Source organism: Eisenbergiella massiliensis (assembly GCF_003435485.1).
Genome location: NZ_QVLV01000012.1, coordinates 58127 through 115797, shown reverse-complemented (window position 1 = coordinate 115797; position 57671 = coordinate 58127). Strand labels below are relative to the sequence as shown.

At 48.6% G+C, this 57671-nt stretch carries 50 protein-coding genes (2 of these 50 running past the window's edge); 42 read left to right on the top strand and 8 right to left on the bottom strand.

What is annotated here, in order from left to right:
- Positions 1-697, top strand: partial view of an AraC family transcriptional regulator gene (locus DXC51_RS17455; RefSeq protein WP_117545040.1) — the 3' portion only. The gene continues 230 nt to the left of window position 1, outside the view; 697 of the gene's 927 nt are visible here — the last part of the coding sequence; the start codon falls outside the window, past its left edge; it ends in the stop codon at positions 695-697.
- Positions 698-763: 66 nt separating this feature from the next.
- Here the strand turns inward: DXC51_RS17455 and feoB are convergent, their stop codons facing one another.
- The gene (gene feoB / locus DXC51_RS17450; RefSeq protein WP_117545039.1) at positions 764-2947 is read right to left on the bottom strand and encodes a ferrous iron transport protein B; all 2184 of its coding nucleotides are present in this window, start codon (positions 2945-2947) and stop codon (positions 764-766) included.
- Positions 2937-3188, bottom strand: coding sequence for a FeoA family protein (locus tag DXC51_RS17445; RefSeq protein WP_021636440.1), 252 nt, complete (start codon positions 3186-3188; stop codon positions 2937-2939). The genes feoB and DXC51_RS17445 overlap by 11 nt, the downstream gene beginning before the upstream one ends.
- Positions 3189-3515: 327 nt before the next feature.
- Between DXC51_RS17445 and DXC51_RS17440 the strand changes: the two genes are divergently transcribed.
- From DXC51_RS17440 to DXC51_RS17405, 7 genes are all read left to right on the top strand, one after another.
- Positions 3516-3977, top strand: coding sequence for a thioesterase family protein (locus tag DXC51_RS17440; protein WP_330406292.1), 462 nt, complete (start codon positions 3516-3518; stop codon positions 3975-3977).
- An 8-nt stretch (positions 3978-3985) separates the two neighbouring features.
- The gene (locus tag DXC51_RS17435; protein WP_117545038.1) at positions 3986-5452 is read left to right on the top strand and encodes an arylsulfatase; all 1467 of its coding nucleotides are present in this window, start codon (positions 3986-3988) and stop codon (positions 5450-5452) included.
- Between the two features lie 282 nt (positions 5453-5734).
- On the top strand, positions 5735-7798 hold the full coding sequence (gene lysS / locus DXC51_RS17430; RefSeq protein ID WP_117545037.1) for a lysine--tRNA ligase: 2064 nt from the start codon (positions 5735-5737) through the stop codon (positions 7796-7798).
- A 375-nt stretch (positions 7799-8173) separates the two neighbouring features.
- The gene (locus DXC51_RS17425) at positions 8174-8947 is read left to right on the top strand and encodes a helix-turn-helix domain-containing protein (protein WP_117545036.1); all 774 of its coding nucleotides are present in this window, start codon (positions 8174-8176) and stop codon (positions 8945-8947) included.
- 6 nt (positions 8948-8953) lie between these two features.
- Positions 8954-9727 carry an ABC transporter ATP-binding protein gene (locus tag DXC51_RS17420; protein ID WP_102288354.1) on the top strand — a complete coding sequence of 258 codons (774 nt, stop codon included), beginning with the start codon at positions 8954-8956 and terminating at the stop codon, positions 9725-9727.
- Entirely contained in the window at positions 9717-11777 is a 2061-nt protein-coding gene (locus tag DXC51_RS17415; protein WP_117545035.1) for an FtsX-like permease family protein, read from the top strand. Before DXC51_RS17420 ends, DXC51_RS17415 begins: the two co-directional genes overlap by 11 nt.
- A gap of 308 nt (positions 11778-12085) precedes the next feature.
- A complete protein-coding gene (locus tag DXC51_RS17405; RefSeq protein ID WP_117545034.1) occupies positions 12086-13108 on the top strand; it encodes a S66 family peptidase in 1023 nt (340 codons plus the stop codon).
- Between the two features lie 76 nt (positions 13109-13184).
- On the opposite strand, the gene DXC51_RS17400 is transcribed toward DXC51_RS17405, so the two are convergent.
- Entirely contained in the window at positions 13185-13715 is a 531-nt protein-coding gene (locus DXC51_RS17400) for a histidine phosphatase family protein (RefSeq protein WP_117545033.1), read from the bottom strand.
- Between the two features lie 258 nt (positions 13716-13973).
- Between DXC51_RS17400 and DXC51_RS17395 the strand changes: the two genes are divergently transcribed.
- From DXC51_RS17395 to DXC51_RS17365, 7 genes are all read left to right on the top strand, one after another.
- Positions 13974-14960: a LacI family DNA-binding transcriptional regulator gene (locus tag DXC51_RS17395; RefSeq protein ID WP_117545032.1), complete on the top strand. Its 987-nt coding sequence runs from the start codon at positions 13974-13976 to the stop codon at positions 14958-14960.
- Positions 14961-15406: 446 nt separating this feature from the next.
- Positions 15407-16786, top strand: a complete 1380-nt coding sequence (locus tag DXC51_RS17390; RefSeq protein WP_180998194.1) for an extracellular solute-binding protein — start codon at positions 15407-15409, stop codon at positions 16784-16786.
- A 113-nt stretch (positions 16787-16899) separates the two neighbouring features.
- Positions 16900-17799 carry a carbohydrate ABC transporter permease gene (locus DXC51_RS17385; RefSeq protein ID WP_117545031.1) on the top strand — a complete coding sequence of 300 codons (900 nt, stop codon included), beginning with the start codon at positions 16900-16902 and terminating at the stop codon, positions 17797-17799.
- Positions 17800-17856: 57 nt separating this feature from the next.
- Complete coding sequence (locus DXC51_RS17380) at positions 17857-18693, top strand: carbohydrate ABC transporter permease (protein WP_102288362.1); 837 nt, start codon at positions 17857-17859, stop codon at positions 18691-18693.
- 42 nt (positions 18694-18735) lie between these two features.
- Complete coding sequence (locus DXC51_RS17375) at positions 18736-20325, top strand: alpha-L-arabinofuranosidase family protein (RefSeq protein WP_117545030.1); 1590 nt, start codon at positions 18736-18738, stop codon at positions 20323-20325.
- A gap of 27 nt (positions 20326-20352) precedes the next feature.
- Entirely contained in the window at positions 20353-21534 is a 1182-nt protein-coding gene (locus DXC51_RS17370; RefSeq protein WP_117545029.1) for a sialidase family protein, read from the top strand.
- 16 nt (positions 21535-21550) lie between these two features.
- Entirely contained in the window at positions 21551-23074 is a 1524-nt protein-coding gene (locus tag DXC51_RS17365) for an alpha-N-arabinofuranosidase (protein ID WP_117545028.1), read from the top strand.
- Positions 23075-23272: 198 nt separating this feature from the next.
- On the opposite strand, the gene DXC51_RS29580 is transcribed toward DXC51_RS17365, so the two are convergent.
- Positions 23273-23416, bottom strand: coding sequence for a hypothetical protein (locus DXC51_RS29580; RefSeq protein WP_021636431.1), 144 nt, complete (start codon positions 23414-23416; stop codon positions 23273-23275).
- Between the two features lie 291 nt (positions 23417-23707).
- On the opposite strand from DXC51_RS29580, the gene DXC51_RS17360 reads away from it, so the two are divergent.
- The 8 genes from DXC51_RS17360 (at position 23708) to DXC51_RS17325 (ending at position 33079) form a co-directional block, all read left to right on the top strand.
- A complete protein-coding gene (locus tag DXC51_RS17360; RefSeq protein ID WP_021636430.1) occupies positions 23708-24703 on the top strand; it encodes an NYN domain-containing protein in 996 nt (331 codons plus the stop codon).
- Between the two features lie 243 nt (positions 24704-24946).
- Entirely contained in the window at positions 24947-25903 is a 957-nt protein-coding gene (locus DXC51_RS17355) for a MurR/RpiR family transcriptional regulator (RefSeq protein ID WP_117545027.1), read from the top strand.
- Positions 25900-27219: a BaiN/RdsA family NAD(P)/FAD-dependent oxidoreductase gene (locus DXC51_RS17350; RefSeq protein ID WP_117545026.1), complete on the top strand. Its 1320-nt coding sequence runs from the start codon at positions 25900-25902 to the stop codon at positions 27217-27219. Before DXC51_RS17355 ends, DXC51_RS17350 begins: the two co-directional genes overlap by 4 nt.
- 100 nt (positions 27220-27319) lie before the next feature.
- On the top strand, positions 27320-27991 hold the full coding sequence (gene cmk, locus DXC51_RS17345; RefSeq protein ID WP_117545069.1) for a (d)CMP kinase: 672 nt from the start codon (positions 27320-27322) through the stop codon (positions 27989-27991).
- Between the two features lies 1 nt (position 27992).
- The gene (gene ispH, locus DXC51_RS17340) at positions 27993-28841 is read left to right on the top strand and encodes a 4-hydroxy-3-methylbut-2-enyl diphosphate reductase (RefSeq protein ID WP_117545025.1); all 849 of its coding nucleotides are present in this window, start codon (positions 27993-27995) and stop codon (positions 28839-28841) included.
- Entirely contained in the window at positions 28822-29994 is a 1173-nt protein-coding gene (rpsA, locus tag DXC51_RS17335) for a 30S ribosomal protein S1 (RefSeq protein WP_021636416.1), read from the top strand. Before ispH ends, rpsA begins: the two co-directional genes overlap by 20 nt.
- A 168-nt stretch (positions 29995-30162) precedes the next feature.
- On the top strand, positions 30163-30675 hold the full coding sequence (locus tag DXC51_RS17330) for an L-2-amino-thiazoline-4-carboxylic acid hydrolase (RefSeq protein WP_117545024.1): 513 nt from the start codon (positions 30163-30165) through the stop codon (positions 30673-30675).
- A 118-nt stretch (positions 30676-30793) separates the two neighbouring features.
- Positions 30794-33079 carry a putative glycosyltransferase family protein gene (locus tag DXC51_RS17325; protein WP_117545023.1) on the top strand — a complete coding sequence of 762 codons (2286 nt, stop codon included), beginning with the start codon at positions 30794-30796 and terminating at the stop codon, positions 33077-33079.
- On the opposite strand, the gene DXC51_RS17320 is transcribed toward DXC51_RS17325, so the two are convergent.
- Complete coding sequence (locus tag DXC51_RS17320; RefSeq protein ID WP_025491033.1) at positions 33076-34185, bottom strand: ribonuclease H-like domain-containing protein; 1110 nt, start codon at positions 34183-34185, stop codon at positions 33076-33078. The genes DXC51_RS17325 and DXC51_RS17320 overlap by 4 nt on opposite strands.
- 255 nt (positions 34186-34440) lie before the next feature.
- Between DXC51_RS17320 and rsxC the strand changes: the two genes are divergently transcribed.
- The 7 genes from rsxC to DXC51_RS17285 are packed head-to-tail and all read left to right on the top strand — an operon-like array spanning position 34441 to position 40583.
- Entirely contained in the window at positions 34441-35778 is a 1338-nt protein-coding gene (gene rsxC / locus DXC51_RS17315; RefSeq protein ID WP_025491034.1) for an electron transport complex subunit RsxC, read from the top strand.
- 12 nt (positions 35779-35790) lie between these two features.
- Positions 35791-36723, top strand: a complete 933-nt coding sequence (locus tag DXC51_RS17310) for an RnfABCDGE type electron transport complex subunit D (protein ID WP_021636411.1) — start codon at positions 35791-35793, stop codon at positions 36721-36723.
- Positions 36720-37334 carry an RnfABCDGE type electron transport complex subunit G gene (locus DXC51_RS17305; RefSeq protein ID WP_021636410.1) on the top strand — a complete coding sequence of 205 codons (615 nt, stop codon included), beginning with the start codon at positions 36720-36722 and terminating at the stop codon, positions 37332-37334. The genes DXC51_RS17310 and DXC51_RS17305 overlap by 4 nt, the downstream gene beginning before the upstream one ends.
- Complete coding sequence (rsxE, locus tag DXC51_RS17300; protein WP_025491035.1) at positions 37327-38082, top strand: electron transport complex subunit RsxE; 756 nt, start codon at positions 37327-37329, stop codon at positions 38080-38082. Before DXC51_RS17305 ends, rsxE begins: the two co-directional genes overlap by 8 nt.
- A 12-nt stretch (positions 38083-38094) precedes the next feature.
- Complete coding sequence (gene rsxA / locus DXC51_RS17295) at positions 38095-38676, top strand: electron transport complex subunit RsxA (RefSeq protein WP_025491036.1); 582 nt, start codon at positions 38095-38097, stop codon at positions 38674-38676.
- A gap of 12 nt (positions 38677-38688) precedes the next feature.
- Positions 38689-39507, top strand: coding sequence for an RnfABCDGE type electron transport complex subunit B (locus DXC51_RS17290; protein WP_025491037.1), 819 nt, complete (start codon positions 38689-38691; stop codon positions 39505-39507).
- 53 nt (positions 39508-39560) lie between these two features.
- A complete protein-coding gene (locus tag DXC51_RS17285; RefSeq protein WP_025491038.1) occupies positions 39561-40583 on the top strand; it encodes an aldo/keto reductase in 1023 nt (340 codons plus the stop codon).
- On the opposite strand, the gene DXC51_RS29575 is transcribed toward DXC51_RS17285, so the two are convergent.
- Entirely contained in the window at positions 40580-40756 is a 177-nt protein-coding gene (locus tag DXC51_RS29575) for a hypothetical protein (RefSeq protein WP_155858276.1), read from the bottom strand. The genes DXC51_RS17285 and DXC51_RS29575 overlap by 4 nt on opposite strands.
- 133 nt (positions 40757-40889) lie before the next feature.
- Between DXC51_RS29575 and DXC51_RS29570 the strand changes: the two genes are divergently transcribed.
- From DXC51_RS29570 to DXC51_RS17270, 4 genes are all read left to right on the top strand, one after another.
- Positions 40890-41063, top strand: a complete 174-nt coding sequence (locus tag DXC51_RS29570) for a hypothetical protein (RefSeq protein ID WP_154463381.1) — start codon at positions 40890-40892, stop codon at positions 41061-41063.
- Positions 41064-41451: 388 nt separating this feature from the next.
- Positions 41452-42765, top strand: a complete 1314-nt coding sequence (locus DXC51_RS17280) for a TrkH family potassium uptake protein (RefSeq protein WP_044916182.1) — start codon at positions 41452-41454, stop codon at positions 42763-42765.
- A 64-nt stretch (positions 42766-42829) separates the two neighbouring features.
- Positions 42830-43504, top strand: coding sequence for a potassium channel family protein (locus DXC51_RS17275; protein ID WP_117545068.1), 675 nt, complete (start codon positions 42830-42832; stop codon positions 43502-43504).
- A 14-nt stretch (positions 43505-43518) separates the two neighbouring features.
- Complete coding sequence (locus tag DXC51_RS17270) at positions 43519-44364, top strand: DUF368 domain-containing protein (protein ID WP_025491042.1); 846 nt, start codon at positions 43519-43521, stop codon at positions 44362-44364.
- On the opposite strand, the gene DXC51_RS17265 is transcribed toward DXC51_RS17270, so the two are convergent.
- Positions 44333-45373, bottom strand: a complete 1041-nt coding sequence (locus DXC51_RS17265; protein ID WP_025491043.1) for an FAD:protein FMN transferase — start codon at positions 45371-45373, stop codon at positions 44333-44335. The two genes, DXC51_RS17270 and DXC51_RS17265, sit on opposite strands and share 32 nt — an antisense overlap.
- 251 nt (positions 45374-45624) lie before the next feature.
- Here DXC51_RS17265 and DXC51_RS17260 point away from each other — a divergent pair, with 251 nt between their 5' ends.
- The 6 genes from DXC51_RS17260 to thrC all read left to right on the top strand — a co-directional run bounded on the left by DXC51_RS17260 (position 45625) and on the right by thrC (position 53353).
- The gene (locus tag DXC51_RS17260) at positions 45625-46251 is read left to right on the top strand and encodes a cell wall hydrolase (protein ID WP_021636398.1); all 627 of its coding nucleotides are present in this window, start codon (positions 45625-45627) and stop codon (positions 46249-46251) included.
- A 180-nt stretch (positions 46252-46431) separates the two neighbouring features.
- Positions 46432-47181, top strand: a complete 750-nt coding sequence (locus DXC51_RS17255; RefSeq protein ID WP_021636397.1) for a LytR/AlgR family response regulator transcription factor — start codon at positions 46432-46434, stop codon at positions 47179-47181.
- Complete coding sequence (locus DXC51_RS17250) at positions 47178-48488, top strand: sensor histidine kinase (protein WP_117545022.1); 1311 nt, start codon at positions 47178-47180, stop codon at positions 48486-48488. The genes DXC51_RS17255 and DXC51_RS17250 overlap by 4 nt, the downstream gene beginning before the upstream one ends.
- A gap of 13 nt (positions 48489-48501) precedes the next feature.
- Positions 48502-48645 (top strand): hypothetical protein, encoded by a 144-nt coding sequence (locus DXC51_RS29565; protein WP_180998197.1) that lies wholly within the window; start codon positions 48502-48504, stop codon positions 48643-48645.
- Between the two features lie 99 nt (positions 48646-48744).
- Positions 48745-51648, top strand: coding sequence for a type 2 lanthipeptide synthetase LanM (gene lanM / locus DXC51_RS17245; protein ID WP_117545021.1), 2904 nt, complete (start codon positions 48745-48747; stop codon positions 51646-51648).
- A 211-nt stretch (positions 51649-51859) separates the two neighbouring features.
- Positions 51860-53353, top strand: coding sequence for a threonine synthase (gene thrC, locus DXC51_RS17240; protein WP_117545020.1), 1494 nt, complete (start codon positions 51860-51862; stop codon positions 53351-53353).
- Positions 53354-53427: 74 nt separating this feature from the next.
- Here thrC and DXC51_RS17235 read toward each other — a convergent pair whose 3' ends face one another.
- Positions 53428-54798 carry a citrate/2-methylcitrate synthase gene (locus DXC51_RS17235; RefSeq protein ID WP_021636391.1) on the bottom strand — a complete coding sequence of 457 codons (1371 nt, stop codon included), beginning with the start codon at positions 54796-54798 and terminating at the stop codon, positions 53428-53430.
- A gap of 352 nt (positions 54799-55150) precedes the next feature.
- Between DXC51_RS17235 and deoC the strand changes: the two genes are divergently transcribed.
- Both deoC and DXC51_RS17225 read left to right on the top strand, forming a co-directional pair.
- A complete protein-coding gene (gene deoC / locus DXC51_RS17230; protein ID WP_025491048.1) occupies positions 55151-55813 on the top strand; it encodes a deoxyribose-phosphate aldolase in 663 nt (220 codons plus the stop codon).
- A gap of 75 nt (positions 55814-55888) precedes the next feature.
- A protein-coding gene (locus DXC51_RS17225; RefSeq protein WP_117545019.1) for an aminopeptidase P family protein crosses the window boundary here: on the top strand, positions 55889-57671 show its 5' portion. The gene runs 14 nt beyond the window's last position; only the first 1783 of its 1797 coding nucleotides appear in the window; its start codon is at positions 55889-55891; its stop codon lies off the right edge, out of view.

Sequence of the window (57671 nt, the reverse complement as noted above, 5' to 3'; positions counted from 1 at the left end):
CCTGGAGCTTGGCTTTACCTCACATGAACATTTCACCAGGACGTTTAAGGAAACCTTCGGCATGACGCCGGAGGAATACCGCCGTAATCCGACAACCTTAAACCGCATGACCAAACCGGAGCTTTCCCTGAATTATGTATTGGTGGGGGAAGGGGTTCCCCTGGTAACGGAGGGGATTGTCATTGAGGTAAAAAGAGAACAGACGGAAGAAGCCGTCAGATATGCGGGCTTTGAAAAGAAAATGCCGGTTGCCTTCCTGGACGGCATCGGATGCGACTCCGGAGTGGATCCCCTTGGACAGCTGTGGGACGACCTGCATGAGGCAAAGGATAAAATACCGGGCCTTATGGAGAGCGGAGAGGAAGCCGGGGTTACGCTGCCCTGCAGTGAGGAAGGGTTTTTCCGTTATTTTGCGGGCGCAAGAATCCGGCCGGACGCTGCGGCTTCAGGATATTCGCAGTGGGAGCTTCCCGCAGGGGAGTATGTCGTGTGTTCCTTTGAGGCGGAAAATTTCATGATGCTTGTGACGGATGCTCTTTACAAGGCGCTGAATTACGTTTACGGGGTGTGGCTTCCCGGCCACGGACTGCAGACGGAAGGCTTCTGCGCCGAGCTTTATGTCAGCCATACCATGGAAACAACGAGCATGGAAATCTGGATGAAGCTTATTACAGACAGGGAAGAAAAAACGGAATAGTCTTAAAAACGCCTGCCGGCAATTTCTCCGGCAGGCGTTTTTGACTTCTTTAGCAGCACCGTCCCCTCAGGCGGGAAAAAGAAAAAGGGCGGCGGTGGTGAACAGGAAGCAGAGTATAATTCCGCAAACAGTTGGTACAAGAAAGGAAAGCAGCGTCCATTTCAAGCTCCCCGATTCCTTTCGGATCGTAAGGAGGGTGGTGGCGCAGGGCCAGTGCATCAGGGAAAAAAGAAGGGTGCTTACCGCCGTAATCCAGGTCCAGCCGTTGGCGGTAAATAGCTGCATCAGCTGTACTCCCTCCACTTCCAGCAGACTCCCCCTGGCCATATAGGTCATAATAATGATGGGAACTACGATTTCATTGGCCGGAAGCCCCAGAAGAAAACCGGTGAGGATACAGCCGTCCATGCCAAGCCGCCGGGCGAAGGGATCAAGAAAGCCGGTGAGCGCCGTAAGCAGCGTGGTCTGTCCGGAAAGCGGCACATTGGCCAGCACCCAGATGAGCAGCCCGGCAGGCGCGGCGGAAATTACGGCCCTTCCCAGCACCTTCAGCGTCCGGTCAACAATGCTGCGCACAATCACCTTCAGGATCTGGGGCCTGCGGTAGGGCGGCATTTCCAGAGTGAAGGAAGAGGGGACGCCCTTCAGTATGGTGGCGGAAAGCAGCCTGGAGACGAGGAAGGTCATCAGGACGCCCAGCACAATGAGCGCCACCAGGATGCACGCGCCAAGCAGAGAGCCGGTCAGCCCGCCCGCCCCGCCGATGAGGAAAAGCGTGATGATGGACAGCATGGTGGGAAAACGGCCGTTGCAGGGGACAAAATTATTGGTGATGATGGCGATAAGCCGTTCCCTGGGCGAATCGATAATCCTGCAGCCGGTGACGCCCGCCGCGTTGCAGCCGAAGCCCATGCACATGGTAAGCGCCTGTTTCCCGCAGGCAGAGCAGCTTTGGAAGCACCGATCCAGGTTAAAAGCCACTCTGGGAAGGTAACCGAAATCCTCCAATAATGTAAAAAGCGGGAAAAAAATAGCCATGGGCGGCAGCATGACGGAAATGACCCAGGCCATAACACGGTAAACACCGTGAAGCAACACATCCGTCAGCACTGCAGGAACGCCCGCCAGGGAAAAGAGCAGGGCCAGCCGGTCCTCCAGCCCGAACAGCAGCCGTGACAGCAGGGCGGAGGGATAATTCGCCCCGGTTATGGTAAGCCAGAAAATCCCAAGCAGCCCAAGCAGCATGATGGGGAAGCCTGTAAGCCTGCTGGTGAATATGCGATCCAGCTTCCGGTCTTTTTTATCACAGTCCTCATCCGGGTAAAATACAACGCCCTTGCAGACCCGTTCTGCCGTCCGGACAAAGGCGGAAGCCAGATCATCATGGAGCTGCTCCCTGCTGATGCCACGATCCTCAAGCATCTGGCGTATCTCCTCCAGCGTGCCTGAAATTTCCGGAATGGCAGCCGGATCAAAGCCCAGATAATTTTTCAGCGAAGCCTGCAGGCTTTCGTTGGCGTCCAGCAGACGGGCGCCTATAAAACGGGCGGAGGGGAGCTTTTTTCCGGAAGCGCTGCAGATCCTTTTCAGCCGTGGGACGAGGAGGGACAAGGCTTCCTCAATGTATTCCGGATAGACTACCCGTGGAGTGGACGCTTCAGGCAGGGCGCTGGAACGGCCGGAAAGGGGCGAGGAAAAGAGCATCTGCTCCAGTTCATCCAGAAGCTCATCAAGTCCCCTGCTGCTTCGGGCCGTAGTGCCGGCAACGGGAAGCCGCAGACGGAAGGAAAGCAGGGAAAGATCCAGCCGGATTTTCTTTTTACGGGCTTCGTCCAGCAGGTTGACGCACAGAAGGACGGGCCTGCCGGCTTCCATAATCTGCAGCACCAGATTCAGGTTCCGTTCCAGGCAGGTGGCATCGCAGACAACAATCACGGCGTCCGGCTCCCCGAAACATATGAAATCCCGCGCTACCTCCTCCTCTGCGGAGTGTGCCATGAGGGAATAACAGCCCGGGATGTCCACCAGGGTATAAGTATTATCATGAAAGGTGCAGGTCCCCCGGGCATTGACCACGGTTTTGCCCGGCCAGTTGCCCGTATGCTGCTTCATGCCGGTAAGGGCGTTGAAAATAGTGCTTTTTCCCACATTGGGATTTCCCGCCAGGGCGATGACCTTTTGCTGCGTTTTTTCCTGCGCAGGAGAAAGACAGGTCTGCTGCAGGGTCAGTGCTGCCGCTTTACTTTTCATGAGACGCCTCCTTTGCCAGAAGGATATTCTTTGCATCTTCCCTGCGCAGGGCAATGACTGTGCCGCGTATCCGGTAGGCGGTGGGATCGCCCAGAGGGCTTCTCTGGAGACAGGTCACCGCTGTTCCCGGAATAAAACCGATATCCTGAAGACGTCTGCGCATTTCCCCACAGGCGTTAAGACCGCTGATTCTGGCAGAGTACCCGGGTTCCAGCCGGGTCAGAGAAAAAAGGTCTGTCATTCGTTGCCTCCTTCATTCCGCCGGGGCCGGAGCGCATTTGAAAATCCATTCCTTCTATAACGTGCACGGCAGCAGCGTTTTTTGCGTTAATCGGAGCTTTCGCAAAAAAGACTGCAAAACGCAGTATACCGCCGTTAGAAAACAATTTTCAAATACGTTCTCAGGCGGACTGCTGACAGGCCCCGACGTATCATTCCAGTTTAATATATGCCGTATAAAAAAATGCGTGCATAGGGGGCGATAACCGGATCGATTGTGCCAGGAAAACGGACGGGTGGGGGTTGGCATTTTGACAGAAGTACGATAAAGTAGTAGATAGGACAGGTAATGGGAAAATGTGAAGGAAGAGAACCGTTACAAAAAGGAAAGAAAAGAGGGACGAGGATGCTGGAAGCAGGAACAGAAGGGTATCAGGAGCTGGTGGTAACCATGGAGGATACGGCGCTTGCTGCGGGAAGCGGGGGACTGCGGGTGCTGGCCACGCCGGTGATGTGCGCGCTTATGGAAAAGGCCTGTTGGAAAAGTGCCGCCGGGCTGCTTGGAGAAGGAGAGGACACGGTGGGAATTTCGCTGTCCGTCAGGCATGTGGCGGCGACGCCGGTGGGCATGAAGGTGTGGTGTAAAAGCTGCTTAACCCAGGTGGAGGGAAGAAAACTGACGTTTCATGTGGAGGCGTACGATGAAGCCGGCCTGATTGGAACCGGAGAGCATGAACGGGTTCTGATTCAGGCGCAGCGTTTTCAGGAAAAGGCGGATGCAAAGAGGAAGCCTGAGAAGGGAAAGGAGTAAAAAAGAGGATGGGAAGGGAACAAAAAAGAAAGAATATTGTGCTGCTGATGACGGATCAGCTGCGGGGAGACTGTATGGGCTGCGCGGGGCATCCGGATGTGAAGACCCCTTATCTGGACACACTGGCGTCCAAAGGGGTGCGGTTTGAAAATGCCTATTCGGCCTGCCCCTCCTGTGTGCCTGCCAGGGCGGCGCTGCATACGGGACTGACGCAGGAATCCCACAGAAGAGTGGGCTATGCGGACGGCATCCGCTGGGAGTATCCGCACACTATGGCGGGAGAACTGACGAAGGCCGGTTATTATACACAGTGTGTGGGGAAAATGCATGTGGATCCCCTGAGAAATTATCTGGGCTTCTGCCATGTGGAGCTGCACGACGGTTATCTTCATTATTACAGGGATCCGGAAATCCCTTACCGGGAGAACCAGAAGCAGGCGGATGATTATTTCCATTGGCTCAAGCAGGAGAAGGGCATCGACTGTGATGTGACCGACACCGGCCTGGAATGCAATTCCTGGGTGGCAAGACCCTGGATTTATGAGGAGAAATACCACCCCACCAACTGGGTGACGGACCGCTCCATCGATTTTCTGCGCCGCAGGGATCCGGATATGCCGTTTTTCCTTTTCACCTCTTATTTAAGGCCCCATCCGCCGTTTGATGCGCCCCAGTGCTATTTTGATATGTACAGGAACAAAGAGCTGACGCCTCCGGTGGTGGGAGACTGGTGTGACGAAGAGGCGCTTCGCGCCAGGGGCAGGATTTTTGATTCGGATACCGGCCCGCTGGATCCGGAGCTTGTACGGGAAATGCAGATTGGCTATTATGCCTGCATCACCCATCTGGATCATCAGATCGGGCGGCTGATCCAGGCGCTTGTGGAAAATAAGCTGTATGACGATACAATTATCCTTTTTGTCTCCGACCACGGCGAGCTATTGGGGGATCATCATCTGTTCCGCAAGAGCCGTGCTTATCAGGGCAGCAGCCGTGTGCCCTTCCTTGTTTCAGGCGGCGGCTTCCGGCCGGAAAAACCCGGCAGTGTGAAGACGGATGTAGTGGAGCTTCGGGATGTGATGCCAACGGTGCTGGAGGCGGCAGGCGTACAAATCCCCGACAGCGTGGAGGGAATCAGCCTTTGGAATACGGCGCTGAAGGAAAGCGGGACCCCTGAAGTGAGGGAATACCTGCATGGAGAGCATACGCTTGGCGAAGCGTCCAGCCACTGGATCATCACCAGGGACGAAAAATATATCTGGTACTCCCAGACCGGAGAAGAGCAGTATTTCTGGATTGCGGAGGACCCGGAAGAGCTGCATAATCTCATCGGCAGCGAGACAGCAAAGGAAAGGGTGGAGGCGCTGCGCGGCCTGCTGATCCAGGAGCTTCAGGACAGAGAGGAAGGCTTTGTCCGGGAGGGAAGGCTGGTAACCGGATGCGAGCCGATCGTCTGGCTGACCAAAGGAAAATAGGCTGTTGTGGTTTACAGGACAGCCGCAGGCTGAACTGTCAGGAGGATGGAACCTGTTGCCAGGGAATCTGTCAGACACACATCAGGGAATCCGCCAGACAGTTATGAATTGACAACCCAACAAGAAAATGATACATTAAATCTCAGTAAATCCTGCGTTTAAGGCCGCTTTTGGCAACCGTTCGGCTATCCGGCCGGTTGCCGCCCCTATCCACAGTCAGCTTTGGGGACGGGGCGCGGCCTGACAGAAAAAATAAGAAAATCGGAGAGGTACAGAAAAGTTATGCATTGGTCAGACCGAATTGCACAGGAAATTATCAGGCGCCGCCCTGATAAGGAAGAATATGTATGCGCCGCCGGAATCAGTCCGTCCGGCTCCATTCACATCGGGAATTTCAGAGATATTGCGACAAGCTATTTTGTGGTAAAGGCATTAAGACGCCAGGGAAAGAAAGCGAGGCTTCTTTTTTCCTGGGATGAATTCGACAGGCTCCGCAAAATCCCGGTAAATGTTGCCAAGATTGCCAGACCGGAGGGAGAGAGGCCCTGGGATGAGTATATCGGCTATCCTTATGTGGACGTGCCCAATCCCTATGATGACGGCTGCCCCAACTACGCAAAGCATTTTGAAAATGAGTTCGAGGAGGCAATGGAACGTTTCGGCATCCATATGGATTACCGTTACCAGGCCGAGATGAACCGTTCCGGAAAATATGCCCAGTATGTGATTCATGCGTTGAAGAAGCGTGGAGAGATTTTTGACATCCTGGACAGCTTCCGTACCCAGAGCGCCCAGGAGGGAGAGCGTGAGAATTACTATCCTGTGAGCATCTACTGCCCTCACTGCGGCAGGGATACCACGAAAATCCTCTCTCTTTCCGATGACTGCACCGTGGCGGAATATGAATGCGCCTGCGGACATAAGGGAACCTTTGACTTTACGAAGGACTTTAACTGCAAGCTGGCCTGGAAGATCGACTGGCCCATGCGCTGGATGTATGAGGGCGTGGATTTTGAGCCGGGCGGAAAGGATCATGCCAGCCCGGGAGGCAGCTATGATACCAGCCGCGTAATCGCGAAGAAAATATTTGATTTTGAAGCTCCTATCTTCCAGGGCTATGAATTTATCGGGATCAAGGGGGCAACCGGCAAAATGTCAGGCTCATCAGGCCTGAACCTCACGCCGGATACCCTGCTGAAGCTGTACCAGCCGGAAATGATTCTCTGGCTGTACGCCAAGTCCGAGCCTACCAAGGCCTTTGATTTCTGCTTTGATGACGGCATCCTGCGCCAGTATTTTGAATTTGATAAGCAGTACAATGACTTTATGGAAGGGAAGGGGGATGAATTCCTCAATACCGTAATGGCAAACTGCTTGCTGGAAACAGGGGAAGAGGATGGAAGGCCGGTTTACCGTAAGATCGAAACCGTGCCCATGAGCCTCCTTGTCCAGCTGGGCTCCGTCGTGGATTTCAACGTCCCCATGCTGGAAACTGTATTCGGCAAGATTGGCCAGCCCTTTACCTATGAACAGTTTAAGGACAGGCTGGACAGGGCGAAATACTGGCTGGAGCAGTGCTCTCCTGAAAACGTGAACCGCCTCAGGCCTTACAGGAACTGGGAGGTTTATGAGACCCTGAATGAAGAGGAAAAGAAGGAAATCGCCCTTCTTCATGACTATATTAAGAACGGCGGCTACGATCTGGATGAACTGAACCAGGAGCTGTATGCCATCCCTAAAAAGGTGATGGGAGAACTGCAGGATCCCAAGGAACTGAAGAAGATCCAGGGACAGTTCTTTAAAAATGTATACCGCCTTCTCATCGATAAGGAGAAAGGCCCCAGACTTTATCTGTTCCTTTACGCCATTGAGCCTGAGAAATATGTGAGCCTTCTGGATTTCTCCACACCCATGACGGAAGAAGAAAAACAGTCTCTGATAAAAGAAGAGCCTGCGCCGGAAGAAACGGAGAAGAAGCAGGTACCGCTGGGAGATCCCGATCCGGTGGAGCCGATCCGTGAGGAAATTGATATCGAAGAATTTTCACGCATGGACATGCGCGTATGTAAGGTGCTGAAATGTACGGAAATCAGAAAGTCACACAGCTGTTATAAGCTGACGCTGTTTGACGGCCTGAAGGAACGCGTGATCGTATCCAGCATCAAGAGCTATTACACGCCGGAAGAAATGATAGGGAAGAAGATTATCGTCATTGCGAATCTGAAGCCTGCCAGATTTTCAGGTGTTACCAGCGAAGGAATGCTGCTGGCGGCCACGAACAATGCCTGCGGCTGCCAGGTGATCTTTGTGGATGATATTGTGCCGGAAGGAACAAGGATCTGCTGATAATGTAATGATGAAGAAGCAGATAATTGTGGTTTTGCCATGGTTTCGATACAAAAATAACACGGCGGTACCTTCTTGATACCGCCGCATCCTAAAAAAGGGCGGCTTTAGCACACCCTCCATAGTCCCTTTTTTTAAAGAAAAACGGCGGTTTTGATTGTTATTTCAAAACCGCCGTTTTAAGTTGCGCCAAAATAAATTATATGGCTGTCGGCAGATATATTTTGTGCGGCACATGCCACTTGTGACCGCACGAAATCAGCATCTTTTTCAACTAAAAGGGAAATGCAACCTAAAATTGCGGGATTGACAGAGTAAAATGATAGACATTCTAATTGCTTTTGCTATACTGAACGATAGTAAGGAGGAAAAAAGATGACATTTGGAGAAAAACTGTATAAGTTACGAAAGGCACAAGGGCTTTCGCAGGAAGCCTTGGCAGAAAAATTGAATACGAGCAGACAGGCTGTAAGCAAATGGGAAAATAATAACGGTTATCCCGAAACAGAAAAAATAATCTTAATCAGTCAAATATTTCAGATAACATTGGATGAATTGCTGATGGATGATAAGGAGCCGGGCTCTAAAGAAGAAAGAAATTTTTCGGAGGAAACAAAGGGATTTTATGTAAGCAGGGAAACAGCAAATGGTTTTTTACTCTATTACAAAAAGAAATTCCTGCTGTTGGCGGCGGCGTGTGGAATAGCGTTAGGCTGTAATTCTGTATCTTACACATCAACAGAGCATTATTTGTTTGCTTCCAGTATCGCTCCAATACTTACAACCATATCAATTATGATGTTGCTTGCTATCGTAATTTATATTGCCTTGAAACAAAATCCTTATAGAATGCTTCGTAAAAAGGAACTTGTTTTTGATGAAGAAGTACGAACGGAAATACAAGAGGAATTTACTAAAATGAAGAAAATGCTTGTTAGTGGTATTGCGATTGGACTTGTGATATTTGGAGTAAGTAACAGCGGTTGGGGGATTTTCATATTTGAGAATATGAATTATACAAATATTCTGTTTTATATCGTATTTTCCATGATTTTAACAGGTATCAGCAGCTTTATTACATTTTTTTGCATAGGAATTTATTGGTCTTACTCACTATTGCTCCGAACCTCCGAAAGAAAGGACAGGTGATTTCCTATGAAGGAATCTCACTATATCGAAGTCAAAAATCTTGTTAAAAGCTATGGCACAGGAGATATAAAAATAAACGCTGTTGATCATGTGAGTTTCTATGTTGATAAAGGGGAATTTATCGGAATTATGGGGGCTTCCGGTTCCGGCAAAACCACAATCTTAAATATTCTCTCTACCATAGATACCATGTCGGACGGACAGGTTTTTTATGACAAGGTTGATATATCAAGAATGAATGAGGTTGAACTGTCTGACTTCCGGCAGAAAAATCTTGGATTTGTCTTTCAGGACTATAATCTTTTAGATACATTAACTATTGAGGAAAACATTATGCTTCCTATGTCTCTTAGCGGTGACAGAAAGGAAGAAATTGAAAGTAAAATAAAGAATATATCGGAACTCTTACATATTGTAGATATTTTGCATAAATTCCCGTATGAAGTGTCCGGCGGACAAAAACAGCGTGCTGCTTGCGCAAGAGCGCTTGTCAACAGCCCCAAACTGATTCTTGCTGATGAGCCAACAGGAGCATTGGATTCGAAATCATCTGCCATGCTGCTTCGTACCTTACAGATTATGAACAGGGAATTAGGTGCGACCATTTTAATGGTGACGCATGATGTGTTTTCAGCCTGTTATTGTGAAAGGATTTTATTCTTGAGTGACGGAAAAATATGTGCTGAATTAAACCGGGAAAATATGAACAAAAAAGATTATCTGAACCGTATACTTGATATACAGTCCCAAATAGGGGGTGAGGATATTTATGCTGAATAAACTTGCATTACGAAATGCGTGTAGATTGTGGAAAGACTATCTGAATTATTTTTTGACCTTATGTATGATAACTGCCATTACTCTTTCATTTCATTCGCTGCTCTTTTCAAAAGACATTTACGAAATGATTTATTACGGAAATAATGGGGAACTATCTACGGCAGGAACTATGCTGATTGCTTTTATGTCTGTTTCCACAATGGCAATTTTCATCATAGTAGCCTGGCTAATCAATTATATGACCCGTTTTATTTTAGAAAAAAGAAGCCGGGAATTTGCTATTTATTTGTTATCTGGAATGAGGAAAGAACAAATTGCAAGTCTTTATATGAAAGAAAATCTTTATCTTGGCTTATGCGCTCTTTTCGCAGGACTGATTTTCGGCAGTGGATTACAGCAAGTGTTATTTTTCATTTTTTATAAAAGTATCGGGAAAAATTACAAGGTAAATGTAAAAATATCAGCGGGCAGCATTATATTGACGGTTATTTTGTATGGAGTTTGTTTTTTTGCAGCCTTGTTTCGGAACAGGAAGAAGTTTTCCCGCATGGAAATAATCAATTTAATTAATATGGATAAGCAGAACGAAACAGTAAATGAAAAACGAAACACCATATGGGAAAGACTATTCTTTCTATCTGTAGGAAATATATTTCTTTTATATTTTCTGATTTTTACAGGCAGGATAACGAAATGGACAGCAATATTGGAAATGATAGGGCTGACCTTTACGTTTTACTTTTTCTATTTAGGACTTTCCGCTTTCCTGATGAAATATATAAAAAGGAAAGGAAGGTTAATCTATAAAAAGGAATATTTATTTCTGATAAGGCAGTTTTCCTCAAAAATGCGGAATACCTGTTTTGTTCTTGGAACATTAAGCCTTTTATTTATGTTTGCGTTAGTCGGAAGTTCGCTGGCATTTATGTTAAGCGACTATCAAAACAAACAATTAGATGTAGAATATCCATTTGACATTATTATAATCAGCGACAATACGGGCAATGACTTTTCTAAAGAAGAATCATTAATAAATGACAATATAACTCCACGGGATATATGGAAATATTGTGTATACCAAAACGGAACAAGTGATATGGGCGATTATTTGTATCGGAATTTAAAGGCTTTTTCTGATAGGGACAGCGATCCGGTTATGGCAGAGGGAAAACGGAGTATCGCTTATTATGATTATGATGTGTTTATGGGAATCAGCGATTATAACCGTTTGCGGGAAATGCTGAATTTAACGCCTGTTACTTTGCGAGACGACCAGTACTTAATTCATATAGCAAACCGTGTATATCAGGAAATTAAGGATAAAAGTGCAGAGCTTCCCGACAGCCTGAACATAGGGCTTGATTTTGCCGGATTCAAAACAGAGGGATTGGCACAAAATGGGCATAATGGGACCGATTATTTACTGGTTGTGCCGGATAAGGAACTTGCTGGAATGAAAAAATATTTTTCCCTTATGGCAGTTATGGCAAATGGAGATGTGCCGGAGAATTTGACAGAATGCTTATATGATTTGGCTGGAAAAGTACGGGGATATGATGAATTGGCTGATTACATAAGAATTGGGAGCGAAGAACTTTTTTTAATGCCCGCTGCAATACAAGTCAAAAGCCGGGAGGTTTTGGAACTAAAGTTTTTAATGAGCACCTTATCATTTCCTTTATTTTATATTGGGTTAGTGTTTTTATGTGTATCCCTTACGGTTCTTTCCGTACAACAGTTAAGCGATTCCAATAAATACAAGGTTCGTTATCAAATTTTAAACAAACTTGGAATGGGTAAGAAAAGAATCAGACTGGTGGTGGCAAAACAGCTATTTTTCTATTACCTGTGCCCTGTTATCCTTTCGGTTATTATCAGTGCAGTATTTATATTATATGTAGGACGGCAATTTGTGATTTATACAGGAATACACACAGAATGGATTTTATATTTTTGTATTTCATTGATTAGTTTTTTAGGAATATACATTTTCTATTTTATATTGACATATATACAGTTTGAAAAGAATATTGCGCTGAATAGAAAGTAAAATTCTTTATGCAAAACATCAGGAAATGCTGTTTACACAGGGAATTTCCGCTGTTAAACTGGAGGAGTGTGATGGCGCGGACTATACAGGAGGCTGGTTTTTTCCTGATGATACCCGTTTCCCGTCAGGACTGGCTGGAGAAGAAAAGACTCCTTCTGGTGCTTTGGCTATACGGGCAGTGCAGTAAGGATTTGACCGGTTGGGAAAATGCTGGTCTTTTATATAAACCATTACATTTTTATATCATATTCTGCTGGCACTATAATTGACAGAAAATTAAAAGAAAGAAAACGGGAGGAAAAAACGATATGAGATATCCATTATTTTTACAGGATGAGGGAACCATCGGTTTTGTGGCGCCATCCTTCGGCTGTGCAACGGAACCATATAAAACTGCATTTTTACATTCCCAGCAGCGTTTTATGGAAATGGGCTACCGCCTGGATTTGGGGCCGAACTGCTACGCACAGGAAGGCGTCGGCATCAGCAACACGCCGGAAAAATGCGGCAAAGAACTGAATGAGTATCTGCTTACTGAAAAGGCGGATGTGCTGATCTCCTGCGGCGGCGGGGAATTGATGTGTGAAACGCTGGATTATGTGGATTTTAAAGGAATCAGTGAGGCTTCTCCCAAGTGGTATATGGGCTATTCGGATAATACGAACCTTACCTTCCTGCTGACGACGCTGTGTGATACGGCTTCCATTTACGGACCCTGCGCAGGCGCTTTCGGCATGGAGCCCTGGCATGAATCCATTCAGGATGCGCTGGATCTGCTGCAGGGAAAAAAGCTGGTGATGAAGGGGTATGATAAATGGGAAAAGGAAGCGGGAAAATGTGAAGAAAATCCTCTTGTCCCCTACCAGGTAACGGAGGAGCGCATACTGCGCAGATTCCCAGATGCTGACAGCGAATTTTCAGGACGCCTGCTGGGCGGCTGTATGGACTGCCTGGTAAATCTGCTGGGAACCCGTTACGACAGGGTGACGGACTTTACCCGGAAATATCAGGAGGACGGCATCATATGGTTCCTGGAGTCCTGCGATTTAAATGTATTTGCCATACGACGTGCCATCTGGCAGATGCAGCACGCCGGCTGGTTCTCCCATGTAAAGGGCTTCCTCATCGGCCGCCCTCTGGTCTTCGGAGAGGAAATGATGGGCCTGGATCAATACCATGCGGTGTATGATCTCCTGAAGGGTTATCAGGTGCCGGTGATTATGGATGTGGATCTGGGACACCTGCCTCCCCAGATGCCGCTGATCTGCGGGAGCCTGGCGGCGGTAAGCTGCAGGGGGAATGAACTGGAAGTGCGGATGGAACTGAAATAGGGTTATAAACAGCCGGGATGGGGAAAGAGCAGAAGCAGGAAAATGCCTGATATAAGACTCCGCGTTGCAGGAAAGGTTACCTGAAAATATCCGGGTCCAGCTCCACAATTTCCCCGTTTGCCGGATGATAACCATGGCAGACCGACTGAATTATCATTCCATGGCATGCGACGGCCACCTTATCATAGGACCTGTATTTTTTCAGTACCCGCAGCATCCGCTTTCTCATTGCGGCGAGATCCTCCCAGTCCCTTTCTTTGCCATCGGCATAATTTCCGCCCATGGCAGCAAATTCATGATAACTGTTTTCTGCGATTTTATCAGTTTCGTAAATATAGTTCTTATTTGCCATCCATTCATGCAGATCCGTTTCTACAACGATTTCGGCCTGCAGCTCCTTTGACAGAATGGCAGCGGTCTGCAATGCCCTTGTATAAGGCGAGGAGAGAATAAGGCTTGTGCCTGCAAGACGGCTGTCCTTTGCAGTTTGCCTGATTTCCTCCGCTCCTTTCGCGGAAAGCGGGGCGAGGTTTACGCCAAAACCTTGATAGATTTTTGTATTCCTCTGAGAATAATCGGTGGAACCATGTCTGATGAGATAAAACATATGCTTTGCCTCCGGGAATATATAATAAGTGATGGGGTCCATACAATGTGGCTTTATAGTAACATAGATCGCCGGCCGGGACAAATGGAACCTAAGTTGTTACGCGTTTTGAACCGCTTTTGTATTTTTATTGAAAAGCCCATTGACAATTCCCTTTGAATGAGAATAATTATAGTTAAGGTACACGTGTACAGTATGCTATAACCGGAAAATAAAGTGGTACTATTAAGTACTACTATTCGGAATGAGGAGGCAGCTATGGGGGTAACAACCAAGGATCTGGCAAGAATTTGCGGAGTATCGAGGGCGACCATAACAAGGGCGCTTTACGGAACAGGAAGCATTCGTGAGGAAACGAGACAGAGGATCTTGGATACGGCGAAGGAGCTGGGATATCAGCCCGATCTGATGGCTCGCAGCCTGGTAATGAGGAAAAGCAGGATGATAGGCGCCATTGTAGTGGATCTGAGGAATCAATATTTCCCCAAAATGATTGACGCTATTGAAAAAAGGACAAAGGAATCCTCCTATATGCTGAACATTTCCCTTCATGAGGACGATAAGGAGGAAGAAAAAAAGCTGATACGGGCCATGGTGGGATATCATGCGGACGGCCTGATTCTCAACTGTATCAACAAAGATGAGGAATTTGAAAATATGCTGAACCATCTGGGAATTCCTTATGTCATTCTGGGATACAAGGCCTTTAAAAACAGTCATACCGTAGGTGTGGATGAATACGAGGCAACCCGTAAAGGCGTGGAGTATATCCTGGAAAAAGGGTATAAGGAGCTGGTCTTTGTCGTCCCTCCCCTGTATGATGCGGATGGAATTCCGAATATCGGCCATGAGTATCGCAGAAGGGGCTTTGTGGATGAGGCAGGTAAAAGCGGCTGCCGTTATACGGTTATATATGGCAGGGATTATCTGACGCAGGCCCTTGATTATATGCGTACGAAAGCCATGTCAAAGCCGGCTTTTTTCTGTTCCGGAGATACCTTTGCAGGGGATTTGATAAATGCCTTTGGACAGAACGGTTATCTTGTTCCCAATGATTATGGAATTATGGGATATGATAAGGTCGGACTTTATCAGAATTTTACGCCCAAGTTTACGACTGTGGACAATCATGTGGAACAGATGGGCTATGCGGCTGCGGACATGCTGCTTGATATGATTGAGGGGAAGGAGGTTCCCCATGACATAAAAATTCCCATCACCATTGTGGAAGGGCAGACTCTTTGAAAGAATAAAATAAACGGAAGGAAAACTCCGGACTGTGTTCTGATGTGAACCGGGGCTTCCTTCCGCTTTTTTGTATGAACAATGTAAGGACACTTGTAAATCTGATAATTTTGAACATCCTGATACAAGGGAAAAAAGTGAAAATGTGCAATATTTACATGAAAAAATAAATTTGAGAAAGAAAGTATACAAAAAATACATAACAAAAATAAAAAAGTGATTGACGCTATAAAATAATTGTGATATATTACAAACATCAAATAAATGTACACGTGACCAAATAGTAAAAGCTACTGCATGATAATTTTCATATGCATCTGGCTATTTTTATTAAAGTAAAATGTACACGTGAACATTACGCGCCGATCTGTAAATATTACATATGGATCAGGAAAATCATGGAATATCCTTTCAGATTACCATGGAAAACAAAAGGAGGATTTATTATGAAATCAAAGAAACTTGCCTTACTTTTGAGTACTGTAATGGTGGTTTCCTCACTGGCAGGCTGCGGAGGCAGCAGTTCCACCGCCAATGAAACGTCCGCTCCGGCTGCGGATAAGACAACCGCCGCATCTACAGAAAATACCGCGGCAGCAGGCGCAGAGGAAGCGGAGGCCTCAGCCCCTATCACCATTGATTTCTGGAATTCCTGGACGGGATCAGACGGAGATACCCTGGTGGAGCTGGTTAATAAATTCAATGAAGAAAACCCCTGGCAGATTACAGTAAATATGGACATCAGTTCCTCCTTTGCAGAGAAATTGTCCACCTCTCTTCCAACAGGCGATGCAAGCCCCCTGATCCTGATGGGCAACGGTGACCGGTTCAAATATCAGGAATATCTGCTCCCCATCAATGATGTGTGGACGAATACAACGCTGAAGGAAGAGGATTTCAATGCCAACTCCCTGGATACAGGCAGAATTGGTGAAGACCTGTATTCTCTTCCCTTCCAGAATTCCCTGTACTACATGTACTGGAATAAGGATCTGTTTGAAAAAGCAGGACTGGATCCGGAGACACCTCCGCAGAATTTTGAAGAATGGACGCAGATGGCAGCCAAAATCACAGATCCCGACAGCAATGTGTACGGTTCCGGACTTTTCATGGCATACGGCAATCAGGAAATGTGCCTGATGCAGCAGAAGGGCGGGTTGGCAGTAGAACAGCAGTCCGATGGAAAATATAAGGTTAATATCGAAGGAAATGAAGGCTATAAGGAATATCTGGAATGGATGAAAGCGCTTTATACCAACGGCGATAATCCGCAGGAGAATGAAATTGACTCCATGTTCAAGGCCGGACAGATTGGTATTATGGTGAACGGACCCTGGCTTGCGCCCGGTGCGGACGAATCCGGTGTTAACTTCGGTATGTGCAAGATTTTCGGTCAGGAACCTCTCGGTGATGTGGCGGGCTTCTTCATTACCAGCAGTGCGACGGATGAAGAAAAGCTGGCATGTGAAAGATTCCTGCAGTGGTGGTATCAGGGAAATGAAGGCTGCGCGGTAGAAGATACGGCGGTTTCCACCTGGTCCTTAAAGCTGGGCTTCCCTACAACCTATGTTCCTACAGGAGAATGTGAAGCTTATAAATCCAATGAAAGACTTGCTGCCCTGAATCTGGATGACAACAGCAAGGATTCTATCTGGATTACCACATCTCCTGAATTCAAGGGATGGGGCGACCTGGTTACCGTAATCGGAAATATGACGCAGGCTGTCGTATTCGATACGCCGATTGACGAAGCCATGGCGCAGGCGCAGGAGGATGCCGAGAAAGCAGTCACCACATATGAAGGTGCAGATGCACTTGTTCAGTAAGGGCTTTGGTCATTAACAACTATAAGGAAACGACAGTGAGAGGGAGAATGAGGAGATGTTGTCCGGTTCTCCCTTTCCTGTAAAAATAAAAGATTTTGATTGGAGGCGCACCCATGGGGAAGAAGTGGAGTAATCTGCGTTCTTATTGGAACAAGCCGCAGCGCGCGGCATATCTTTTTTTGCTGCCGGCGGCGGTATTAATCCTGGTGTTCAATATCATTCCGCTGTTTGCATCTTTTTTTATCAGTATGCTTGATATGGGCATTTCCTTTGACAGCGCGAAGTTCATCGGCCTTGATAATTTCAAGGAAGCGCTCACGGACAGACGGTTTGTTAACAGCCTTATCGTAACACTGAAATTCACGGTAATTGAAGTGCCGATCCAGATGGTCCTCGGACTTGTCCTTTCAGCCATGCTGACTAAGAATACCTTCACAAACAAACTGTTTCGGAGTATTTATTTCATTCCTATCGTCTGTTCCGCAACTGCAATCGGCATTATGTGGCAGATTATCCTGCATTCCAATGTGGGACTTATTACCTACTGGGTGAAGCTGCTGGGCTTCGGCAAGGTCAATTTTCTGAACACTCCGGGACTGACGCTGGGTGTGGTAATTTTTGTGTCAGTTTGGAGAACCTTTGGTATTTCCACCATTATCCTTATTTCAGCCATGCAGAACGTGCCTGGCGACTATTATGAGGCGGCGGACATTGACGGCGCGGGGAAGATACGCCAGTTCTTTTCCATCACACTTCCCAGCATTATGCCCTCCTTCTGGTTCCTTTTGATGACGAGAGTCATCGGCTTTCTCCAGGTGTTCGATCTGGTATTCACACTGACGGACGGCGGCCCTAACTATACAACGGAAACACTGGTAACCTACGTTTATAACCGCGCCTTTGACGTGGGCAACAGGATGGGCTATGCGACCGCCATGTCAGAATTCCTGTTCCTTATCATCATGGTCATTACCCTGATACAGTACCGAATCATGAAGAAAACAGAATATTAAGGGAGGAAAATCCTCTGCCCGTCAGAGGACCCGCAAATTGAGATAGGAGGAAAAGAAATGAAAAGCAGGAATTTAAAAAGTAAATTATTGCAGATCCCCATTCTGTTTATCTTTATCTGTCTGGCGGTGGTGATGCTGCTTCCCATTGTATGGATGCTGCTCAGCTCCTTTAAGCCGGATAATGAAATCATCAAATATCCGCCCACGCTGTTCCCCACGGCCTATACGCTGAAGAATTTTATCAAATGTACACAGAGAATTGACATCTGGGTATACCTGAAGAACTCCTTCATCTATTCCTTCGGGGCGACGATTCCCTCGCTGTTGGTCAATACCATGGCAGGATATGCCTTTGCCAGATATAATTTCAAGGGAAAGGATATTATCTTTGTTATTTTCCTGGCAACCATGATGATCCCCTTCCAGGTTATCATGATCCCTTCCTTCCTGGAGGTCCATGCACTGGGGATGTACGATAACTACGCGGGGCTGATAATTCCAAAAATTGCGGCAGCTTACTGGATTTTCATGATGCGCTCAGCCTTCTCCGGCCTGCCCAAGGAACTGGAGGAAGCGGCAAGGATTGACGGACTGAGTGAATTTGGTATTTATGCAAGAATCATGATGCCTTTGATTAAGCCCGCGCTTGTCACACTGATTATTCTGAGCGTAAACGGCAACTGGAACGATCTTCTCTGGCCGCTGATCATTACCTCCAATTCCAAGATGAGGACACTTTCCAATGGTCTTGCATTGTTTGTGGGCGCGCGTACCATTGAATATGGTGCTGCTTTTGCCGGCGCCGCCATTTCCCTGGTCCCTATGCTGGTGCTTTACATATTCGGACAGAAATATTTTGTGGAAGGCCAGGCAACAAGCGGACTTAAGGGCTGATAGAATTGCAGAATAAACATAAATGCTGCGGAAAGGAACAGTATGCAAAAAGCAAAGATTACAATACACCCGGATTATAGAATCGGTGAGATAGACAGACGCCTGTTCGGTGCTTTTCTGGAGCCTATTGGCAGCTGGATTTATGGGAGCATCTGGAATCCGCGCCATCCCCTGGCGGACGATATGGGCTTCCGCCGGGATATCCTGGAGATGACGAAGGAGCTGGGGATTCCTGCAATCCGGATGCCGGGCGGTAATTTTACCTCTGGCTGGGAGTGGAAGGATTCCATCGGCCCGAAGGAAGAACGCAGGACACATCTGGATCTGGCCTGGCGCCAGTACGAAACCAATGAAATCGGACATGATGAATATCTGGAATGGGCGCGCAGGGTGAATACGGAGCCGCTTTATACTCTGAATATGGGCACCGGGAGCATAGAAGATGCCCTGCATTGCGTGGAATATACGAATCATGAGGGCGGAACCTACTGGTCCGATCTGCGCAGGAAAAACGGCTATGAAAAGCCTCATAAGGTTAAGACCTGGTGTCTGGGAAATGAAATGGACGGTCCCTGGCAGATTCGTTCCTGGGAAAAAGATCCCAGGGGCTACGGCATCAAGGTTCATGAAGCCTCCAAGGTAGTAAAATGGATTGACCCGGAGTGCGAGACCATAGTGGCAGGCTCCTCCACGCCCAATAACAGAACCTATCCCGACTGGGATTTGCAGGTGCTTGGCGAATGCTACGAAAGCGTGGACTATCTGTCCCTGCACTATTATCATACGGCCCCGGAAGGAAATATCGGCGCTCTGATGAATGCATCCAGCGTATTTGAGGATTTTATCAATACGGAAATTGCCGCCTGTGATGTGATGCAGGCACATTTCCGCTCTCCAAAGAAAATGATGATTTCCTTTGATGAATATGGCTGTAATGTAAGCCCCCAGAGGCCGACAACGGTGGGAAGATTCGGTGCGGTTGACCGTAGTACCTATCCGGAATTTTCTACCCATATCAGCCGCCCGTTCCGCTATAACGATCCTGACAGGCCGGAAGCGGCGGAGCCTGGCTGTTATCTTAACTCACTGGCGCTTACCTCTGTCCTGATGACGCTTATGCGCCATGCCGATCGGGTAAAAATCGGCTGCATGACCTGCGGGCTGTTTGTGATCGGACATGACGAAGAGCACGTATGGAAACAGGCAGGCTACCATATGTTTGAGCCTTTTATTAAATATGCTTCGGGGGTGTCACTGCGTCCGGCGGTGGAAGCGCCGGTTTATTCTGTTGAGGGCTACAATCTGAATGACTTCAATCAGACACCGGCTTATGAAAATGTACCTTATATCGAGGCCTGCGCTTCTTTTGATGAGAAAAAAGGGAGCGCCGCCATTTTCCTGATCAACCGCAGCTGGGAAGAGGAACTGGAGGTAGAGCTGGATATCAGCAGCTTTACGGGCTACAGCCCTTCAGGCCATACGGTGCTTGCGCCGGAGGATCCTTACGCCTATAATACCTATGAGGAGCAGCCTGTGAAGCCCTTTGAAGCGGTGGATGACCGCTGGGAAAACGGAAAATTTATACTGAAGGCGCCTAAGCTGTCCTTTCACGTAATTCAACTGACAAAATAAAAGGGAGCCGGATAGGAGAAAAAAGGAATGAACCATTATTCTGTACATGACACACTTTATGAAGAAAACGGGAACTTCCGGCTGACCAAGGAGGAATGCGGCATTCTTCTGAAAAAGAAGAAATCAAGCGTCGTTTACTGCCCGAAGGAGGACGAACGCCGTCCCGGCGCCATGTATCCGCGTTGTATCTGCCTTGCGCATAATGGAGAAAAAAACGGCACCCTGCTTGCAACCTTTGAATGCTACAGCCATGGAACACCGGTTTTTCCCATCTACGAAAGCAATGATGATGGGGAGAGCTGGCACAGGCTGTCTGAAATTAGGGATGAGGAAAAAGGCTTTGGCTGCCGCTTCCAGCCGCATCTTCTGGAGCTGCCGGTGACCTGCGGCACGGTGGAGGAGGGGACCATCCTCTGTGCGGGAAATATAATTCCGTCGGATTTTTCCTCTTCCTGCCTGCACCTTTACCAAAGCACGGACTGCGGAAAAACCTGGAGCTTTCTGAGTGAAATCGTATCCGGTGGACATGCGGTGGTAGATCCAAGGGAACCCGACGCCAACCGGCCGGTTTGGGAACCTTTTCTGACGGTGACGCCGGATGGAAAGCTGATCTGCTTTTATTCGGATGAGCGCCGTGCCGCCGGTTCCGGCTATAATCAGCTGCTGGCGCATAAGGTTTCCCCAGACGGCGGCCGTACATGGGGAGAGGAGAAGATTGACGTGGCCTTCCCTGGCGGCAGGCTGCGGCCGGGAATGCCCGTAGTGGCAGCGCTGCCCCAGGGCCGCTTCATCATGGTTTATGAAATGGTCAATCAGGATAAAATCCCGGTCTATTTCCGTATATCGGACTCCATAGAGGACTGGGGCGATCGCGATTTTATAGGGAATCCGGTCTGTGCGGCGGATGGCAGCTATCTGACCGGGACGCCCTATGTTTCCTGGATCCCCCAGGGAGGACCGGAGGGGACCATATTGGTGACGGGAAGAGGCTTTTCCCATATCATGGCAAACAGCCGGATGGGAGAGGGATTTTTTGTAAAGCTGGACAGCCTTGTGGATATTGATAATACCTGTGGATTCGCCGGCTACAGCCAGTGCATTCTGCCCCTGCACGGAGGAAAGCAGGTGCTGAATCTGTGCCCGAGACAGATTTCAGGGGAACTGGCGTTGATCGAGGCCGCGGTAGCGGATGTGTATGTGAAAGCATAGGAGGAAAAGTAACATCGTGAAAAATGCAGAAGTACTATACAACAGAAATTTTACGACAGGAGAGGTGGACCGGAGAATGTACGGCTCCTTTGTGGAGCATCTGGGACGCTGTGTCTACAACGGAATCTATCAGCCGGGGCATCCCGCGGCGGATGAAAACGGCTTCCGCAATGATGTAAAGGAGCTGATCCGTGAGCTGGGAGTGACGGCCATACGCTATCCTGGCGGCAACTTCGTGTCCGGCTACGACTGGAAGGACGGTATCGGCCCGAAGGAAAAACGGCCCGTGCGAAAGGAAATGGCATGGAATGTGCTGGAAACCAATGAAGTGGGAACTGATGAGTTCGCGCGCTTTGCGGCGGACTGCGGGACAGAGGTCCTGATGGCGGTCAACCTGGGGACCGGGACGCCGAAGGAAGCGGCAGAGCTGGTGGATTACTGCAATACCGAAAAGGGCACAGCCTGGAGCGAAGCGCGCAGGGGCAATGGCTCGGAAGCGCCTCATGATTTTAAGGTATGGTGCCTGGGAAATGAAATGGACGGCGCATGGCAGATCAATATGCTCAAGGCCGGAGAATATGCCAGAAAAGCCCGGGAAGCCGCTAAGATGATGAAATGGATGGATCCTTCCATAAAGCTGATCGCCTGCGGCACCTGTACCAATGAGGTGGGGCACACCTCCTATGGCGACTGGGATCTTGCTGTGCTGGAGGAGGCCTATGACTGCATAGACTATCTTTCCCTCCACCGGTATTTCAACTACGATCCTGCCAAGCAGCTTTTTTACCCGATGCACGAGGAGGAAACGGATATCCCGTTTTTCTTCCGCGATCTGAGGGATTTCCTGGATACCATTATCAGTGCCTGTGATTTTGTCAAGGGAAAGAAACGCTCCGATAAAACAATGATGATTTCCTTTGATGAATGGGGCGTGATTACGGATACAGGCGCGGTGCCGGGAGGCGTGAGCCAGGATTTCGGCTTCGCCAATTTCCGTCAGCTGGATGCGGTGATATACGGCGGCCTGCTGTGTACTTTCCTCAATTACGCGGATCGGGTAAAAATCGCCTGCCAGTCGCTTCTTGTTAACGAGGGCGGCATGATAACCACGGATCCGGGCGGGAAAGCGATCCGTCAGACCACTTTTTACCCCTTCCAGGATGCTGCCCGCTACGGCAGGGGAATTTCCCTGAAGGGCGCCGCCCGTTTGCCGAAGGCTGCAACCTGCCATCATGGTGAGCAGGAAACGGTGACAACTGCCTGTGTCTATAATGAGGAACAAAAAGAAATCACCGTATTCGCCATGAACTGTGAAATGCAGGAGGACGTAAAGCTCCGGCTGTCCTTTGAAGGCTTCGGCAGCATGGAGGGAATTGCGTGGCGTGAGCTTTACGACGATGATCCATATGCGAAGAATACCTTTGACGAAGAATTCAGGGTGGTGCCGAAGGAAAAAGAGCTGGCGGACGTATCGGACGGCGTAACGGAAGTTATTTTGAAGAAGCATTCTTGGAATGTGCTGCGCTGGAAGCTGAAATAACGCAGGCTGCACACTAAAAGGAACACACAAAAAGCTGCGGATTCCAGAAAACGGAGGGATTCCGCAGCTTTTTGCCGGTGTGCCATCTGATGGCTATGGATGCAAGGTCCACATTATATAAAGGAAAATGGTAACTGTTCGGTATTTCTCCCAGTTACGGAAAATGTACACTGAATCTGTATCTGGCCACGACAGCTTTTACTTCATGATTGGTGTGCCGAAACGGACTTTTCTGTATACTTTCTGTATTACAACAACAGGAAGACTGACCAGCAGATATAAAGTGGAAAGGATTCCGGCAAGACCTCCGACAAGCATGATAATTAACATTCCGATATTCATTTTATATTGCCCCCTTTATTAGCTTCTTTCTTTTGTCAGACCTATTTTAGCAACCGTATTAGCTTCTGAAAAGACTTTGCATGGATGCTTAACACAATCATAGCGTTCTGTTAACACTTTCTTAGCACGGGATGGGACAGGGGGCAGACCTTGTTAAGGGAGGCAGGGGCGTAGCATGTACATTCATTTGTTATTTTTAATGGAATCAACACGCCGACCGCCCGTGACTTTCCCGAAAAGCTGTGCTATACTTGTTAAGAAAACAAATACCGCGAGACAAACGGAGGGACTATGAATATAGAAGAGGAAGAAAAGAAGCATTTTGCGGTACTCATAGATGCGGACAATATCAGTGAAAAATATGCGGCTAGCATATTTAACGAAATTGCGGATTACGGTTATGCGTCCTACCGCCGTATTTACGGAAACTGGGCGAAAGGAAACGGCTGGAAGGAGGATACTCTTCTGGAAAACTCCATCAACCCCATCCAGCAGTTCAACTATACAATAGGAAAAAATGCCACGGATATGGCCATGGTCATTGACGCCATGGACATCCTGTATTCCGGCAAGGTGGACGGCTTCTGCCTGGTGACCAGTGACAGTGATTTTACCAAGCTTGCCATGCGTCTGCGTGAGGAGCAGATGTACGTGATCGGCATGGGAGAATCCAAAACCCCCCTGGCCCTGACCAAAGCCTGTAATAAATTCATCCATCTGGATTTGATTTCCGGTGAGGTGGAGGACAAGAATGCGGAGGGCATCAAGACCGCAGGCAGCGGCAGGAAGCAGAAGGCGCTTGCTGCGGAAGACAAACAGGACAGCACGGTTACTCCAATCAGTGAAATCGAAGAGGCTATTATTACCTTTGTCCAGAACAATGAAAACAAAGGCAAGCCCACCTATCTGGGCGAGGTGGGAAGCCGGCTCTGCGACAAATTCATCGAATTCGATGCCAGAAACTACGGCTACACCAAGCTGGTCACCCTGCTGAAGGACAAGTGCCCCAAGCTCATCATTATACAGGAGGGAACCTCCTACCGTATTGAGCTGAAGGAACAGACAGAACCGGAAGACCTGGAGAAGGAGATCACCGCTTTCCTGAAACGCAACGGCGGAAAGGTGGACAATCTTTCCCTGGTCCTGGAGCAGCTTAAGAAAAAGCATCCCAACTTTAATCTGAGCGACTACGGATATAGCCGTATCTCCAGTTTCCTGCGCAGCTTTGATAAAATTGCGGTGCATGGAAATGCGCTGATGCTGAAGGATGAGGGGCGAAGAAAATAGATTTACACAGGAGAAAAGGTATGAAACCGACAGGGCCATGCGATTAACTTAATTGCAGAGGCCTTGTTTTTCTCTTTCCCTCTGAAGCCAGCCTTCTTGTATTAAAAAGATAAGGCCGCCGGAATAATAACACATATTATTGACACCGAAACAGCCAGTCTGTACAATAAGAATTACCTGCCTGTGACTATAAAGGTATCGGACAGTTATGTCTGTCAAAAGGAAACCAAAGAGTAAACATTCATGGAAAATAATTATGATATCATCACCAGAATAAACAAAGCCTATTCCGGTATGAGCAAACGGCACAAGCAAATAGCGTCCTATATATTGGAGCACTACGACCAGGCGGCATTCATGACCGCGGCGAAAATGGGAGAGGCGCTGTCCATAAGCGAATCAACGGTGGTGCGTTTTGCGGCGGCCATCGGCTATGAAGGCTACCCGGAAATGCAGGCTGCGCTGGCTGCCTGGGTGAAAACCAAACTGAATGCCGTACAGAAGGTAGGCGCCGCCTATCGTGGCAGCAGCCAGTCCGAGGTGCTCACCAGTGTGCTTTCCAGCGATATGGAGAAAATACAGGATACCATTGATAACCTGGATCCCGCAGCCTTTGACACGGCGGTGGATATTATCCTGGAGGCCCGTACCGTTTATATCGCGGGCATCAGAAGCTGTGCTCCACTGGCGGAATTCCTCAGCTTTTACCTGAATATGATCCGGGGAAACATTGTACTGCTGAAAACGACGAGCTTAAGCGAAGTGTTTGAGCAGATGCTGCGGATCGGTGATAAGGATGCCATCATTGGCATCAGCTTTCCCAGATATTCCATGCGTACACTGAAAGCCATGGAGTTTGCCAACGACAGGAATGCCAAGGTAATCACTATCACTGACAGCGTGCATTCCCCCATGAATCTGTATTCCTCCTGCAATCTGCTTGCAAGAAGCGATATGGTTTCCATCGTGGATTCTCTTGTTGCGCCGCTGAGCGTAATCAACGCCCTGGTGGTGGCTCTGTGCCTGAAACGGCCGGAGGCCGTGAAAGCGAGCCTGGAATCCCTGGAGGGTGCATGGAATAATTACCAGGTCTATCTGAATGATGAGATTAATTTTATTGATGAGGATGCCTTCCTGAACCTGTCTGCCTCAGGCGGGGATGGGGAAAAGGCGGCAGCGGCGGAACGGAGGAATCTATGAGCAGGGTATTAATAGTCGGCGGCGGCGCCGCAGGAATGATGGCGGCGCTTTCCGCGGCCGGGAAAGGCCACTGCGTTACTGTTTTTGAAAAAAATGAAAAGCTGGGCAAGAAAATATACATCACAGGCAAAGGCAGATGTAATGTGACCAATGCCTGTGAGCCTCAGGAGCTGTATCAAAGTGTAGTCAGCAATTCCAAATTTCTCTACAGCGCCTTTTCCCGTTTTGACAATCAGGCGGTACAGGATTTCTTTGAAGCAAACGGCTGTCCGCTGAAAACGGAACGGGGCGGCCGGGTTTTCCCTGTTTCGGATCACTCCTCGGATATCATCCGCGCCCTGTCGTCGGCCCTGGAAAAAGCCGGCGTGGAAATCCGGCTCCATACCCCGGTAAAAAAGCTCCTTGTAAGAAAAGCGGAGGACGGTCCCAATGCCATAAGAGGGCTTAAGCTTCTCTCTGGTGAAGAAATTACGGCGGACGCCGTGGTGCTTGCCTGCGGAGGGCTTTCCTACCAGGCTACAGGCTCCACCGGCGACGGCATGCGTATGGCGCAGGAGCTGGGACATTCCCTGGTTCCCTGCATGCCCTCACTGGTTCCCTTCCATATAAAAGAGGAGTGGTGCCGACAGCTGCAGGGCCTTGCCCTAAAAAATGTTTCGGCCGCATTATATATAGAAGAAAAAGAAATTTACAGCGGCTTTGGTGAGATGCTTTTTACCCATTTCGGCGTGAGCGGTCCGCTGATTCTCAGCGCCAGCAGCTACTACCAAACCGCTGCGGAGAAGCTGAGAAAGAAGAAGGAAAAGCAGGCAAAGAAAGCAGGGGCGGCTGCAGAGCCTTTGGAAAATGGAAAGGCAAAGGCACATGCTTACCTGAAGCTGGATTTGAAGCCCGCCCTTTCCATGGAGCAGCTTGACAAAAGGATTCTGCGGGATTTTGAGGAAAATAAGAACAAGCAGTTTAAAAACGCGGTGGACGGACTCTTCCCCGCCAGGCTGGTTCCCATCATGATTCAGCTTTCCGGCATTGATCCGGAAAAGAAGGTACATGAGATAACAAGGGAAGAAAGAAAATATTTTGAAGAATGCATCAAGGGACTGACGCTGACCATTGCCGGAACGAGAGGCTTTGAAGAGGCGATAATCACCCGCGGCGGCGTCCGCGTAAAGGAGGTCAACCCCTCCACCATGGAATCCAGGCTGGTGCCCGGGCTGTATATGGCCGGTGAAATGCTGGATCTGGATGCGCTGACAGGAGGCTTTAACCTGCAGATTGCCTGGTCAACAGGATACCTTGCGGGTGCCAGCATACCGTGACGGCCTGAAGGCAGAAAGCGGCGGCCCGTACCAGGACCGCCTGAATATAATATACGCGGCGTTGGCCGCATGCCCGGCAAAAGGGCGGATAGGAGCAAAAATGAGTTATAATATCGCAATTGACGGCCCTGCGGGAGCAGGAAAAAGCACGATTGCCAAAAAGCTTGCAAAGAAGCTGGGCTATGTGTATGTGGATACAGGCGCAATGTACAGGGCGATTGCCCTTTTCCTTCTCAGGGAGAAGGTACAGCCGCAGGATACTGACTCAATACTGGCGAAATGCACAGGGGCAGATGTTACCATAAGCTATCAGGACGGCGAACAGATTGTGCTGCTGAACGGAGAAAATGTGAATGGCCTGATCCGTACGGAGGAAGTGGGAAACATGGCCTCCAACTCCTCTGCTGTCCCGGCTGTAAGGGACAGGCTGCGCAGTCTTCAGCAGGAGCTGGCTGCCAATGAGAATGTGATTATGGACGGCCGCGATATCGGAACCTGCGTGCTCCCTGACGCGGACGTGAAAATATTCCTGACTGCGGACAGCGCTGTCAGGGCCAGACGGAGATTTGAGGAGCTTGCGGCAAAAGGGACGCCGGAGCCGCTTGAAAAAATCGAAAAGGATATCATTGAAAGGGATGCCAGGGACAGGAACCGGGAAATATCGCCTTTAATGCAGGCAGAGGACGCGGTTCTGGTGGACACCTCCGAAATGACCATTGACGAGGTAGTGGAAGCTATCCTGGAAATCTGCAGAAAGAAAGGATGCATATAATATGGAAGTAATTCTGGCAGAAAGCGCCGGCTTCTGCTTTGGTGTAAAGCGTGCCGTGGATAAGGTCTACGAACAGATAGAAACCGGAAAGAAAATATATACCTACGGACCGATTATCCACAACGAATTTGTAGTGCAGGATCTGGGAAAAAAAGGGGTTGAGGTCATCGAATCCGAGGAAGCGCTGGAGCAGCTTACGGAGGGAACCATCGTCATCCGATCCCACGGAGTGCCCAAATCCATCTGCGAAAAAATAGAAAAACAGGGACTGGAATGCGTGGATGCTACCTGCCCTTTTGTAAAAAGGATTCATAAAATAGTAGAAAAGGAAAGTGCGGCAGGCCGACAGATAGTTATCATCGGAAATGCCGGACACCCCGAAGTAGAGGGGATTCAGGGCTGGTCGGTCACTCCGGCGATAGTTATTGAATCGGAAAAAGAAGCACAGGAATTCGTACCTGAAGCCGGGAAAAAGCTGTGTATTGTGTCGCAGACGACATTTAACTACAATAAATTTCAAGAATTAGTTGAAATTTTTCTAAAAAAAGGTTATGATATTAGTGTTGTGAATACTATCTGTAACGCAACTGAGGAGAGACAAACTGAGGCAAAGGATATTGCAGCGAAGGTTGATGCGATGATTGTTATCGGTGGGAAGCACAGTTCCAATACAAGGAAGCTGTATGAGATATGCTGCAAGGAGTGTGCTCACACCTGTTTGATACAGACACTTGATGACTTGCATTTAGAACTACCCAAAGCTGTCCGCCTGGTGGGTATTACAGCCGGAGCGTCTACCCCGAATAAATTAATCGAGGAGGTTCAAAACTATGTCAGAATTAACTTTTGAACAAATGTTGGAGGAATCATTAAAAACTATACATGCGGGAGAGGTAGTCGAAGGTACAGTTATCGATGTTAAGCCTGAAGAAGTGATTCTTAATATCGGATACAAGTCAGACGGTATTCTTACAAGAAACGAATATACTAACGATCCCGGCGTGGACATGACAGCGGTCGTTAAAACGGGCGACAAGATGGAAGTCAAGGTACTTAAGGTAAATGACGGAGAAGGACAGGTTATCCTTTCCTACAAGCGTCTGGCTGCTGACAGAGGAAACAAGAGAATCGAAGAAGCATACAACAATCACGAAGTGCTTACTGCCAAGGTAACCCAGGTACTTGACGGCGGATTAAGCGTAGTGGTAGATGAAGTCAGAATTTTCATCCCTGCAAGTCTGGTTTCCGACACTTATGAGAAGGACCTGAACAAATACGCAGGACAGGATATTGAATTCGTTATCAGCGAATACAATCCGAAGAGAAGAAGATATATCGGCGACCGCAAGCAGCTCATCGTTGCCAAGAAGGCAGAGATGCAGAAGGAACTGCTTGAAAGAATCCATGAAGGTGATGTAGTGGAAGGAACTGTTAAGAACGTAACAGATTTCGGCGCATTCATCGATCTGGGCGGAGCAGACGGACTGCTTCATATTTCTGAAATGTCCTGGGGCAGAGTGGAACACCCCAAGAAGGTATTCAAGGTTGGTGATCAGGTTACCGTACAGATTAAGGAAATCAACGGCAGCAAAATCGCCCTCAGCATGAAGTTTGACGATGCCAATCCCTGGAAGACCGCTGCAGAGAAGTATGCAGTTGGCAATGTAGTAACAGGCAGAGTGGCAAGAATGACAGATTTTGGTGCGTTTATTGAGCTGGAACCCGGAATTGATGCACTTCTTCATGTTTCCCAGATTGCTAAAGAGCATGTGGACAAACCGTCAGATGTTCTGAAGGCAGGAGAAGAAATTACGGCAAAGGTTGTTGATTTCAATGAAACAGACAGGAAAATCAGCCTGAGTATTAAGGCTATGCTTGCTCCCGAACCTAAGGAAGTGAAGGAAGAAGCTCCTGTACAGGAAGAAGCAGACGCAGACGTGGTTTCCGTGGATATTGATGCTGTAATCGCAAAGCAGAAGGCAGAAGAGGATTCTGCTGAATAATTAACAATGAGTGGCAGCATGCTGTGCTGTTGAAAGGGATGCGGGAGTACGCCGCATCCCTTTTTTAAATATGCCCGGCGGTGTACGATTCCGCAGGCTGTGTAAGCGTAAGCAGCAAAGGGACGCCGAACCGCCGTAAATACATAAAAGTGGAAGGAAAGAGGAAAAATGAGTAAGGTTGTAAATGAACCAAAAATCAAGAATCCGCTGATTAAAGCCATACGTGAGCTTCTGGAGCACAGGGCGCTCTGGCTTTATCTGCTTTGTGACGAAGCAAGGAAGAAGGGGCTTTTGCCGCAGGATTTTGCGCCGGCCGCTATCAGACGCTGCGGACATATGCAGGGCAGGCAGTTAGTAAAAAAAGGGCATACCAAAAGCCTGAAGGGACTGCGCAGAACCCTGTTTACCAAACCGGCACAGCTTGTTTTTGAAATGAAGATTCAGAAATGCACGGATAATGAGCTGGAAATCCATTTTCATTACTGTCCGCTTGTAAAGGCATGGCAGAAGGCGGGCTGCAGTGATGAGGAGATTGCCTGCCTGTGTGATACAGCCATGTGCGGTGACAGAGGGATCGGGGAGGCCTATGGCTGCGCCCTGGATCTGCCGAAAACTATTGCAAACGGCGATGATATCTGCCATCTCAGATATTACCGCAAAAATGCCATGAAAGAGCAGTAACTGCGAGGGCGGATAACCGTCAGTTACAATGAGTTACAAATGGGATGCGAAGCCGGCAGAGGGGGACGGCTGCGCAGCAGAATGAGTTGCTTCTTATATTACAATCTGGAGGAAGATGATGAAAAAGAAGATTCTGTATGCTGCAGCGGTACTGGCAGCTTTGTTGTTTATCTGGCTGGGAAACGAGGGCAGCAAGCCCCTGGTGCTTAAAGGCACGGATTTGAACCAGACAGCGGGCGTCAGCGATTATACAGGGCTGATTGCCATTGATGAAACGGCCGCATATTACGGTATGTTTGCCTATACGGACGATTATGTGCTGGATAAGGGAACCTATACCATAAGGCCAGAGTATTCCAATACCTCGTCCGATAATATTATTGAAGTATGGGACAATGGTACAAAGGTGGCCCAGTGGAGCCTGGAGAGTACGGATGGAGTGAAAACCACCCGGGATTATACCTTTACGCTGGATAAAACTTCACAGCAGCTGCATATACGTATTTACTATCAGGGAAAAGGGAGCCTGATTGTAAATAATATTTCCCTGATCCCTCACGGCGCTTTTTACAGGGATGCCTGGTTCCTGGCGGCTGTAGTGATACTGCTGGCCATAACCGGCGTGTTTCTTGCATCCTATGAGAAAAAGCATCCGTCAGGAAGAGAACAGAAGGTTACTTTCCTGATATTGGCGGGATTGTGCCTGTATTCTTCCATGCCCCTGTTTATCCAGGCCTTCGCCCAGGCGGATGACGTCTGTTACCATCTGCTCAGAATTGAGGGGCTGAAGGATGGAATGCTGGACGGGCAGTTCCCGGTGGTTATTTTCCCTGAAGCGCTGGCAGGAAACGGATATCTGAACAGCATGTATCCCTATCTGTTCCTGTATATCCCCGCAGTGCTGAGGCTGTTTGGCGTTTCCCTGGCGCTTTCCTATAAAACGCTGATATTTATGGCCAATATTGCCACTGTGGCGATTACATTCCGGGTATTCAAATCCCTTACCAGGTCAAAATACGCCTGTATTCTGGGAACGGCGCTTTATATCCTAATGCCCTACCGTTTTACGAATATTTACGCAAGGGGCGCGCTTGGGGAAACACTGGCGCTGACCTTCCTGCCGCTGATTATCGCCGGCTTTTACCATGTGCTGCTGGGAGATAAGAAGAAATGGCCGTGGCTGGTAATCGGCTTTACTGGAGTGATTGAAAGCCATGTGCTCAGCACAGCCACGATGGGCGTAATTTTCGCTGTCTGCTGTCTTATTTTTATCAGGGAGCTCTTCTGTGATAAAAGATGGCTTGAACTGCTGAAAGCGGCGGGGCTTACGGTGCTGCTGAATCTGTGGTTCCTGGTGCCTTTCCTGTTCTTCTACCTGAAGGAAAACCTGTACCAGAAGGCGCTGGACTGGAGCGGCTTTTCGGAGTATTCCATCAATGCTTCCTTCCTGGCGGATACCTTCCATACCAACGATTACCGTTTCCTGTCCCTGGGACTTCCCATCCTGGGCTGTGCGGCAATATGCATCCTCAAGCTGGTATGCGAGAAATCAAAGGAAAAGAACTGTAAAAGAGACAGCTTCCTCACCTATCTTTTCGGCTGCGCCTGTGTGCTGACCTTCCTTGTGACAGGCTATTTCGGAAGCAAGACGCTGAAGGAGCTGATTCCGGCCATCGAACCGGTCCTGCGGACGATCCAGTTCCCCTGGCGGCTTCTGGCCCCTGCAGGAATCCTGTTTATCTTTGCGGGCGTCATCTGGCTGTCCGAATCGGAGGTGCTGCGGCCCTACAGGAATCTTGTATTTGCATTTCTGGTGGGAGTGAACCTGCTCACCTGCCTGAACCAGCCCTATAATCAGAATAATTTTGCATATAAAGATTATGATGACACCACAACGGTGGGGCATCAGGATAAAATCATAGGAATCCCGAAATCGGATGCCACCGTTATTTATCCATATGAATGGCGGATAGATGCGCTGATGGACGATAAGCTGACAGCGGATCTGCAGCTTTCCGATGCCGAAAAGGTAGTTGTACAGGATTATGAAAAGAAGGGCACCAAAGGAAAGCTGGCCTATCAAACCTCGGAGGAAGGGCAGTATGTGGATTTCCCGATCCAGAAATATCTGGGCTATACGGCGGAGGATGAAAACGGTACGCCGCTGGAAGTAACCTACGGAAATAATTACCGTGTGAGGGTGATGTTAAACGGAGACGGAGCCAGCCATACCGTCTTTGTAAGATACCGCCAGCCTGTTATTTTCCGTATCTCCCAGGTGATATCCCTCCTGACGCTGCTTGGCTGTATTGCAGTACCGGGATATTTTGTGATAAACCGCAGAAAACGCAGTCCCGCTGTTGTGGCGGCCGGGGCGGGCAAGAAAAAGGACGGAACGCATTAACGCATTCCGTCCAGTATATGACCGGCATAGAGGGACAGCCGTTTACTGTCATTCAGGAAAGCTTCTTCCAGAAGGAAAAAGCTTTCCTTTTCTTTTACCCCTTTCCGGAAGGCCGGGGTGAAAAGATCCTCCTGTCCCGGCTTGAGATGCTGGGGCAGGAATTCGCCGCTTTTTCTCGTATAGCAGGTGGCGGGAGTAGCGGGCACCCGATGGGACTTATCCACATATACGGCCACTGATTTATGAATGGCATTGTCCTCCTCAGGAAGATAAGAGTAATTTTTATAATCCGGGTAAAAGAATTTCAGCTCGCCGGAAAGTATAGGTATTTTCAGCGTCCCCGTATTTTCGCTGCCGGAAAAATAGCAGCCTCCTCCATGAAATGAGAGGGGGACAGGCAGCGCAGCGGGAAAAGTGAGCCGGACAAGGAGTTCTTTTTGTATGTTTCCCGCATAATCTGTACAAAGGTCCGTTTCCGCCCCGACAGCGGACGGGATGCTTTCAAAAAGCTCCGGATAGGAAAGGATGGGAACCACGGACAGCATGCCCCGGATGTCGTCCGCATTGTGAAGAAGGAGCACCTCCAGCAGGCGGTGATCCCGTTCCTGGCGATAGACCTTGTACAGTTCTATCAGCTGGCCGCCGGTAAAGGGATCCTCTCTGTTAAGGCCAAGATATTCCTCCAATGTTTTCTGCTTGCAGTTGGGCAGCTTGAGCAGATTTTTTAAAGGCGATATCTGGCGGTAGATGTCCGTCTGCTCCATTTGCGGGAATGGGGAATCCAGGCCATATTTTTTGCATTTTGCCTGTACGAAGGGGACATCGAAGGTCGTCCCGTTAAAGTGCACCAGCTTCCGGTAAGGGGCGGCAAATTTCAGGAAAGCGTCCAGAATGGCTTCCTCCTCAGCCGTGTTTTCTGCAAACCATTGCTGCAGGGTCCACTTTTTATCCTGAAGAAACGCGGCGCCGATAAGATAAATGGAAGCGTTTTTGGGGGAGAGTCCGGTGGTTTCGATATCAAAAAAAAGGATACTTTCCGTGTCTCCCAGAAAATGCCGGATGGTTTCTCCGGCAGTTGTATGTATGTTCTGAATTCGTGTTTTCATACAATTAATATACCATATTTTTTGATTTTTATGTAGTAATTTGATGAAAATTAAGGTATGATTATGTTATGCCGTGCGTCCCGTGGTTTGCCGGCAGGAAGGTAACCGGCCCGTTTGAAAAGAACGGCTGCAGAGGAATCCGGCGGACCCGGGGAGACACAGGAGGCGAGGGGGACCAGGACGTGTTTGAAAAATGCGTTCCGGCTTTCGTCCTGTGCATACGCAATAATTAACAAGAAAAGAGGGATAGCTAAAATGGCTAAGGCGAAGTTAACATTTATGGGCGGCATCCATCCATACGACGGAAAAGACCTGTCCAAGGATAAGCCCATGAAAGCAGTTTTGCCAAAGGGAGATCTGGTGTATCCGTTGTCCCAGCATATCGGCGCGCCCGCCAGGCCAATCGTGGCAAAGGGGGACCATGTGCTGGCAGGGCAGAAGATAGCGGAAGCGGGGGGCTTCGTATCCGCATCGGTATTCTGTACCGTATCGGGAACGGTGAAGTCCATTGAACCGAGGCGTGTGGTCACCGGCGATAATGTGATGAGCATTGTGGTTGAGAATGATCAGCGGTATGAAGAAGTGGAATATCCTCCGGTGAAGCCCCTTGAGGAGCTGTCAGGAGAAGAGATCATCAATCTGGTGAAGGAAGCGGGCGTGGTCGGTATGGGCGGCGCAGGGTTCCCCACGCATGTAAAGCTTTCACCAAAGGAACCGGATAAAATAGAATATGTGATTGCCAACTGTGCCGAATGCGAACCTTATCTTACTTCGGATTACCGCAGGATGCTGGAGGAGCCTGATAAGCTCATCGGGGGCCTTCAGGTGATTTTGCGGCTTTTCCCCAATGCAAAGGGAGTGCTGGCGGTGGAGGACAATAAGCCGGACTGCATTAAGCTTTTGACTGAGATGACCAGCGATGAGCCCAGGATTACGGTGAAGAAGCTGAAAACCAAGTACCCCCAGGGCTCCGAGCGCCAGCTGATTTTTGCAGTGACCGGGCGGGCCATCAATTCCTCCATGCTTCCTGCGGATGCAGGCTGTATCGTGGACAATGTGGACACCGTGGTCGCGGTCAACCGTGCGGTGAGGGAGGGCAAGCCTCTGATGAACCGTATTGTTACCGTCACGGGGGATGCCATTGCCAATCCCCAGAATTTTATTGTCCGGATCGGAACGAATTATCATGAACTGATAGAAGAAGCGGGCGGCTTTTCCAAAGAGCCGGAGAAGATTGTGTCGGGCGGCCCCATGATGGGCTTCGGCATTTTCGATCTGGATGTGCCCACAACGAAAACGGCGTCCGCGCTGCTGTGTATGTCGAAGGATGAGGTAGGAGAGCCTTCGGCCTGCATCAACTGCGGAAGATGTGTGGAGGCCTGCCCTTCCAGGCTTGTGCCCACACTGCTTTCCACCTATTCGGAGCATTATGATATGGAAGCCTTTGAGAAGCATGACGGTATGGAATGCTGTGAATGCGGCTGCTGCAGCTATGTCTGCCCGGCCAAGCGCCAGCTTACCCAGGCGATCAAATCCATGCGTAAAATGGTCCTGGCAGAGCGCAAGAAAACAAGCGCAGCCAATAAAAAATAGGAGGAAAGAGCAATGAGCGACTTGATGAAGGTATCATCCAACCCGCATATCAGATCCAAAGACTCCACAGGCAGAATCATGCTTGCGGTCATTGCGGCACTGCTTCCCACCACGATCTTTGGCATCTGGAATTTCGGTATCCGCGCGCTGCTGATTGTTGCAGTGACCATCGCATCCACGGTACTGACAGAATTTTTATATGAAAAAATTACGAAAAAGAAGAACACCATCGGGGATCTGTCCGCTGTGGTGACAGGGCTTCTGCTGGCGCTGAACCTGCCGGTGAGCGTGCCCTGGTGGATCGGCGTCATCGGCGGCGTATTTGCAATTCTCGTTGTGAAGATGCTGTTCGGCGGCCTGGGGCAGAACTTTATGAACCCGGCTCTGGGAGCCAGATGCTTTCTGCTGATCTCCTTTGCCTCCATCATGACCAATTTCAACTGCGACGCTTATACCGGCGCTACGCCGCTTGCCGCAGTGAAAGCGGGAGAGAGCGTCAACGTTCTGGATATGGTAATCGGCAGGACAGGGGGAACCATCGGCGAGACCTCCATGCTGTGCATCGTTATTGGCGCATGTCTGCTGATCTGGCTGGAAATCATCGATTTGAGAATTCCCGGTACATACATCGTAAGCTTTGTGGTTTTCATGATACTCTTCGGAGGCCATGGGCTTGACAGATACTATATTTCCGCACAGCTTTCCGGCGGCGGCCTGATGCTGGGCGCTTTCTTCATGGCGACAGACTATGTAACGCGGCCGGTGACCAAGAAGGGGCAGTATATTTACGGTATTCTGCTGGGCGTGCTCACCGGTATTTTCAGGGTTTTAAGCGCCAGCGCGGAGGGTGTTTCCTATGCGATTATCCTGGGGAACCTGCTGGTGCCCCTGATTGAGAGGTTTACTCTTCCCAAAGCTTTTGGTAAAGGAGGAGAACGGGCATGAAAAGTATGTTGAAGGATGCGGGAATTTTATTCCTGATTACATTGGTTTCCGGCCTGCTTCTGGGTCTTGTTTACCAGGTGACGAAGGAGCCCATTGCGGTGCAGGAGGAGAAAGCCAGGATGGAAGCGCGCCAGGAGGTATTCCAGGACGCGGATCATTTTGAAGACGGGGAAGGCTTCTCCGAGGAAGCGGCGCAGGCTGTGCTGAATGAGGGCGGCTTCACCCAGGAGAGCATCAACGAATACTGCGCTGCCTATGACAAGGACGGCGGCCTTTTAGGATACGTGATTACGGTGACCAGCCATGAGGGCTACGGCGGAGACATTAAGTTCACCATCGGTGTGCGCATGGACAATACGCTCAACGGAATGTCCATTCTCTCCATTTCCGAGACTCCCGGCCTGGGCATGCAGGCGGAAGAGGTATTGAAGCCTCAGTTTGCAGGCAAAAAGGCGGAAAGCTACGTCTATACCAAGGGCGGCGCTTCGGCGGACAACGAGATTGACGCCATTACCAGCGCCACAATCACGACCAATGCGGTCACAAACGGCGTAAACGCCGGACTGTATTATTTCCAGACGGAACTGAAAGGAGGCAGCGGCAATGAATAAGCCAACCGAACGTCTCTATAACGGAATTATAAAAGAAAATCCCACCTTTGTGCTGACCCTGGGCATGTGCCCCACACTGGCGGTCACCACATCGGCAATAAACGGGCTGGGCATGGGCCTCTCCACAATGGTGGTGCTGGCGCTGAGCAACCTGATGATATCGCTGCTTCGCAAAATTATACCGGATAAAGTGAGGATCCCCGCCTTTATCGTAATCGTGGCAAGCTTCGTTACCATGGTAGAGCTGCTTCTGCAGGCGTATGTGCCGTTTTTGTATGATGCGCTGGGCATTTATATCCCTTTGATCGTTGTTAACTGTATCATTCTGGGCCGCGCGGAAAGCTATGCTTCCAAGAACGGGCCACTCCCGTCTTTATTTGACGGCATTGGAATGGGCTTGGGCTTTTCCCTGGCGCTCACCTGCATCGGTCTGGTGCGTGAGATCCTCGGCTCCGGCAAGTTTTTCGGCTTCGCCATTCTGGGAAGCAAGGCGCCGGAAATCTTCGGCTCCGATATTCTGCAGCATTACGTGCCCATCAATATCTTTGTTATGGCTCCCGGCGCATTCTTCGTTCTGGCGGCGCTGACGGCGATTCAGAATAAAGTGAAGATTAACGGGGAAAAGAAAGGCAAGGATATGTCCAGGATTCAGTCAGGCTGCAGCGAGGACTGCATGGCCTGCGGAGAATCCGGCTGTGCACGCCGTTTTTATGACGCGGATGCGGGAAAAAAGGAGGAGGGAAAATAAATGTTGGATCAGCTGCGAGAATTATTGCTTATATTAATCGGTTCCTCACTGGTGAGCAACGTGGTACTCAGCCAGTTCCTCGGTTTGTGCCCTTTCCTCGGCGTTTCCAAAAAGGTGGAAACCGCGGCCGGCATGGGGACTGCCGTTATCTTTGTAATTACGCTGTCCAGCGCGGTGGCGGGCGTCATCTATAAATTCGTCCTCACGCCGTTAAACATTACTTACCTGCAGACCATTGTTTTCATTCTGGTCATTGCGGCGCTGGTTCAGTTCGTGGAAATGTTTCTGAAAAAATATATGGTGTCTCTCTACAACGCGCTGGGTGTATACCTGCCCCTGATTACCACCAACTGTGCGGTCCTGGGTGTGGCGCTGACCAACGTCCAGAAGAACTACGGGATTCTGGCGGGGACGGTCAACGGCTTTGCAACGGCGCTTGGCTTCACGATCGCCATTATCATTCTGGCGGGAATCCGCGAGAAGATGGCGTATAATGACGTACCGGAATCCTTCAGGGGAATGCCTATCGTCCTGATTACTGCGGGACTTATGGCAATTGCCTTCTGCGGCTTTTCCGGCCTGTCGCTTAAATAGGAGGTGGAGTCGGTGAGTATTTCAGGTATTCTGATTGCTACGGCAATCGTAGGCGGTGTGGGGCTGTTTATCGGCCTTTTCCTCGGAGGGGCCGCCATCCTTTTCAAGGTAGAGGTAAATGAAAAAGAAGAGGCTGTCCTTGCACAGCTGCCCGGAAATAACTGCGGCGGCTGCGGATATCCCGGCTGTGCGGGGCTGGCTGCGGCCATAGCGTCGGGCAAGGCCCCTGTAAACGCCTGTCCGGTAGGCGGCGCTGAGGTTGGGAAAAAGGTTGCTGAAATCATGGGTGTGGAAGCGGAGGAGGGAGAGCGCATGGTCGCTTTCGTTGCGTGCCGCGGAACCCGTGACAAGATTAAGGTGGATTACGATTATGTGGGCCTGCATGACTGCCGCATGCTCTCCTTTGTGCCAAACGGCGGCGCCAAGTCCTGTAATTTCGGCTGTCTTGGCTATGGAAGCTGCGTGGAGGTCTGCCCCTTTGATGCCATACATATTTTTAACGGTGTGGCGCAGGTGGACAGGGAGGCCTGTAAGGCCTGCGGAAAATGTATCTCCGTATGTCCCAAGAATCTGATTTCGCTGATTCCCTATTCGGCAAAATATGCGGCGGCCTGCAGCTCCGGCGATAAAGGCCCCATTACGATGAAGGACTGCCGGGCCGGCTGTATCGGCTGCGGTATCTGTGAGAAGAACTGTCCTTCCGGCGCCATTAAGGTGGAGAATTTCAACGCCACCATTGACCAGAGCAAATGTACAGGCTGCGGCATCTGTGTGGAGAAGTGCCCGAAGAAGGTGATTGTCCGCTGCAGCGGGGAACAGACGCAGGAATAATTGTGAAGACGCCGGATGGCGGACTTCGCAGAACAGGAAAGAGGAGTAAAATAATGGAAAGTGTTACACTGGGAAAAACAGGCATCACCGTGAATAAAAACGGCTTTGGAGCGCTTCCCATCCAGCGTATCAGCGATGAGGAAGCGGTGCATCTGCTGCGTAAGGCTTATGAGAACGGAATTACTTTTTTTGATACGGCCCGTGCCTATTCGGACAGCGAACATAAGCTGGGGCTGGCGTTCCAGGGAATGTGGGATAAGGTGTATGTGGCATCTAAAACCGCGGCGGTAACCCCGGAGGATTTTTGGAAGGATCTGCAGACCTCCCTTACTACGCTGGGAAGGGATTATCTGGATCTGTATCAGTTCCATAATCCGTCCTTCTGCCCCAGACCGGGTGACGGGAGCGGCCTCTATGAATGCATGCTGGAAGCGAAGGAACAGGGGAAAATCAGGCATATCGGCATTACCAACCACCGTCTGGCAGTGGCGGAGGAAGCCATAAACAGCGGCCTGTATGAGACCCTGCAGTTCCCGTTCAGCTATCTGTCCGCGCAGCAGGAACTGGATTTGGTAGAAAAATGCAGGAAGACAAATATGGGCTTTATTGCCATGAAGGCGCTTTCCGGCGGCCTGATTAATAATTCCGCCGCCGCATATGCCTATCTTGCCCAATTTGCCCATGTGCTTCCCATCTGGGGGGTACAGAGGGAAAGCGAGCTGGATGAATTCCTCAGCTATGTGGAGAATCCTCCGGCGCTCACCGAAGAACTGGAAGCGGTCATCAGCCATGACAGGCAGGAGCTTCAGGGTGAGTTCTGCCGCGGCTGCGGCTATTGCATGCCCTGTCCGGCAGGCATTGAAATCAATAACTGCGCGAGGATGTCCCTGATGATAAGAAGAGCGCCCTCCGCAGCCCAGCTGACGCCTGAAATGCAGGAAAAAATGCTGCAGATTGAAAACTGTCTGCACTGCGGGAAGTGTAAGAGCAAATGTCCGTACAATCTGGACACCCCTGCGCTGCTGGAACGCAACCTGAAGGATTATAAGGAAATTCTGGCGGGGAAGGCTATTTAGCGGCTGGCAGCAGCTACAGAAAAATGTAACTGCAAAGGTACTGAACAATTACAAAAATAAAGGCGGAATAAAGCTGCCGCAAATCCGGAGGACCAAAGTCCGATGCCGGATCTGCGGCAGTTTTTTAATTGTATTTTGGTTTCCTGCATTTTATTAAGCGTTTTATCCTGCATTTGCTAAATGCCTCTTCCTGAATTACCAATAATTGCCAATGCAATTTCGCTAGTTTTATTTTACAATATTGAAAACGGTACACCCAATATATCTTTACGAAGCAGGCTGTCAAATTTATGGAGGAAGCCAAAAATGGATAAGAATAAAGCATTGGAACTGATATTAGCAAATGCCTGTTGTACACTGGAGGACAGCTGTCGATTATGTCCGTATTATGCGGATCCGCCGTCAAAAGAATGTGAGAACTTTTCCATGGAGGATCTGAGGAAAGCGGTGGAAGTGATTCAAGCACATAAGAAAAAATAACCTGTAACTGAAAAGCCGGCAGTCTGCTTCCCTGCTAAGAAAGTATTAAGTTTTCCCATTACATATTGACCGTTTGAGTTCCTTTTCCTATAATTTACTCACACTTCCGGATGCTTTCCGTCATATTTTGCGAAAGGCGGCATTACAATAGTATTAGAAGCTGAAACCGGCCTGCAGCGGCCGGATGCCGGATCTCTGCCGGGGGTGGCATGGACAGAAAATTGCAGGCGCAAGATGTAAAAACGTCCTGCAGAAGGAGAGGCAGAACATGGAGGAAGAATCCGATACAGGACAAATCAGTACAGAAAAAGACAATTCCGTAAAAACAGCAAAAGCACCGGAGAGGCATAACCTGCGCAGCAGAAAAAAGGGCAGGCTATGTTTTTTTATGTCTTTTTGCAGGAAAACGACAGGCTACATAAAAGGCCAGCCGCCAGGCAGAATCATTGCCATGGGCTTTGCACTGGTGATTCTGGCGGGAGCTTTGCTTCTGAAGCTTCCGGTATCCGTAAGGGAAGGGGCAGATGTCAGCTTCATTGATGCACTTTTTACCTCTACCAGCGCGGTATGTGTTACCGGCCTGATTGCCGTGGACACAGCGGATCATTTTACGGTGTTCGGAAGGACGGTGGTGGCGTTGCTGATTCAGATTGGCGGCCTTGGAGTCACCTCCGTAGGGGTGGGCTTTATCCTTATGGCAGGCAAGCGGATTGGCCTGAAGGGCAGAAAGCTGGTCAGGGAAGCGATGAATGTGGACACATCAAAGGGAATGGTGCGGCTGGTAAAGAATGTGCTTCTCATGACGCTTTGCTTTGAGGGCGCAGGAGCGGTTCTGAGCTTTGTCGTGTTTATCCGCGACTATCCGCCGTTGGAAGCACTGGGGATCAGTCTGTTTCATTCTGTAGCTGCCTTTAATAATTCCGGCTTCGATATATTGGGCGGGCTGCAAAACATGATTCCTTATCAGAGCAATGTGCTGCTGAACCTGACCACGAGCGGACTTATTATTTTCGGTGGGCTGGGATTCCTGGTAATTCTGGATGTGCTCAGGAGCCGTTCCTTTAAAAAGCTGTGCCTGCATTCCAAAATTGTAATCGTAATGAGCATTTTTTTGATTGCGGCCGGAATGTTGTCACTGAAGGCTACGGAAAATATTACATGGCTGGGCGCTTTTTTCCAAAGCGTATCCGCAAGGACGGCCGGCTTTTCCAGCTATCCAATCGGAAGCTTTACCGATGCGGGACTTTTTACCCTGATCATTCTGATGTTTATCGGGGCATCGCCCGGATCAACGGGCGGCGGCATTAAGACAAGTACGTTTTTTGTTTTAATACAGGCGGCCAGAAGCGCGGCGACCAATCAGTATGCAGGCGCTTTTAAACGTAAAATACCGGCCGATGTGATTTCCAAGGCTTTTATTATTACTTTTTTATCCGCTATTGTTGTGGGCACAGGAACCTTTATCATGTGTCTGCTGGAACCTGAATATACGTTTCTCCAGCTGGCGTTTGAAGTGACCTCCGCATTTGGGACCGTTGGCCTGTCAACAGGAATAACGCCGGATCTGGGAACAGCCGGGAAGCTGGTAATAATTCTTATCATGTTTATCGGAAGGCTGGGGCCGCTGACCATCGCATCCCTGTGGACCTTCAAACCTACGGCAAACGCCAGATTCACGGAAGAAGGCATTACCATCGGATAACGTAAAAACGGCTTTGTGCAATGAATGACGCCGCAGCGGCGGCGGGACAGAAAGGATGAAAATAATGAATAAGAAAAAAGGCACGGAAAATATGGTTTCTTATGGGGTAATAGGCCTGGGCAGGTTTGGTTCCGCACTTGCCAGGAGACTGGCGGAAGCAGGGGAAGAAGTGATCGTGGTGGACTGCAGTGAAAGCAAGGTGAAGGAGCTGCGCCAGTACACGGAAAACGCCTATGTGGCGGATGAACTGAGCAAAGAGGTCCTGGAAGAAATCGGGATCCAGAACTGTGATACTGTGATCGTGGGAATCGGTGAAAAAATAGACACCTGCATACTCACCACGCTGAATGTAGTGAATCTGGGTGTACCGCGGGTGATTGCCAAGGCGATTAGTTCAGATCAGGGCGAGGTACTGGAAAAAATAGGGGCGGAGGTCGTTTACCCGGAACGTGACATGGCCCTCCGGCTGGCAAGGAGGCTGCTGACCGGAAGCGTACTTGATAATATATCCCTGAACAATAACGTGGAGATCGCAGAGGTGCGCCTGACGGAAAAATCTGCGGGACGCAGTGTATTGGAAATGGATTTGCGGCGAAGCTTTGGTTTAAATATCATTGCTTTGGAGCATAATGGAAAAACAGACACGGAAGTCGATCCGGCTTACATTTTCAAAGGGGATGAAATATTGGTGGTCATTGGAAAAAAAGAAAATATCACGCGGTTTGAAAAAGAAAAATAGATTGGAGGAACAGAATGCAGGGTAGCCAGGAAAATATGATAACTACGGTGATTAAGGGGATTTGTGTGGGAGGGACCATGCTTGTGCCCGGCTGCAGCGGCGGAAGCATGGCGATGATTCTGGGGATTTATGACAGGCTGGTTTCATCGGTCAGCTCCTTTATGAAGCATAAAAAGGAAAGTCTCTGCTTTCTTGCCCTCTTTTGCGTCGGCGGCGGGATGGGGATGGTCCTTTTCGCAAAACCTCTCCTGAGCCTGATGGAACGGTTTGAGATGCCTATGCTTTATTTTTTTATAGGGGCCGTGGGAGGCAGCGTTCCCATGATACTGAAAAAAGCGCAGTGGGAACGGAAAGGGTTTGGGAAAATCCTGTTTTTTCTGTTGGGAGCCGGCGTGGTGGGGGTGTTTGCCCTGTTGCCGTCTGACACGTTTCAGGCGGATATGAATGCAGGCCTTACTTCCTATCTGATGCTCATACTTGCCGGCGTCATTGCGGCGGTGGCCCTTGTCCTTCCGGGCATCAGCGTTTCCTATATGCTACTTTTGATGGGAATGTATGACACGGTCATGAAAGCGATCACGCAGCTGCATCTGCCGTACCTGATTCCGGTAGGGCTGGGGCTGGCCATTGGGGTTATCGTTTCCACCAGGCTGCTTGAGTGCGCCATGGCAAGATTCCCGGGACCTGCTTATCTTTGTATTCTCGGCTTCATGGCGGCCTCTATGGCACAGGTGTTTCCCGGCCTGCCGGGAGGAAGGGAATGGCTGACCTGCCTTCTGATGCTGGCGGCAGGCTTTTTAATTATTTATTTCATTTCGGAAAAGGAAATCAGGGGTTCTGTGCAGACTGCTTCCCGCTGAGGCCGCTGCTGTAATGCAGCTTGTAATCCTCCGTAATAAAAACAGCTTCCGTATCAGGAAGGGATTCTATCAGGGCCATTCCTTCCTCCGGCCCCAGGACAAAGGCGGTGGTGCTAAGCGCGTCGCCCTCCATGGAAGAGGAGGACAGGATGGTGACGCCCAGCAGCCCGTTTTCCACAGGATAGCCGGTAAAGGGATCCAGAAGATGATGGTAGCGTTTACCGTCCTTTTCAAAATACCTTTCATAAACACCGGAGGAAACCAGGGAGCGATCTGAGAGGGAAAGGGTGGTCAGCGCTGTATTCTGCGTATCGAAGGGTTTGCGCACGCCGATTTCAAAGGGAGAGCCGTCCGGTTTGCTGCCTACGGCCAGAATATTGCCGCCAAGATTGATCAGGGCGCTTTCCACCCCTTTTTCCAACAGACTTTCCTTTAAGCGATCCGCGATAAATCCCTTTGCAATGAACCCCAGATCCACCTGGGTCTGCGGATCGGTTAACGTGACTGTATTTCCGTCGATGAGGATATTTTTATAATTAATATGAGGAAGAAGAGCCTGGATATCGGCAGCCGCCGGTATCTTTTTTTGTGCGTTTTTGTCCGCGGCCTGACCGGTAAAATCCCACAAATCCATCAGAGGGGCAACGGTGGGATCGATTCTGCCTCCGCTTAATTCGGCAAATTTGCAGGCCTGTCCCAGGAGGTAAGCCGTATCCTCAGATACCGTGACGGGAACGCCGCCGCTGTGGTTAAGGCGGTAGATATCGCTGCCCTGAAGCGTTCGGCTCAGCTTTTTTTCGTAATCATCACACAGCAGCAGGCAGTCCTTAAGTACCCGGGCATCTTTGCTTCGGTAAACCGTTATCGTAATGACCGTATTGAAATAAAAACCGGATTCTGAATAAGGAACACTTTCCCGGCCGCATCCGCTTAAGAAAGCGCCTGAAAGCAGAAAAACAAGTAAAAGAGCAGAAATTATTTTATTATGACGAAATATGCGATGCTTCATGAAGAACCTCTTTTTCTTCCGGAATAATTAATGGATGTCCCGGAAATGCCGTAAATACGGCTTTTTCTTTATGCCGATCATTATAACATGTTTTCCTAAGCGGGACAAATCCTTTCCGGGTTTGAAAACTTGTCTTAAAACAGATATATTTTGCGTACCTGCTGTATAAAATATGAATATAGTATTGAATAAGTATTACAAAATGATTACGTTTCAGGCTAAAACAGCAGAAAGGTATGGTGTATTCATAGATGCAGTATAAAAAATACGGGCTGGTTTTATTATTGTCCAATTTGCTTGTGGTTACAGCGTGGCTGTGTGTGCGCGGTGTGGAGATAAATACCATTGCCTCCAGGCAGGCCTTCAGGGCGTCTGTTATGGAAGATATCGCCGACTTTCAGGAGACAAGCGTCAGTACTGTGGTGCAGGCGGCTTCCTCGGATCAGCGGGTTATCCACTGCGGCGTTTTGGAGAAAAAGCCGGTTTACCAGTTAAACGATGCGGATTATGAAGCGCTTTTGAAAATTGTGGAGGCGGAGGCCGGCGGTGAGGATGAGAACGGCAAGCTTCTTGTTGCCAACGTTGTTTTAAACAGGGTCAACAGCAATATTTTCCCCGACACGGTGACCGGAGTGGTCTATCAGAAGGAGTTCGGTGTCTGCCAGTTTTCCCCGGTCAGCGACGGCAGAATCAACAGGGTGAGGGTGAGCGAGGAAACCCGGCGTGCCGTGGAACGAGCTGTTTACGGGGAAGATATCTCCCAGGGCGCATTGTATTTTGTCGCGCGGCGTGCCGTGGCGCCGGATCGGATGCAGTGGTTTGATAATCACCTGACATGGCTGTTTGCTTACGGCGGGCATGAATTTTTTGGAAGCTGAGGCGGAAATTGGGATGTAATGGACTGCGGCCGAAAAATATGAGGTTTTTCTAAAAAAATAAGATAAATATTTCCTTTTAAATTGAAATCGTATATAATTATAACCGTTATGTATGCCGTTTGAGGTCAAAAAAGTGCCATTGGAGGACAAAGGAATCTTTTTCCAGAATAAGCAGGTATAATGAATGCGAAACCAGATAGGGGGGCAGAGGATTTGTTGAAAATAGCTTTGGTTGATGACAATACCGACTTTCTTCTGCTTCTGCGTAAAAAAGTGCACACGTTCTTTGATGGCAAAAATGTTTTGTGCGAGGTCAGACTTTTCCCTAACCCGGAGGTTTTTTATTTTGATCTGGAAGAAGGATTTCAATATGATATCTGTTTTCTGGACATCGAAATGCCACAAATGAACGGCCTGGAACTTGCGCGAAAAATCCGGGAAGCTGCACAGGCGACTTATCTGATTTTCATTACCTCATATCTACAATATGCCGTGGAAGGGTATGAGGTAAAAGCTTTTTCCTATATCCCAAAGAATCTCCTGGAAGAGAAGCTGGAGGCGACTCTTCTGGGGATTTTGGGGGAAATGCAAAAGAAAGTAGAAAAATATTATTTTGTTGAAACTAATTCCCGATTTGAACGGATAGAGTATCAGGAAATAATATATGTTTACAAAAATAATAAAAATGCAGTTTTCGTCTTAATTGACAGGGAAGTTCCGGTACGCAAGTCACTCCAGGAGGTCTACATACAGCTGGATTCCAGCGAGTTCCTTTGTGTGGAGCGAGGTTATATTGTTAATATCAAGCATATTGTAAAGCTCGAAAATAAAGAGATTACGCTCAGAAACGGAAAGCGGCTTCAGATTGGCAGAACACATATGAAAGAGGTAAAAGAGGCTATCCATTATTTTTGGAGGGATAGGATGTGATTTGGCTGAGAGTTGCGCAGGGTGTGCTTTGTGCCGTGGAGATTTGCGGGCTATATTATTTACTTCAGGTGTTCTTTGATAAGAGGAGCAATAAAGCCTGGAGTAATATTTTGTGGTTTTTGTCGGGAGTTTTACTTTGGGGGATAACTGTAATACAGCGAGAAGGAACGTCGATGTATTCTCGGTATTATATGATTTTCTGTATAATCATCTCTCTTTGGGGCACTAAAATTTTTTTTAGACTTTTTTTCTTCAGGGCTTTATTGGTTATAGTTTTATATTATGAAACAATCTATTTCATAGACATATTGTTTGGTTACATTGGTCAATCTCTTTTTTCGGGAAATAATTTTATTGATAGAGTGCAGTTTAGCATTAGCGTAGAGCGTATTATGGTTATGCTAATTAGTAGGTTGTTAGTAGTATCCATAGTTATTTATACAATTAAGCGAAAGCATTTAATTAGTACGATATTTCCTAAATATCAATTGACGTTTACTGGGTTTGTCATTATTGAATATTTGGGTTTATTTTATTGTGAAAAGGTATTTTACCCAAGATTTAGAGATGATGTTAAAACTGATATGTATTTTGTGTTATTTCCAATGCTTATAGTTCTTATATTAATTATTATTGTGATCTTTATAATGTATACAGAAAAAATGAATGAACTAAAACTAATAAATAATCAAAATACAATGATCGAAAAGAACTATCAGGATATGTGTTTATTATATCAGAAAAGAGATCGTATTTATCATGATATGAAAAATCATTTATCTGTATTGTCCTTATTATTAGCGGATAGGGATTTGGTTAGAGCAGAAGAATACATAAGTAAAATAACTGAACCAATTAAAGATTTGGAACATAAAAAGTTTACAAATAATCATATAGTAGATATAATACTAAATGATAAAATAGAAAAAGCACATAATCATAACATTGAAATTGATATTCATACGGACAAGTTGGAAGTAAATTGCATCCAAGATATAGATTGGTGTTCTATACTTGCCAATTTGTTGGATAATGCCATTGAAGCTTGTAGTAAAGTTACAGAAGGTAAAAGCTGGATTAAGGTTAGTATTAGCCAAAATGATTGTGCTATATTTATTAAAGTTTCTAACACTTATAACGGAGTTTTAGAGCTTTCGGAAGGAAAGCTCCGAAGTAGTAAAAATGAAACAGGCCTTCATGGGCTAGGACTAGAAAGTATACGTTATGCTGTTGATAAATATAACGGAGTGTTAGAATACGAATGTGTAAAGGATATATTTATTGTTAATATATCACTATTTATTTAAGGAGGAGAAAGAAATGGAGAAAAACAGAGAAAACTTTATGGAAAATGCAGGAGATCTTTTCTATGAGGTGAAAGAAAATGAAAAAATGGAGTTAGACGGTTTTGAAGCCCCTGCAGTAACTGCTTCAACAGGTTTTCTTTCTATTTTCTGCTGCTAAGAACAAAAAGGCAAGATGTTTTCAAAACATCTTGCCTTTTCTCATTGTTTTTTATAGAGATATATGAAATCTAAATTGAAAATTAAGGAATAACATAAAATGAACAAAAAATTACTCTCAATAGAACAAGATGGATTTATAAATAGATTATTATCTTTTGAAATTACTTTAGCTAAAAATTACACTTTCGGAACCTTCTATCTCCCTTTCCTGGCCGCTGCCAAACAAGAATATCTCCAGGCTCTATCCATTCATACCCGTTCGGAAAATCCAGACACTCTTTTCTGTCCGGGAATGTCCGAGCTAATCTTATCCCGTCTCCACGCCGTCTGCGTCCGCACCCTCATAGTAGAAATGAGCATGTACAAAGCCGCCGGAAAGTTGGAAGGAGGCAGTAGCAGTGAAGAATATCAGTTTTTTAACGAACAGATTCTTGGCAGAAAGGAACTGCGGGAAGAGCTTTTTGAAGTATACCCCCTTCTGGCGGAAAATATCAGAAGGACCATCAGCCAATCCGCGGCTTTTCTAAGCGAAATGCGAACCCGTCTGGAAACGGATCGGAAAGAAATTGAAAAAAACATACTTCACGGCAGACCCATGGGAAACGTCACAGGGATTCAAGATATGGCAGCGGATTGCCACTGTAATGGGAAATGTGTGTTGAAAATAGAAACGGATCAGGGAGATACTTTCCTGTATAAACCACGCAATGCCAAAACGGAAAAGGCATTTCTCAATCTGCTTAATTATTTTTATGAAGGAATACAGTTGGAAGGTTATACCTATGGCATGGTTCTTCGTGAGGAATATGCCTGGATCGAATGGGTTTCCCCACAGGAGTGTACGCAGCCGTCTCAGACAGAACGGTATTTCAGGCGTCTGGGCGTCTGTGTTTTTCTAAGCTTTTTACTGGGGACGGGAGATATGCACTATGAGAACATGATAGCTCATGGAGAATATCCGGTTCCTGTGGATACGGAGGTGCTTTGCACAACGGCCGGAGGGAAAAAGGGGCCTGCAGAGAATTATTCCACAGAAAGTTATTCCGTACTGTACAGCGGAATTCTTCCTGACCCGGCGAGGCAGACGCATGTAAATGTGCTGAATGCGGGGGAAGGTCAAAAAGCGGCAATAAAAGTGGCCAGGGTGATCAATGACAAAACCTCCGATATGAAAATCGCATATGAAAATCCACAGATGCCCGCAGGAAAAAATCAGGTGGTGCTGAGTGGAAACAAAATATCCCCGACTGCCTATAAATCTGCCATTATTTCAGGATTTCGGGAAGCCGGCCTGATGTTTTTGAAAGATAAAAACAAAATGGTTCAGAAAATTATGGAGGAAATCCGGGACTGCAGAGTCCGTGTGCTCCTGGACAATACGCAGAGGTATGCCACTCTTTTATCCGGCAGCAGCCATCCCATGGTTTTGCAGAAGGAAGAGAACCAAAGGAAGCTTTTCGAGAACCTGTATGCAGGAAAGACGGCGCTGACCGGGACGGAAAAGAAGGCAGTGGAATATGGGATCCGGGATTTGCAGGAGGGCGATATTCCTTATTATTTTACAAGGCCTGACAGCTGCGCCCTTTTTGCCTCAAGAGGAGAGGAATTGCCGGACTATTTTCCCCTGTCCTTCATAGATTGTCTTAAAAACAGAGCGGACAGGCTGTGCACGGAAGAGCTTGTCAGGCAGGAACAAATCATCGGGCTGTCGATGGATTTGTCAGGCTATGACAAAACGGACTTCATCAATTCTTATGTCTCCCTCCCGGTGCAGATAGCGCCTGGCAGGGACAGGGAGCGAAGGTTTTATGAAAAAGCATTGGAAATAGCGGAGCAGATTGGGCAGGCTGCCCTATGGGACGAAAAAAGAGAGCATGTGAACTGGATAGAACCGGTTCTGGCAGGTGTGAAGGAAGAAGGAATCCGGCTTTCGCAGGGGGATTATTATCTCTATAACGGAACCGCAGGAATTGCCGTATTTCTTCATGCGGTTAATAAAGCATGCGGAAAACAGGAAGAACTGTGCCGGGCGGTGCGAAATACTCTTTTTCATTATACAAACCGCTGCCTGGAGGACAGAAGGAACCTGGCGTCGGAGAGTACGGGCGCTTTCTGCGGAGAAGCTTCCATATGTTATGCATATCAGGCAATGTATCGGATAACAGGAGAAATGGTTTTTCTGGAATATGCTGAAAAACACAGCCAGTTGCTGCCGGAGCTGATAGAGAAGGATACCGTTTACGATCTGGTATATGGAAATGCCGGAGCGGTCCTGGTTCTGTGCGGCATGTATGAGCTTACCTCTTCGGAAGCGTATCTGCGGCTTGCCCGCAGGGCTGCGGATATCCTCACTGCCAATGTCCAAAAGCAGGAAAAAGGGGGAGGCTGGCCTAACCGGGCATCCCAGGCTGCACTGGCCGGAATGTCCCACGGCGGCAGCGGTTTTCTGCCGGGGCTGGCAAAACTTGACTATCTGCTGAAAAGTACGGAATATGAACCTGTCCTGTCGGAAGCTCTCGCCTATGAACGCAGCCTTTACGGTGAAAAATGGCATAACTGGGCGGATCTGCGTCAGGAAGAGGGCGAAGGGCGCTGGCAGGCGGGAGCCTGGTGTCATGGCTTCGGCGGTATTGCCGCGGCACGGCTTGCCTGTCTGCCCTACGTGGACGGGAAGCTGAAGGAAGTGATGGAAGAGGACTTACGACTGGCGGAGCATGGCTTTCTGGCGCTTCGAAGAAGAAAAGGGATGTGTTTATGCCATGGAAATATGGGAATGCTTCTCCTTCTTGAGCGCTATGGGAAAACGTTTCCGTCAGAACAGCTTGCGCAGGTGAAGAATGCTCTTTCCGGGGCAGCTTTGGAGGAACTGGAGAAGGGGCGTCTTATGCCTCAGGAAAAATACGCCAGAGGTTTAATGAGCGGTATGTCCGGCATTGGCTATGCCTGCCTGAAGCTGGCCGGATTTACAACGCTTCCGGATATTCTGGTGTGTGGAATCTGAATTATGAAAAACAAAACCGGGGAAATGTCTTTCTGAGAAATACAAAAGTGTGTCAGAAACGGATTGCATCAGGAAAGAATGTATGTTATACTGATGAACTGACAGGGGAACGGCACGATGGAAACCTGTCCGGATGTATACAGGAAATGCACAGGCTGTAAATCATATGAAAAAGTGAGCCTGCCCCGGCAGGCGGTGAGGAGATTGTGAAATGGAAATCTTATACAGGAGTACCAGAAGTAACGCGTCAGTAAGCGCTTCCCAGGCAATTCTGAAGGGACTTTCAGAGGACGGGGGCCTTTTCGTACCGGAGAGAATCCCCCAATTGGATAAGACGCTGGAAGAACTGGGCAGTATGACTTACGGAGAAGTGGCTTATGAGGTTATGAAGCTTTTTCTCACTGATTTTACGGAGGAAGAGCTGAAGAAGTGTATTGCCAATGCCTATGACAGCAAATTTGACACGGAAGTGATTGCGCCTATGGCGGAAGCGGACGGCGCTTATTATCTGGAGCTTTTCCATGGAAAAACCATTGCTTTTAAGGACATGGCGCTATCCATCCTTCCTCATCTGATGATTACGGCGGCAGCGAAGAATAAAGCGGATAAGGAAATTGTCATTCTTACGGCAACCTCCGGGGATACTGGGAAGGCGGCCCTGGCGGGCTTTGCGGATGTGCCGGGAACGAAAATCATTGTATTTTACCCCAAGAACGGCGTCAGCCCGATCCAGGAGAAGCAGATGGTTACCCAGAAAGGGGCCAATACCCATGTGGTGGGTATCCACGGCAATTTTGATGATGCCCAGACCGGTGTAAAGAAGCTCTTTTCCGATAAAGAACTGGAAAAAGAGATGGCTGCGGGAGGATATCAGTTTTCCTCCGCGAACTCCATTAACATAGGACGCCTGGTTCCCCAGATTGTTTATTACGTATATGCGTATGTACAGCTGCTGGCGGAAGGCAAGCTTGCAAAGGGTGAGAAAATCAACGTGACGGTTCCTACCGGTAATTTCGGCAATATTCTGGCGGCGTTTTACGCGAAGAATATGGGGCTTCCCATCAATAAGCTGATTTGCGCCTCCAATGAGAACAAGGTGCTTTACGACTTCTTTTCCACAGGGGAATACGATCGCAACCGTGAATTCGTGCTGACCAGCTCTCCTTCCATGGATATTCTGATCTCCAGCAATCTGGAGCGCCTGATATACCGCATTGCCGGAAATGATCCGGAAAAGACGGCAGATTTGATGAAAGCGCTGGGCGGTGACGGAAAATATGAAATCACGCCGGAAATGAAAGCGCAGCTGGGTGATTTTTATGGCAATTATGCAAAAGAGGAGGAAGGCTTCGCAAAGATCAGGGCTCTTTATGAGGATACGGGCTATGTGATTGATACCCATACCGCAGTGGCGGCCGCTGTTTATGACAAGTATAAAGAAGCGACAGGGGATAAGGATACCGTAACGGTCATCGCTTCCACAGCCAGTCCCTTTAAATTCACAAGAAGCGTGCTGCAGGCCATTGATCCCAAATATGCGGATGCTTCCTGGGGAGATTTTGAGCTGGTTGACGAGTTGGCCCGCATTGCCAATGTGGAGATCCCTGCGGCAATCGAAGAGATCCGGACAGCTCCTGTACTGCATGATACCGTATGTGAAAAAGACGGCATGAAGGATGTTGTAAAGAGCTTCCTCGGGCTATAAAGAAATAATAACCTGAACTGAACGTTTTTTTATTGCACAAAAAAACAGGCCGGCGTTGTGTGCCGGCCTGTTTATTATTTTCTGTCCCTGAGACTGATATAATCTTTGTCCGTACAAATGGTTTTGTAAGCGGGACGGATGATTTTGCCGTTGTTGGCAAGCTCTTCCATGCGGTGTGCACTCCAGCCCACCATACGTGCGATGGCGAATATCGGAGTATACAGCTCAGTGGGAAGGCCGAGCATGTTGTAAACGAAGCCGGAATAGAAGTCTACGTTTACGCTGACGCCCTTGTACATCTGTCTTTCCCCGGAAATAACGCTGGGGGCGAGCTTTTCCACCAGATTGTAAAGTTCAAATTCCTTATGAAGCCCTTTTTCTTCCGAAAGCTTTTCCACGAACGTCTTCAGAATAACAGCTCTCGGATCTGATTTGGAATAAACCGCATGGCCAACGCCGTAAATCAGTCCTGCGTGGTCGAATGCGTCCTTGCTCAGCAGGCGTTCCAGATAACGGGAAACCTCTTCTTCGTCCGCCCAGTCCTTTACTTCCTTCTTCATATCCTCAAACATCTGCATTACCTTGATGTTCGCACCGCCGTGACGGGGACCCTTCAGGGAGCCGATGGCAGCAGCCATTACGGAATAGGTATCCGTCAGGGAGGAGGTTACAACATGGGTTGTAAAGGAGGAGTTATTGCCGCCGCCGTGCTCCATGTGCAGAATCATACAGATATCAAGGATTCTGGCTTCCAGTGGGGTATAAGAGCTGTCGGGACGCAGGATATGGAGGATATTTTCCGCCATGGACCCTTCGGTCATCGGCTGATGAATGAAGAGACTGTTGCCGTCATGATAATGGCTGTAAGCCTGGTATCCGTAGATGGATAGCATCGGGCAGAGACTGATAAGCTGTAAGCACTGTCTGAGTACATTGGGAAGGGAAACATCATCCGCCCTGTCATCATAGGAGTAGAGCGTCAGGATGCTTCTGGCAAGCGTGTTCATCATATCCTTGCTGGGGGCCTTCATAATGATGTCCCTCACAAAGCTTGTGGGGAGGCTTCTGTAATAAATAAGCAGCTTTTCAAATTCGGCAAGCTCTTCCCTGGTGGGCAGCTTGTTGAAAAGCAGCAGATATGTAACCTCTTCAAAACCGAACCTGTGATCCTTGTGAAAACCTTCAACCAGATCGTTAACCTCATAGCCTCTGTAAAAAAGGTGACCGTCGCAGGGGACCGATTTACCATCCACCATCTTTGTAGCGCGTACATCGGAAATATTCGTTAGTCCGGCAAGTACGCCTTTTCCGTTCAGGTCTCGAAGTCCTCTTTTGACATCGTATTTGGTGTAAAGCTCGGTATCGATGACACCTGCTTCTTTGCTTAATTCAGCCAATCGTACGATTTCGGGAGTAACATCAGAATAGCTGTTGTGTTCTTCCATTCAATCAACCACCTTTCCTCATAATATTATTGTCTGCTTTGCTTTTCATCCGGCCATTTTTAGTTTGACACGTTAAAAAAGAAAAGTAGATAATTAACATAATAACATGGATGAGAATTTGAAACAAGAAAAAATGTATTTATTTAGAAACATTTAACATTTCGTTCACGATTCGGGATAGCTTTTTTGTGCGTATTGTATTACAATATTAAGCGGTATTGTGGTATTGTCCGGCTTTCCCCAGGAAGGCTCTTTTGTTATGGACCTCCGGTGCCATAGTGAAAGGAACAGCCCGGGGAGAACCGGACGGTAACGCAGTAGCACTAATATAGGAAGGAAGGTGTTGAAGGAAATGGATAAAAAAGAAATATTAAGACATATTGACCACACCCTTTTGAAGCCCTATGCTGTATGGGAGGACATTGAAAAGCTGTGCCGGGAAGCGGTGGAATATGGAACGGCATCCGTATGCATTCCTCCCTGCTATGTGGGCAGGGTGCATGATAAGTTCGAAACGCTTAATATCTGCACGGTAGTCGGTTTCCCTCTGGGCTACAGCGTGACCGCAGCGAAGGCGGCGGAAGTGGAACAGGCGGTCAGAGACGGCGCCAACGAAATAGATATGGTAGTGAATATCAGCGATGTTAAGAATCATCAGTACGGCAAGGTGGAGGCGGAAATCCGCATGCTGAAGGAGGCCTGCCAGGGCCGTGTGCTGAAGGTGATTATAGAAACCTGCTTCCTGACGGAGGAAGAGAAGATTGCCATGTGCCAGGCGGTTACCAAGGCCGGGGCGGATTATATCAAGACCTCCACAGGCTTTGGCACGGGAGGGGCTACCCTGGAGGATGTTAAGCTTTTCAAAGAGCATATCGGCCCCGGTGTAAAAATCAAGGCGGCCGGCGGCGTGAAAACCAGAGAGGATCTGGAGATGTTTCTGGAGGCGGGCTGCGACAGAATCGGAACCTCCTCCGCAGTGGGGCTTCTCAAGGGAGAGGCCGCAAAGGATTATTAATGCCATCAGGCAGAAGCTTTAGCAGACAGCCAACAATACCGGGCCCGGTTCCCGGCGGGAAAAGGAGAAAAAGTTATGAATCAGGTAATACAGGAGCGTATTGCTGCGCTCAGGAAGGTGATGGAAAGGGAAGGCGTGGACTATTACATGGTGCCTACGGCCGACTTCCATAATTCCGAATATGTGGATCAGTATTTTAAAATGAGAGAATATCTTTCCGGCTTCACAGGCTCCAACGGGACCCTGGTGGTCAGCGCCGGGGAAGCGGGACTGTGGACGGACGGACGCTATTTTATCCAGGCGGAGAACGAACTGAAGGGAACAGGCATCCGGCTGTTCAGGATGCTGGACGAGGGCGTGCCCACCATTCAGGAATATCTGCAGGCGAAAATGAAGGAAGGCCAGACGCTGGGCTTTGACGGCAGAGTGGTGGATACCGCTTTCGGCTGTAGGCTGGAAAAGGCGCTTTCTGATAAGAAAATTATTTTTGCCTATGATAAGGATCTGGCGGATGAGGTATGGGCGGACAGGACCGGGCTGCCAAGCCACCCGGTCATGGTTCTTGAGGAAGCCATCTGCGGAAGGACTGCAGGGGAAAAAATGGCAGAGGTCCGCAGCGTCATGGAAAAAGAAGGAACCGATGCGTTCCTGTTAAGCAAGCTGGACGATATCATGTGGTTGTTCAATATCCGCGGAGGGGACGTGGAGTGCAATCCGGTGGCTCTTTCCTATGCTTATCTGACGGCAAAGGAATGTTTCCTTTTCATCCAGGAGACGGAGGTGACGGACGCGCTCAGGGAGCATGCTGCCAAGTACGGCATCGTCCTGAAAAAATATGATGAAACAGCGGACTTCCTGAAGAACAGGACGGAAAAGGAATGTGTTCTCTATGACGGACGCAATACCAGCTATGCCCTTTACCGCACCCTTACGGAAAAAGGGGAGTGCAGGGACGCAAAGAATCCCACGGAGCTGATGAAGGCTGTGAAAAACGAAGTGGAGCTTGCCCATATGGAGGAAGTATACCTCAAGGACAGCGCGGCAGTGTGCAGGTTTATTTACTGGCTGAAGAAAAATGTGGGCAAAATGAAGATTACCGAGGTAACAGCGGCGGATTATCTGGATCATCTCAGAAGCGAAATCGACGGTTATCTGGATCTGTCCTTCCCCACCATCGCAGGCTACAAAGAAAATGCGGCCATGATGCATTATGAAGCCACTCCCGACAACTGCAAGGAGCTGGAAGCGGAAGGAATGCTGCTGGTGGATTCAGGCGGACAGTATCTGGGAGGCACCACGGATGTGACCAGAACCATTGTGCTTGGCCCCGTCTCAGAAGAGATCAGGGAGCATTTTACGGCTGTGGCTGTGGGGATGCTGCAGCTGACCAACGCAAGGTTCCTGTATGGCTGTACGGGAAGAAACCTGGATATTCTGGCCAGACAGCCCATGTGGGACAGAAATATCGATTATAAATGCGGCACCGGCCACGGCGTAGGCTACATTCTGAACGTGCACGAAGGACCGCAGGGAATCCGCTGGCGTTTTACGGAAGGACAGAGCGAGTCAGTGATCGAGGCGGGCATGGACGTAACCAATGAACCCGGCGTATATATAGAAGGAAGCCACGGAATCCGTACGGAGAATGTGATGGTTGCCCGCAATGGCGTGAAGAACGGGGATGGACAGTTCATGTATTTTGATACCCTTACCTATGTGCCCATTGACCTGGAAGGCATCAATCCTTCCCTGATGGAGCCGGGACAGATCCGGATGCTTAACGAATACCACAAAGCTGTTTATGAGAAGATTTCTCCTTTGCTTACGGAAGAAGAGAGGCTCTGGCTGAAGGAAGAGA

Excerpts from the sequence above, each read along its gene's own strand:
- DXC51_RS29565 (WP_180998197.1), top strand. The coding sequence starts at position 48,502 with ATGGAGAAAAACAGAGAAAACTTTATGGAAAATGCAGGAGATCTTTTC.
- DXC51_RS17350 (WP_117545026.1), top strand. The coding sequence starts at position 25,900 with ATGAGCAGGGTATTAATAGTCGGCGGCGGCGCCGCAGGAATGATGGCG.
- DXC51_RS17325 (WP_117545023.1), top strand. The coding sequence starts at position 30,794 with ATGAAAAAGAAGATTCTGTATGCTGCAGCGGTACTGGCAGCTTTGTTG.
- DXC51_RS17270 (WP_025491042.1), top strand. The coding sequence starts at position 43,519 with ATGCAGGGTAGCCAGGAAAATATGATAACTACGGTGATTAAGGGGATT.
- DXC51_RS29570 (WP_154463381.1), top strand. The coding sequence starts at position 40,890 with ATGGATAAGAATAAAGCATTGGAACTGATATTAGCAAATGCCTGTTGT.
- DXC51_RS17320 (WP_025491033.1), bottom strand. The coding sequence starts at position 34,185 with ATGAAAACACGAATTCAGAACATACATACAACTGCCGGAGAAACCATC.
- DXC51_RS17415 (WP_117545035.1), top strand. The coding sequence starts at position 9,717 with ATGCTGAATAAACTTGCATTACGAAATGCGTGTAGATTGTGGAAAGAC.
- DXC51_RS17435 (WP_117545038.1), top strand. The coding sequence starts at position 3,986 with ATGGGAAGGGAACAAAAAAGAAAGAATATTGTGCTGCTGATGACGGAT.
- DXC51_RS17425 (WP_117545036.1), top strand. The coding sequence starts at position 8,174 with ATGACATTTGGAGAAAAACTGTATAAGTTACGAAAGGCACAAGGGCTT.
- DXC51_RS17420 (WP_102288354.1), top strand. The coding sequence starts at position 8,954 with ATGAAGGAATCTCACTATATCGAAGTCAAAAATCTTGTTAAAAGCTAT.
- rsxE (WP_025491035.1), top strand. The coding sequence starts at position 37,327 with ATGAATAAGCCAACCGAACGTCTCTATAACGGAATTATAAAAGAAAAT.
- DXC51_RS17360 (WP_021636430.1), top strand. The coding sequence starts at position 23,708 with ATGAATATAGAAGAGGAAGAAAAGAAGCATTTTGCGGTACTCATAGAT.
- DXC51_RS17405 (WP_117545034.1), top strand. The coding sequence starts at position 12,086 with ATGAGATATCCATTATTTTTACAGGATGAGGGAACCATCGGTTTTGTG.
- DXC51_RS17275 (WP_117545068.1), top strand. The coding sequence starts at position 42,830 with ATGAATAAGAAAAAAGGCACGGAAAATATGGTTTCTTATGGGGTAATA.
- DXC51_RS17400 (WP_117545033.1), bottom strand. The coding sequence starts at position 13,715 with ATGTTTTATCTCATCAGACATGGTTCCACCGATTATTCTCAGAGGAAT.
- DXC51_RS17380 (WP_102288362.1), top strand. The coding sequence starts at position 17,857 with ATGAAAAGCAGGAATTTAAAAAGTAAATTATTGCAGATCCCCATTCTG.
- DXC51_RS17445 (WP_021636440.1), bottom strand. The coding sequence starts at position 3,188 with ATGACAGACCTTTTTTCTCTGACCCGGCTGGAACCCGGGTACTCTGCC.
- DXC51_RS17385 (WP_117545031.1), top strand. The coding sequence starts at position 16,900 with ATGGGGAAGAAGTGGAGTAATCTGCGTTCTTATTGGAACAAGCCGCAG.
- thrC (WP_117545020.1), top strand. The coding sequence starts at position 51,860 with ATGGAAATCTTATACAGGAGTACCAGAAGTAACGCGTCAGTAAGCGCT.
- DXC51_RS17235 (WP_021636391.1), bottom strand. The coding sequence starts at position 54,798 with ATGGAAGAACACAACAGCTATTCTGATGTTACTCCCGAAATCGTACGA.
- DXC51_RS17375 (WP_117545030.1), top strand. The coding sequence starts at position 18,736 with ATGCAAAAAGCAAAGATTACAATACACCCGGATTATAGAATCGGTGAG.
- DXC51_RS29575 (WP_155858276.1), bottom strand. The coding sequence starts at position 40,756 with ATGCAGGATAAAACGCTTAATAAAATGCAGGAAACCAAAATACAATTA.
- DXC51_RS17390 (WP_180998194.1), top strand. The coding sequence starts at position 15,407 with ATGAAATCAAAGAAACTTGCCTTACTTTTGAGTACTGTAATGGTGGTT.
- feoB (WP_117545039.1), bottom strand. The coding sequence starts at position 2,947 with ATGAAAAGTAAAGCGGCAGCACTGACCCTGCAGCAGACCTGTCTTTCT.
- DXC51_RS17310 (WP_021636411.1), top strand. The coding sequence starts at position 35,791 with ATGAGCGACTTGATGAAGGTATCATCCAACCCGCATATCAGATCCAAA.
- rsxC (WP_025491034.1), top strand. The coding sequence starts at position 34,441 with ATGGCTAAGGCGAAGTTAACATTTATGGGCGGCATCCATCCATACGAC.
- DXC51_RS17330 (WP_117545024.1), top strand. The coding sequence starts at position 30,163 with ATGAGTAAGGTTGTAAATGAACCAAAAATCAAGAATCCGCTGATTAAA.
- DXC51_RS17355 (WP_117545027.1), top strand. The coding sequence starts at position 24,947 with ATGGAAAATAATTATGATATCATCACCAGAATAAACAAAGCCTATTCC.
- lanM (WP_117545021.1), top strand. The coding sequence starts at position 48,745 with ATGAACAAAAAATTACTCTCAATAGAACAAGATGGATTTATAAATAGA.
- DXC51_RS17280 (WP_044916182.1), top strand. The coding sequence starts at position 41,452 with ATGTCTTTTTGCAGGAAAACGACAGGCTACATAAAAGGCCAGCCGCCA.
- DXC51_RS17260 (WP_021636398.1), top strand. The coding sequence starts at position 45,625 with ATGCAGTATAAAAAATACGGGCTGGTTTTATTATTGTCCAATTTGCTT.
- DXC51_RS29580 (WP_021636431.1), bottom strand. The coding sequence starts at position 23,416 with ATGAATATCGGAATGTTAATTATCATGCTTGTCGGAGGTCTTGCCGGA.
- DXC51_RS17370 (WP_117545029.1), top strand. The coding sequence starts at position 20,353 with ATGAACCATTATTCTGTACATGACACACTTTATGAAGAAAACGGGAAC.
- ispH (WP_117545025.1), top strand. The coding sequence starts at position 27,993 with ATGGAAGTAATTCTGGCAGAAAGCGCCGGCTTCTGCTTTGGTGTAAAG.
- DXC51_RS17305 (WP_021636410.1), top strand. The coding sequence starts at position 36,720 with ATGAAAAGTATGTTGAAGGATGCGGGAATTTTATTCCTGATTACATTG.
- DXC51_RS17265 (WP_025491043.1), bottom strand. The coding sequence starts at position 45,373 with ATGAAGCATCGCATATTTCGTCATAATAAAATAATTTCTGCTCTTTTA.
- DXC51_RS17440 (WP_330406292.1), top strand. The coding sequence starts at position 3,516 with ATGGGAAAATGTGAAGGAAGAGAACCGTTACAAAAAGGAAAGAAAAGA.
- DXC51_RS17395 (WP_117545032.1), top strand. The coding sequence starts at position 13,974 with ATGGGGGTAACAACCAAGGATCTGGCAAGAATTTGCGGAGTATCGAGG.
- lysS (WP_117545037.1), top strand. The coding sequence starts at position 5,735 with ATGCATTGGTCAGACCGAATTGCACAGGAAATTATCAGGCGCCGCCCT.
- rpsA (WP_021636416.1), top strand. The coding sequence starts at position 28,822 with ATGTCAGAATTAACTTTTGAACAAATGTTGGAGGAATCATTAAAAACT.
- cmk (WP_117545069.1), top strand. The coding sequence starts at position 27,320 with ATGAGTTATAATATCGCAATTGACGGCCCTGCGGGAGCAGGAAAAAGC.
- deoC (WP_025491048.1), top strand. The coding sequence starts at position 55,151 with ATGGATAAAAAAGAAATATTAAGACATATTGACCACACCCTTTTGAAG.
- DXC51_RS17285 (WP_025491038.1), top strand. The coding sequence starts at position 39,561 with ATGGAAAGTGTTACACTGGGAAAAACAGGCATCACCGTGAATAAAAAC.
- DXC51_RS17255 (WP_021636397.1), top strand. The coding sequence starts at position 46,432 with ATGAATGCGAAACCAGATAGGGGGGCAGAGGATTTGTTGAAAATAGCT.